The organism is Streptomyces actuosus (genome assembly GCF_016921115.1).
Taxonomy (GTDB): Bacteria; Actinomycetota; Actinomycetes; order Streptomycetales; family Streptomycetaceae; genus Streptomyces; species Streptomyces actuosus_A.
Window position 1 is genome coordinate 1 of the sequence record NZ_JAFFZS010000050.1, and the last position, 42,008, is coordinate 42,008.

Consider the following 42,008-nt stretch of genomic DNA (forward strand, 5'->3'; position numbering starts at 1 on the left):
GTGGTCGTCGCCGTGAGCGTCCTGGCGCTCGGAATGGCGGTGATCTGGCGGAGAGCTGAGCGTGCAAGGCGCCGGCTTGACTGATCTGATCGCTCAACCGGTCCACAACTATTGACAATTACTCCGGCATCGGCCCACCCCGCGTCACTCGTGAGGTCCGCGGCCACGAAACTCAACGCTTCGCCGTTCACCATCCCGGCGTCGCCGAGCTGCGCCCGGACCTCGGGCTCGCGGCCGAGGCCGCGCACGGTCGTGCGCACCCGGTAGCCCTGCTCCAGCAGGTGCAGGATGCAGTGTCCGGCGATGAAGCCGGACCCGCCGGTGACGAGGACGCGTGGCCGCGACGCGGGCGTGGCCGCAGCTCCCGGGGGCGATGGTGTGGTCGTCATGCTCGGTCCTTTCGTACTCGCCCAGCGCGCTGGGCCGTTGACGACTGTTCGGGCTGCCGTCGGGCGGCCGGGGCCGGGGCCCGCGCGCCGGTGGACGGGGCCGCGCCCGGCCCTACCGCGGGGACACGGCCGGCGACGGGACACGGGGACTCCGGCCGCCGGGTGTGCAGGGGGACACCGGCGTCGGCGACGGGCCTCGCCGTCAGCAGCCGCGGGTCGCCCGGTCGGGTCCGGCACCCGGAGGGGGCGGCGGATGTCCCTGTCGCTGTCATGCCTCCACGATGGGCACGGACGACGGGAACAGGCAGTGGCCCCGTCTTCCTGGGACTGCGGGTACCAGGCGCGAGGTGAGGCACCTGGGACAGACTGTCCCGCATGGCGAGGACGGAACTCGGCGCGGCCCTGCGCCGCTGGCGCGACCAGGTCACGCCCGAGACGGTGGGTCTTCCCACCGGCGGCAACCGGCGCGCGGCGGGGCTGCGGCGCGAAGAGCTGGCCCAGCTGGCCGGTATCTCCGTCGACTATGTCACCCGCCTCGAACAGGGCCGGGCCACGAGCCCGTCCGCGCAGGTCGTCGAAGCCCTCGCCCGGGCCCTGCGACTCACCGGCGGCCGGCGCGCCCATCTCTTCCAGCTCGCCGGTCTCGTTCCCCCGGGCCCGGAGCAGGTCCCCGCGTACATCACGCCCGGCGTCCAGCGGTTGCTGGACCGACTCACCGGGACACCCGTCGCGGTCTTCGACGCCGCGTGGACCCAGCTCCTCGCCAACCCCCTGTACACGGCACTGATGGGGGAATGGCACGGCGACGACCTCAACGCCGTGTGGCGCAACTTCCTCGGCGCCGGCACCCGCGTGCGCCACACCCCCGAATCCCTGGGCGCGCTGCGTGCCGCGCAGGTCGCCGACCTGCGCGGCACAGCGGGCCGCTACCCGTCCGATCGGCGCCTGCAGCGTCTTGTCTCCCGACTGCGCCTCAGGAGCGCCGCGTTCGACGAACTCTGGGAATCCGGCGTCGTCGGCCGGCACCAGTCCGCCCGCAAGACCGTCGACCACCCCGAGGTCGGCGCGGTCACCCTGGACTGCGACGTGCTCGTCGCCGTCGACAACGACCTGCGGATCATGATCTACACAGCCGAACCCGGCAGCCGGGACGCCGAACGCCTCGCGCTCCTCGCCGTCACAGGGATCCAGGCCCTCACCTGACGGCCGGCACCCCTCCGGCCACGGTCACACTGCCGGCCCTCGCCGCGCTCGCACAGACCGGACCGGCGGGGCCCACGGCGACCCGCACCGACCCGGGACCGGCCGCCTGCGCGTGCGGCCGTCGCCACCGGCCCGACGGATGCCGCCCCCGTCACCCCTCGGCGCGGGCCCGGTGCGCGGCGGATGCCGCACGGCACTCCGAGCGCGTCGGGACCGCTCTCCGGCCCGCACGCAGACCTCCCGGGACGGCGCAGACGGGCTCCGGGGCCGAACGTGGTGGCCCTCCGTGACGGCACGGCCACGATCGGTCCCGTGTCGACGCCACCTGCACCGAATCCGATTTCTTACTTTATGAGAGGGTAGATCCCTTGTAGGAAACGGTCCGAGGTGGCGCGGCCGGTACGCATCACCCGCACGACACGAGCCGCCACCCACGCACCGCGCGCGGCAGGAGGGGCGATGGACTACTGGCTGATCTGGCTCGTCGTCGCCGCCGTGCTGGCCGTGGCGGAGATCTTCACGCTCACCGCCGCACTGGGACTGCTGGGCGGAGCCGCACTGCTCACCGCGGGTTTCGCGGCGGTCGGGCTGCCCGCACCGCTGCAACTCCTGGTGTTCACGATCGTCTCCGCCGGCGCCGTGCTCTTCGTCCGACCGGTCGTACTGCGCCACACGATGCGGCCTCCGACAGCACGGTTCGGCGTGGAGGCGCTGGTCGGAAAGAGCGCGTACGTGGTCTCGGAGGTGACGGGTACGAGCGGCAGGGTCCGCATCGGCGGCGAGGAATGGACAGCCCGCGCCTACGACGAGGCACTGGTGATTCCTCCCGGAGCAACGGTCGACGTCATCGAGATCAGCGGGGCCACCGCCCTCGTGTACCCCCGGGAGTGACCATGGAGTTCTCGGCCGTCCTCGTCGCCGCACTGATCGTGGCGCTCCTCGCCGTCTTCACGGTGCTGCGGGCGGTACGCATCGTGCCCCAGGCCCGCGCCCGCAACGTCGAACGGCTCGGCCGCTACCACCGCACCCTGACTCCGGGCCTCAACGTCGTCATCCCGTACATCGACCGCGTCTACCCGGTGATCGACCTGCGTGAACAGGTCGTGTCGTTCAGACCGCAGCCGGTGATCACGGAGGACAACCTGGTCGTGGAGATCGACTCGGTGCTCTACTTCCAGGTCACCGACCCACGGGCCGCCGCGTACGAGATCGCGAGCTACCTGCAGGCGGTCGAGCAGCTGACCGTCACCACGTTGCGCAACGTGGTGGGATCGATGGACCTGGAGAAGGTGCTCACGTCACGCGACTCCATCAACACCCAGCTCCGCGGCGTGCTCGACGAGGCGACCGGCAAGTGGGGGCTGAGGGTGAACCGGGTGGAGATCAAGGCCATCGACCCCCCGCAGTCGATCAAGGACGCGATGGAGAAGCAGATGCGGGCCGAACGCGACAAGCGAGCCGCGATCCTCGGGGCGGAGGGGCAGCGCCAGTCGCAGGTGCTCACCGCCGAGGGGGACAAGCAGGCCGCCGTCCTGCGCGCGGAGGGCAACCGCACCGCGGCGATCCTCACGGCCGAGGGACAGTCGCGGGCCATCGACGAGGTCTTCCAGGCCGTGCACCGCAACGACCCCGACCCCAAGCTCCTCGCCTACCAGTACATGCAGATGCTGCCCCAGCTCGCCCAGGGCCCGGGCAACACCTTCTGGGTGATCCCCAGCGAGGTCACCTCCGCACTCGACGGCGTGTCCCGCGCGTTCAGCGAGGTCCTGCCCCAGTCGCCGGCCACACGCCGGCAGACCCCCCACGACAAGGCCGTCCAGGCCGCCGACGACGACGCGGCACGGGCCGCGGAGGCAGCCGCGGAGGCCGTCGCCGACGCCGCCGCTGCCGACAACGCCTCCGGCCCGGTCACTCCCGAACCCCGCGCCGACGACGACTGAACCGGGACGAGCCGAGCATCACCGCCCGTGCGACTCCAGATGCTCCAACTGGCACCGCATGACCGCCCGACCCCCCAGAGGTCTCCTCAGCACTGACTCTTCGATGACAAAGCTGATGGTGGGCTGTGGCATGCGAGCGAAGGTCTCTTGCCCGGCGAGGCGGGCCGCCACCCGCTCCTCGATGACCTCCCGTGCGAGCAACGGCCGCCACATGGTGAACACCGCTCTCGCGTACTCCACGGACTGGAGCAGTCCCGGCACAGCCTTGGTCGCGTACAGGTGCAGCTCAACCGCCTCCCCCTCCAACCGCGCCGCATCCCGGAGCCCGGGCCTCCTTGCCGGTGATGCGCAGGGTCGCCCCGTCGGGCCGCCCGACCACGAGGGTGCGCTGAGGGACCCGGCCGGCCACACCTGCACCAGCGCAGCGACGAACGAACCGGAGCTCAGCGGCAGCCCGACGGTCTCGGCGGACGGGCCGCCGTTGTCACCGACCCCCGCCAGGCTGTCGGGTTCGGGCAGCGAGGACGACACGCTGGTCGAGCGGTTCCTCGCAGCCGAGCCCGTGCGCCTTCCCGCGCTCCCCACGAAGCCACCGAAGCCGCCCGTCGTTGAGCGAGAGCCCGGCGTCGGCCGGTGCCGGCCCCTCGCACTGGCTGTACAGAGCCTCTTCGGCGGCAAGCAGAAGGGCCCGGGCGGCCGGGGCTCCGCCCTCCAGGTCGTAGATCACTGGCTGGTTGATCAGTGAATTGAGGTCGCCGCGCTTCTCAGGGGAAACGGCGAGGCTCCTCCGGCCGGTACGTGGCGGCGCATCGGAAACACGCGCGAGCGAACCGTCAGGTCGCAGGGCCTTTGCTGTGGATTCCGGATTCGCCGCGCACTCCGCATGATGCACCGCGGGGAAGATCCGCAACTCACCACTGCCGAACAAAACCCTGGTTCAGGCCTTTCATTCGGGGTTTCCAGCCAGACCCCACCGCTCGGTCGGCCTCACATGATCGCCACCACTTGTCGATCAGACGGGTCCGCGTATTTCGATCACCGATCGTTTCCTGTGCGCTCTTGCCCGCGCCTCCCTCCGCCATCACGCGCGCCGACATCACGGCATGCATCCGGGTGTCGTGGCGGTTTGCGCACGCTCTCGGACGTGCCGTCGAAAAACGGGTGCGATCAAGCCATGTACCTCGCCGTCCGGGTCGGTCCCCCCGCTCGGGCCGGGCAGCCCCGGCGGCGCGCCGCAGTACACGAGCACCGGGGCGTGATCGCCCAACCGGGCTACTGCGTAGGCCCGTTGAGGCTCACGGAGCGCCACTGGGCAGAAGTCGTGCCCGAGGGCGGGCCGACCTGCGGAAGTGCGGGGCAGCGCCGAAGAATCCACAGGTGATCAATGGCTCCGCGGATCCGGCTGGAAAGCTTCAGCACAAATTGCACACATCCCCTCTACATACTGGCCCCGATGGTCTAGATTGACCGTGCTTCAGCTGTTCGGACGGCAGGCAACCATTAATGATCTATCGGTCCGGCGCTACGGAAACGCGGCATTCGCTGCGTCGGCGCCAGACGTGGGGGTGATCAATTCATGGAGCCCCGAGAGGGGGCCTCGGGTGCGGGGAGCACCTGAGGTTTCGACGGGTTCCAGCACACCTCGGGAGTCCGACAGGACATGCGAGTCCGCTGCCGCCGGGGTGGGTTGTTCAAGTAGCTCTGAAAGAGCCGGGACGTCATGCCCGGGGGGCCTCCCGAGGGACGGAACAGAGCGGGGGCGAGGGCCTTCCCGGGGGGAGAAAACAGTGTTGGGCGAACACGTCGAGCCACTGGGGACCTGGGGGGTTCTGTGGGGCAAGGGGGACTAGTCAGCCCGTTTCCGTCGGCGCGCGGGCGTCTGGCGGACGGGGCTATCAGCCAGCCCGCGAGCGATTGGGAGCAGCGGTACCGACGTACCGTGATCACCAGCGACACCGTGGCCACCGCCGTCGTGGTGGCCGGGATCGGCAACTTCTTCGGGGCCCGGGACGCGGCCAACTGGCACGAGAAGTGGGGAATTCTCGCCTTCGGCACCGAGCTGCTGGTGCTGGGGACACTTGCGGTGAGCCGGTCGTGGGCGCCGGCCGTACTCGGCCAGGGCGCCGAGGAGTTCCGCCGGCTCGGACGCTCACTGTTCACGGCGACCGTCGTGCTGGCACTCGGCGGGATCGCCCTGACCTCGCGCAACATCAAGCTCTGGATCTTCGTCGCGATCCCCGCGATCGCGCTCACCACCATGACCGCGCGGTACGTGCTGCGCCTCTGGCTGCACAAACAGCGGAAGGAAGGACGCTGCCTGAGACCGGTGCTCGCTGCCGGAAGCCCGGCCACCGTGCGCGACCTGATCACCCGAACCCGCAAGTTCCCGCACCTCGGTTGGCGGGTGGACGCGGTGTGCACGACGGACGGCGTCGGGCTCGACGACGACCAACTGGACGGAGTGCCGGTCGTCGGCCGGCTGTCGGACGTCGCCAAACACGTCCACCACGACGGCTACCGGGTCGTCGCGGTCACACCGGACCCGCACTGGTCACCGGACCGCCTGCAGCGGCTGGCCTGGAATCTGGAGGGCAGCGACGCCGAGATGGTCGTGGCCCCCGTGCTGATGGAGGTGGCCGGCCCCCGGCTGCACATCGACGCGGTGCTGGGGATCCCGCTGCTGCGGGTCAGCATGCCGACCTTCACCGGAGGCCGCCGGGCGGTCAAAGGCGTCGTCGACCGGTTGGGCTCGGCGATCCTGCTGCTGTTGTTCGCGCCGCTGATGGTGTTCGTCGGGCTGCTCGTGATGGTGGACAGCCGGGGCGGGGCGTTCTACCGCCAGCGCAGGGTCGGCAAGGACGGCCGCGAGTTCACCATTCTCAAGTTCCGCACCATGGTCGCCGGCGCCGACCGGGCGCGTGCCGAACTGGCCGACCGCAACGAGGGTGCCGGCCCGCTGTTCAAACTGCGCCGGGACCCGCGGGTGACCCGGGTGGGGGCAGTGCTGCGCCGCTACTCGATCGACGAGCTCCCGCAGCTCTTCAACGTGCTCGCAGGCTCGATGTCGCTGGTCGGTCCCCGGCCTCCGCTGCCCGAGGAGTCGGCCGCGTACGGCCCGGACATCCGGCGGCGGTTGCTGGTCAAGCCCGGACTCACCGGCCTGTGGCAGATCAGCGGACGCAGCGACCTGCCGTGGGAGGAGGCGGTACGGCTGGACCTTCGGTACGTGGAGGACTGGTCGCTCGCCCTGGACACAGTGATCTTGTGGAAGACGCTGCGTGCGGTGTTCTACGGGCAGGGGGCCTACTGATGCGCGGGGGGCTGCGACTCGGCGGTCCCGCCGGCGCGCGGACCGCAGGCCGAAAGGGCCTGTCTGGGGGGAGGAACGAGCCATGAGGATCAGCGTTTTCGGACTCGGCTACGTGGGCTGCGTATCGGCCGCCTGCCTGGCCGGCATGGGCCACGAGGTCATCGGCGTGGACGTGAACCAGGTGAAGGTCGACCTGGTCAACGACGGCAAGGCCCCGGTGGTCGAGGAACGCATCGGCGACCTCATCGCCGAGGTCGTGCGGACCGGATCGCTGCGCGCCACGAGCGACGTCCGCGAGGCGGTCATGGGCAGCGACGTGTCGCTGGTCTGCGTGGGCACGCCGTCGGAGCCCAACGGCAGCCTGTGCACCACGTACTTGGAGCGGGTCACCGAGCAGATCGGCACCGCCCTGGCGGATCACGGCGGGCAGGGCGGCCGGCACACCGTCGTGTTCCGCAGCACCATGCTCCCGGGCACCTGCCTGAACCTGCTGGTACCGATCCTGGAGAAGTCCGTCGGCGGCACGGCCGGGGTGGACATCGGGGTCGCGGTCAACCCGGAGTTCCTGCGCGAGGGCACGAGCGTGCGGGACTTCTTCGACCCGCCCAAGACCGTCATCGGCGAACTCGACCCGGCGAGCGGCGACACGGTGCTGGCGCTGTACGAAGGCCTGCCCGGCGAGGTGTTCCGGGTGCCGGTCCCGACGGCCGAGGCCATCAAGTACGCGGACAACGCGTTCCACGGCCTCAAGATCGGCTTCGCGAACGAGCTGGGTGCGGTGTGCCAGGCACTCGGGGTGGACTCGCACCAGGTGATGGACGTGTTCCTGGCCGACCGCAAGCTGAACATCAGCCCCGCCTACCTGCGGCCCGGCTTCGCCTTCGGCGGCTCCTGCCTGCCCAAGGACCTGCGCAGCCTGGTCCACGCGGCGCAGCGGGCCGATGTCTCGGTGCCCATCCTCTCCCACGTGCTGCCGTCCAACTCCGACCATCTGCAACGTGCGGTGGAGCTGGTCGAGCGCACCGGCAAGCGCCGGGCGGGTCTGTTCGGGCTGTCCTTCAAACCCGGCACCGACGACCTCCGCGAGAGCCCTCTCGTCGAGCTGGCGGAGCGGCTCTTCGGCAAGGGGTACGACCTGAAGATCTACGACGCCAACGTGAGCCTCTCCCGGCTGCTCGGCGCCAACCGCGAGTACATCGAGACCCGGCTGCCGCACCTCGCGCAGCTGCTCGCGGATTCCGTCGACGAGGTGCTCGAACACGCCGAGGTCTGCCTGGTCGGGACCAGGGACCCGGCCGTGCTGTCGGCGCTGCCCCATGGCGACGGCCCGCTGATCGTCGATCTCATCCGCCTTCCCGACGCCGAAACGCGCCTGACAGAACCGGGGTACATGGGCCTTGCTTGGTGACACGACCAACGACGACCGGACGGACCGGCGTGCGCTGATCCTCGTGGAGAACCTGTCGGTGCCGTTCGACCGCCGGGTGTGGCAGGAATGCACGACGCTGCGCGACGCGGGCTGGACGGTGCACGTCGTCTGTCCCCGGGGGAGCAAGCGGGACACGGAGCCGGAGGCGGAGATCGACGGGGTGCGGATCCACCGCTACCCGCTGCGCGCGGCCACCGGGGGGCCGGCCGGCTACCTGCGGGAGTACGGATCGGCGTTGTGGCACACGGTCCGGCTGGCCCGCAAGGTCGGCAGGGTCGACGTGGTCCACGCCTGCAACCCGCCCGATCTGCTGTTCCTGCCCGCGCTGTGGCTGAAGCGGCGCGGAGCACGGTTCGTCTTCGATCAGCACGACCTGGTCCCCGAGCTGTACCTGTCCCGGTTCGACCGCGGCAAGGACCTGCTCTACCGCGCCGTGTGCGCCCTGGAACGCCGGACCTACCGGGCCGCGGACATCGTGCTCGCCACGAACGAGAGCTACCGGGACGTCGCGGTGCGCCGCGGCGGCCGGCGGCCGGAGGACGTCTTCGTGGTGCGCAGCGCGCCCGACACCGACCGGTTCCGCCCCGTACCGCCCGAGCCGGAGCTGAAGCGCGGCAAGCCTCATCTGCTGTGCTACCTCGGCGTCATGGGTCCGCAGGACGGCGTCGACTACGCCTTGCGGGCCCTCGCGAAGCTGCGTGACGAGTTCGGACGGACCGACTGGCACGCGGTGTTCGTCGGTGCCGGCGACACCTTCGACGCGATGGTGGAGCTGTCCCGGCGGCTCGGGCTCTCGGAGCAGGTGGAGTTCACCGGGCGCGTCCCGGACGCCGACCTGGTGCGCTACCTGTCCACCGCGGACGTGTGCCTCTCCCCCGACCCGCGCAATCCGCTCAACGACGTGTCGACCATGAACAAGGTCCTCGAATACATGGTGATGGGCCGGCCGATCGTCTCGTTCGACCTCCGGGAGGCTCGCGTCTCCGCCGGTGACGCCGCCGTCTACGCGCCCGCCGACGACGAGGCCGAGTTCGCCGGGCTCGTCGCGCGGCTGATGGACGACCCGGAACAGCGGGCCCGGATGGGCAAGATCGGCCAGGAGAGGATCAACGGGCCGCTCTCCTGGCGGAACTCCCAGCGATCGCTGCTCGCCGCCTACGACGCCGCCTGCCGTGACCGCGCTCCCGTGTCGGTGGGGCGCCGTGCCGGGCGGAGAGGAGGCCGCTCCATTGAGCGATGACACGATACGCCTGGTCACGATCGGGCGGATCCTCCGTCGGCGCTGGCGGCTGCTCGCGGTCCTCACCGTGGTGGGTGCCCTCGTCGGCTTCGGCACCTCGCTGGTGTTCCCGCCGCGCTACACGACGTCGGCGTCGGTCCTGCTGCCGGGGGCGTGGGAGGAACGCGAGCTGCTGACGCAGACGGAGATCGCCACCAGTTCGGTGGTGCTCGACCGCGCGGCCGCCTCGCTCGGCTGGACCGGGGTCAGCGGCAGAGAGCTGCGGGACCGGGTGAGCGCCGAGGCCGCCGACGGGAACATCATCAAGATCTCGGGCACGGCCGAGACCCCGGAGCGCGCGCAGAAGCTCTCCGACCAGGTGGCCCAGCAGTTCGTCGCCTTCGCCGCGCGGATCGCGGGCGACACCACCGACCCGGAGACGACGTCGGGACCCGAGGCGCTGCGGCAGATGGTGGTGCAGACCAGCCGCCGCATCACGGAACTGGCCGACGCGGCCGATCCGGGGCAGACCGTGGAGAGCGTGCAGGGCCGCACCGACCTCGAGAAACTGCGCACCGCGCTGCAGGAGGCCTTGGACAAGCTGGACCAGGCCGACCCGGCTGCGAACAAGGCCAACATGGTGGTCATGGGGTCGGCGGCCCGGCCGACCGGCGAGGCACCGCCGACGAGGATGCAGCTCGTCGTCGCCGGGGCGCTGCTGTTCTTCCTGCTCGCGGTCATCGGCCATCTCACCGCCGCACGGATGAGCCGCCGGCTGCGCACCGAACCGGAGATCGCGGCGGCGCTGGGCTCGGCGCTGCTGGGCACCGTCGACGTACCCGCCGAACAGCTCGCGGACCGGCCCGAGGGCGGTGGCACGCGGGCCCGGATCCGCCGGCTGCTGGGCGTCGACGTCCGGTGGGACGTCCCGGCTCCGCAGGCGTCCGGCGACGAGGCCGGCCGGCGGATCCGCTACCGGCGGGTGTACGCCCGCCTGCGGGACCGGCTGCCGGACGCCCGGCGGCTGCTGGTCGTCGTCCCGGACGGCGACGAGATCGCCCGCCGGGCCGCCGGGCAGCTCGCCGCCGAGGCCGAGAGCGAGCCTTCCCCCGGGTCCTCCGGCAAGGGACACCCCCTGCTGCGGGTGGTGGAGGTCCCGGTGTCCCAACCGCTGGTGCCGGACCGCGACGACGAGTCCGGTGCCCTGGTCGTGCTCAGCGCGGGCAGCTGGACCGCGGGGGAGCTCACCGGCATCGCCGAGGCGTGCGCGGACGCCGATCACGAGGTGGTCGGCATCGTCCTCGCCGGCATGGTCCGGGCCCTGCCGGCGCGGTCCGCAGGCCGCACTCGGGATGCCGCCACGCCGGCGCTCGCGATCGGCGACCACGCCACGGGAGGTTCAGGGTGACGACGAGTACGACAGCGGAGTCGCCGGCCCCGGCCCCGCTGCTGGACCTGCAGGCACTGGTGGTGGCGGTGCGGAGGCGGCGCCGCCTCTGGAGTTCCTTGGCGCTGCTGGGGCTGCTGGCCGGCGCCGCGGTGGCGGTCCTGCTGCCGCCGCCGCCGACCGCGGTGACCGAGGTGCTGGTCGCGCATCAGGCGGACCAGCCGAACGACCCCGGAACACTGATCCGCACCGACGTCGCGCTGCTGCACACGACACGCATCGCCGGCAACGCCCTGAGGTCCCTGAAGTCCCCGGAAGAACCGGAGGACTTCATGAAGGACTACCAGGGGCTCGGTCTGACCAACAACCTGCTGCAGATCACGGTGACGGGTGCCAGCGACGCGGAAGCGGTGGCCCGTGCCGAGGCGCTGGCCGACGCGTTCGTCGCGGACCACGTGAAGCGGATACGGGAAGCCGCGAACGCCGAGGCCACGTCCCTGCTCGACCAGCGTGACCGCATGCGGGACGAACTCGCCCAGGTCAACAAGGCGATCGGGGACGCATCACCGGACAGCGGGCCGAAGGCGTCGGCGAACATGGAGTCGCTCTTCGCCCGCCGGGCGGAACTCACCTCGCGGATCACCGATTTCGGCCAGCGCGCCGCGGAGGCGCGCGTCGGTACGCCCCAGCTCGTCGCCGGCACACAGATCGTGGACGCCCCGCACGCGGTGCGGCGCTCGTTGCCCAGGACCGCCGCCACCGATGCCGCGATCGGGCTCGTCCTCGGGCTGGTCCTCGGGCTCGCGGTGGCCGCGGTCGGCTCGGTGGTGGCGGACCGCCCCGTGCTGCGCCGGGACATCGCGGCGAACCTCGGCGCCTCGGTCATCGCGGAGCTGCCCCGCCGGTCGGGCAGGCTGTGGCGGCGCCGCCGGATCCGGGCGGCACGGACGAGGCTCACCACGTCCCTGGCCCGCACCGTGCGGGACTCCGCGGAACCGGTGTCGCTGCTGGAACTGGGGTGTGCGCGCAGCGCGGGCACGATCGCCCTGGACGTCGCCCGGGCACTGGCCGCGGAGGAGCCAGTGGTCGTCGTCGACGCTCTGCCCGGGCTGCTGCTCGCCGACCGCCGCCCGAAGCCCGGAGACCCGACCGTGGTCGGCGGCGAGCGTGCCGCGTCCGAGCCGTATCCGGAGCGCCGGCTCGGCGTCGGCTCGGTCGCGCCCGGCACGGCGTGGACCGACCTGCAGTACCTCGGCACCCGGACCGTGCTCGTCGTACGGGCCGGGCACGGCAGCGCCGCATGGCTGCACACCGTGGCACGGCAACTCGCGGACCAGCACATTCCGGTGATCGGTGTGGTGCTGATCGACCCCGATCCGCGCGACCGGACCGACGGCACGCTGTGGGACGGGCTCGACACCGCGCTGCGCGGCCAGAGCGAGCGGGCGGCCCGGCAGAACGGGACGGGCCGGCGGCGGACGGAGCGGGTGCCGCTGTGGGCGGCACGGATCCCGGACAGCGACCAGGAGGCACGGTAGGACATGTGTGGCATCGCAGGCACGTACCGGTGGCCGGACGGGAAGGCCGTGACCGACCGGCTCACCGATACCCTCGCCCACCGCGGTCCGGACGGCGCGGGCCGGTACAGCCACCGGGCCGGTGACGGCGAAGTGCACCTCGGGCACCGCCGGCTGGCCATCATCGACCTGTCCGACACCGGGGCCCAGCCGATGGCCTCGGGCGGCCTCGTCCTGACGTACAACGGCGAGCTGTACAACGCGCCCGAGCTGCGTGCCGAACTGGCAGCGGCAGGCGTGCGCTTCCGCGGAACCTCCGACACCGAGGTGCTGCTGGAGGCCTGGCGGCGCTGGGGCACGGACTGCCTGCCCCGGCTGCGCGGCATGTTCGCCTTCGGGATCTTCGACGAGCGAACCGGTGACCTGGTGCTCGCCCGCGACCAGCTCGGCATCAAGCCGCTGTTCCTGCTCCGGCGCGGCGAGGGCCTGGTGTTCGCCTCCGAGCTCAAGGCGCTCTCGGCCGCGACCGGCGGTTCGCTGGAGGTGGACCCCGCGGCGCTGGTCGCCTCGCTGCTGTACTACTGGGTGCCGGACTCGCGGTGTGCGTTGCGCGAGGCGGAGAAGCTGCCGCCGGGAAGCTGGCTGAGGTGCCGGCCCGACGGCCGGGTGGAGCGCGGCCGGTACTGGAACCTGAGGGACGTCGCCTCCGAGGGCCGGGAACGGGCCCGGGCCGGCGAACAGCCGGACCTCGCAGCCGTCGTCGAGGAGTCGACCCGGCGTCACCTGCTCGCCGACGTGCCCGTGGCGACCTTCCTGTCCGGCGGCCTCGACTCCAGCTACCTGACCGCGCTGGCGGCCCGCCACCAGCCCGGGATCTCCGCCTACACGATCGGGTTCCGCGCCGAGGACGCCAGGTTCGAGGCGATGCCGGACGACCTGCGCTACGCCCGCCAGGTCGCCGAGCGGTTCGGCGTCGACCTGCAGGAGATCGAGATCGCTCCGAACGTGCTCGACCTGCTGCCGCGGATGACCTACCACCTGGACGAACCGATCGGCGACCCCGCCGCGATCAACACGTTCCTGATCTGCTCGGCCGCCCGGGAGGCCGGGGTCAAGGTGATGCTCTCGGGCATGGGCGCGGACGAGCTGTTCGCCGGCTACCGCAAGCACCTGGCCAACCTGCTCGCGCTGCGCTACCAGCGCATCCCGCGGCCCCTGCGACGCGGCCTGTCCGGGGCCGTGGACCGGCTGCCGGTCGCCACGGCCCGCCGGGGGTACCGGTCGGTGCGGTTCGCGAAGCGGTTCCTGTCCTTCGCCGACCTGCCGGAGGAGACCGCGTTCCGGCGCAGCTACACCATGTACGACCGGCAGGAGCTGCTCGACCTGGTCGATCCGGACCTGGCCGGGACGGTCGAGGACGTGCTGACCGAGCATGCGGACGTCTACCGGGACAACGACCTCGACGACTTCGTCAACCGCATGTGCCTGGGAGACACCCGGATGTTCCTGCCGGGGCTGAACCTCACGTACACGGACCGGTCGAGCATGGCCGCGTCGACCGAGGTGCGGGTGCCGTACGTGGACGTCGAGGTGGTCGAGGCGGCGTTCGCCGTCCCCGGCGAACGCAAGATCGTCGGACGGCAGGGCAAGGCCGTCCTGAAGGAGGCGGCCACCTCGATCCTGCCACGGGAGATCGTCTATCGGCCGAAGGGCCTGTTCAGCGCCCCTCTGCGGGCCTGGATGAGCCGGGATCTGGCACCGCTGGTGCGCGAGGTGGTGCAGGACGGCGTGCTCGTCGGTTCCGGGCTCCTGCGCCGCGACGCGCTGGAGCGCATGGTCGCCGAGGACGCCGCCGGGCAGCGGGACTTCTCCAAGCATCTGTGGCATGTGCTGACCCTCGAGTACTGGTACCGCGACGCGACCTCCGCATCCGGCCGGAGCGCTCGCTCGGCGGCGTAGAACACGGCTCAGAATCAAGGGGACTTCTGGTGAAACAGGTTGTTCAGAACTACAAGAGCGGCGAGCTGGCGGTGCTCGACGTGCCGGTACCGGGGTGCAAGCCGGGCGGTGTGCTGGTCCGCACCGCCTACTCGCTGATCTCCACCGGCACCGAACTGATGAAGGTGTCCGAGGCCGGCATGTCGATGCTGGGCAAGGCCCGCTCCCGGCCGGACCAGGTGGCCAAGGTCATGCAGAGCGTGGCCACCAACGGAGTGCCCGCCACCTACCGCAAGGTGATGGGCAAGCTGGACTCCTACACGCCGCTGGGCTACTCGCTGTGCGGGGTGGTGGAGCAGGTCGGCGCCGGGATCGACGACGTGAAGGTCGGCGACCTCGTGGCCTGCGCCGGCAACGAGCACGCGTTGCACGCCGAGCTGAACTGGGTGCCGAAGAACCTCTACGCCCCGCTGCCGGACGGTCTCGCGCCGCGGCACGCGGCCTTCGGGACCGTCGGGTCGATCGCGTTGCAGGGCGTGCGCCGCGGCGAGTCGCAGCTCGGCGACGTGGCCCTGGTCATCGGACTCGGGCTGATCGGGCAGCTGGTGGTGCAGCTGCTCGCTGCCTCGGGGGTCCGCGTCCTCGGGGTCGACCCCGACCCGGTGCGCTGCGAACTCGCCGAGCGCCTGGGCGCCGCGGCCTGCGGCGATCCCGCGTCCGCAGCGGTGGAAGCCGCCGTCGCCGAACTCACCGGCGGTCACGGCGTGGACCAGGTGTACCTGGCCGCCGGAGGCGGCAGCAACCAGCCCGTCGAGCTGGCCGCCCGGCTCTGCCGGGACCGCGGCCGGGTCGTCGACATCGGCAAATGCCGCCTGGACCTGCCGTGGAACGCTTACTACGAGAAGGAGCTCGACGTCAGGTTCTCCCGCAGTTACGGCCCCGGGCGCTACGACCCGGAGTACGAGCTCCAGGGGCGGGACTACCCGATCGGCTACGTGCGCTGGACCGAGCGCCGCAATCTGGCGTGCTTCATCGATCTCGTCGCCCGCGGCAGCGTCGACGTGGAGCCCCTGGTCTCCCACATCGCCGACTTCGACGACGCCGTCGAGACGTACCGGCGTCTGAAGGACGGCGACCTGAAGGCCGTGGCCGTGCTGTTCCGGTACCCCGAGCACACGGGAGAGGCGGAGGCCCCGGAGGTGGACGTCCCCGCGGTGCGCCGCGGCACCGCGGCGCCCGCCCCGGCGCGGCCCGCCAAGGCGCCGGTGCGGCTCGCGTTCGTCGGCGCGGGCAACTACGCGACGTCGATGCTGCTGCCGCATCTGGCGCAGCGCGACGGCGTCGAGTTGTCCACGGTCGTCACCACGACGGCACTGTCCGCGGCCAACGCGAAACGGAAGTTCGGCTTCAAGGAGGCGACCACCGACCTCGACGCCGCGCTCGGCGACCCGGCCGTCGACGCGGTGTTCGTGGTCACCCGGCACAGTTCGCACGCCGAACTGACCCGGAAGGCGCTGCTGGCCGGCAAGGCCGTGTTCGTGGAGAAGCCGTTGGCGCTCACCGAGGACGAACTGGCCGGCGTGCTCGCGGCGGTGGAGGAGTCCGGGAACGACCGGCTGCAGGTGGGTTTCAACCGCCGGTTCGCCCCGCTGTTGCAGGAGGCCAGGGAGCGGTTCGGCGTCCGGAGCGGTCCGGCGAGCCTGCGCTACCTGGTCAACGCGGGCCGCCTGCAGCACGGAAGCTGGTACCTCCAGCAGAGCGCCGAGGGGTCACGGTTCGCCGGCGAGGGCGGGCACTTCATCGACACGGCGAGCTGGCTGCTCGGGGCCGACCCGGTCTCGGTGTACGCGGTCGCCACTTCCGGCAACGAGGACCTGCAGGTCGTGCTGCACTACCCGGACGGGTCCACCGCCACCGTCAGCTACGTCACCACCGGCCCGGCGGGCTTCCCGAAGGAGACGCTGGACCTGGTCGCGGACGGCCGCGCGCTGCGGCTCGACGACTTCGTCCGTGCCGCCGTCTACGACGGCCGCCGCAAGCGGTGGGTCGGTTCGCGGCTGCCCAGGGCCCGGGACAAGGGCCAGTCCGCCGAACTGGCCACGTTCATCAGGGCCGTGCGGACCGGTGGGCCGATGCCGGTGCCGCTTCAGTCGCTGGCCGCCACCACGGCGGCCACCCTCGCCGTGCAGGCCGGCCTGGCCGGCGGCGCGCCGGTGACGTTGGCGAGAGCGCGATGACTGTGAGCTCGGGGAGTGCGGGCTGGTACCTGCGGCGGCTGTCCCGGATGGGTCCGCGAGAGGTCGGCGGCCGGGTGGGCGACGCGGTGCGCAGGCGGCGGTGGCGCTCCGCGCGGCCGGACTGCCCGAGCGTGACCGGCGCCCGTTTCACCGCGGTACTGCCCGCAGGGACGATCGCCGCGGTGCCACCGGACGCCGCGAAGCGCCTGATCGCCGAGGCGGACCGGCTGATGGCCGGGCACGCCGAGTTCTTCGGCGTGGTCCGCGACGACCTGGCCGACCCGGACTGGTGGTACGACCCGAAGACCGGCCGCCGGGCGCCGTGGGGCTACGCCTTCGACGTGCCGTACCGGAACGAGGAAGCCGTCGGGGACATCAAGCAGATCTGGGAGCCGTCCCGGCACCAGTACCTCACCGTGCTCGCCGCCGCCTACGCGATCACCGGGGACGAGCGGTACGCCGAGCGCGTGGCCGAGCACCTGCGGTCGTGGTGGGCTGCCAACGCGCCGCTGCGCGGAGTGCACTGGACCAGCGGCATCGAGCTGGGGATCAGGCTGCTGTCCTGGGTGTGGATCCGCCGGCTGCTGGACGGCTGGCCGGGTGCGGCCGGGCTGTTCGAGGGCAACCCGGTGGCGCGGAACCAGATCTGGCACCACCAGCGCTGGCTGGCCGCCTTCCCCAGCCGGGGGTCCTCGGCGAACAACCACATCATCGCCGAGGCCGCCGGGCAGTTCGCCGCGGCCTGCGCGTTCGGGTGGTTCCCCTCCTCGGCGCGCTGGCGGGCCGACGCGTTGGGGTCCCTGGAGCGGCATCTGCGGAGCAACACCTTCGGCTCCGGCCTCAACCGCGAGCTGGCCAGCGAGTATCACGGACTGGTGCTGGAGCTCGCTCTGGCCGCGGTGGCCGAGGCCGATGCCGCCGGCGTGCCGGTCCCCGCGTCGATCCGGCTGGTGCTCCTGCGGATGACCGACGCGCTCGCGGCCGTCGTGGACAACCGGCTGCGGCCGCCGCGCCAGGGCGACGCGGACGACGGGCACGGCCTGGTCGTGGACGGCGCGGGCACCGACCGTTGGGCCTCGCTGCTGGCCACCGGGGACGCCGTGTTCGGTCGGCTCGGCTGGTGGCCGACGGTGACCGGCACCGATGTGCGCACCCCGCTGCTGGCCGGGCTCATCCGGCCCACCGCACCGGCCGTGTCCCGCCCGGCAGGCCGACCGGCCCATTTCGCCGATGCGGGCATGACCATCCTGCGCGGTCCGGCGGAGATCTGGTGCCGCTGCGACGGTGGTCCGCACGGGTTCCTGTCCATCGCCGCGCACGCCCACGCCGACGCGCTGTCCCTGGAGGTCCGGCACGACGGGGTCGACGTGCTCGCCGACCCGGGAACGTTCTGCTACCACGGGCAGCCCGAGTGGCGGCAGTACTTCCGGTCGACCCTCGGCCACAACACCCTGCAGGTGGACGGCGCCGACCAGTCCGTCTCCGGAGGCCCGTTCCTGTGGACCCGGCAGGCCCGCAGCCGCGTCCTGGTCGCGGACACCGCGGACCCCTCCGACGGGGGGACGGCCCGCTGGTGCGCCGAGCACGACGGCTACCGGCCCACCGTGCACCGCCGCCGGGTGGAACTGACGGCCGCGAGCCGGGAGCTGAGGGTGGTCGACGAGGTGCGCGGCCCGCGCCGGCCGGTGCGGCTGGCGTTCCATCTCGGCCCGGCGATCGCCGCGGACCTCGCGGGGAACCGGGCGGTGCTCACGTGGACCCGGGACGGCGAGGACCGCTCCGCGGCACTCGAGCTGCCCGAGCAGTTGTCCTGGCGGGCGCATCGGGGCGAGAGCGACCCGCCGCTGGGCTGGTACTCCGCCGGCTTCGGGCGCAAGGAACCGGCCACCACGCTGGTCGGCACGGGCTTGGCCGACGGCACGGGGGAGTTCACGACCGTGCTCGGGTTCCGCGGCTAGGAGTGGGGAGGACACGTGGGGATCAAGTGGCGGTACCCGGCACTGCCGGCGGCACTGCTGGCGCTGGCTCTGACGGCGGCGACCGGCTGCGACAGCACGCCGGACGCACGGCCGAAGCCGACCGCCGCGCCGCCCGCGTCCGTGGCCCGGGTGTGCGCCGAGCCCCCGGCCGGGCCGGCGAAGGCGCCGGCGGGCGCGGTCACGGTCGACCCCGCGGTGCCCGGTGATCTGGCCGTGAAGACCAAGAACAGCCCCCCGAACACCACGTTCTGGCTTCGGCCGGGCACCCACAGGCTGGAACCGGACCGCTACGCCCAGGTCCTCCCCAAGGAGGGGGACACCTACCTCGGCGCGCCCGGCGCGGTGCTCGATGGCCGCAGGACCAACCAGTACGCGTTCGGAGGCACCGCCCGCAACGTCACCCTCCGCCACCTGACCGTGCAGGGGTTCGTCGCGCCGCACAACGAGGGCGTGGTCAACCACGACTCGGCCGACGGGTGGGTGATCGAGCACGCGACGATCCAGAACAACTCCGGCGCCGGGTTGATGGCGGGTGCCCACCAGCAGGTCCGCGACAGCTGCCTGCGCGCCAACGGCCAGTACGGGATGAACGCGTACAAGGCCTCCGGCGTCATCAGCGGCCTGGTGGTCGAGGGCAACGAGATCGTGGGCAACAACAGGGACGACTGGGAGCGGCGGCAGCCGGGCTGCGGCTGCGCCGGCGGAGTCAAGTTCTGGGCCGTCGACGGCGCCGACGTACGCGGCAACTGGGTGCACGACAACCACGGCCCCGGGCTGTGGGCGGACACCAACAACAACGACTTCCGCATCGAGGACAACGTGCTGGAGGCCAACGACGGCGCCGCTCTGATCTACGAGGCCAGCTACAACGCGGTCATCCGGAAGAACACGATGCGGAGGAACAACTGGGTCGAGGGCCGCAGGCATGCCGACCGCGGCGACAGCTTCCCGTTCGCGACGGTCTACCTGTCCGAGTCCGGCGGCGAACCACGGGTCGAAGCCCGCACGCACAAGATCGAGATCTACCGGAACGTGCTGGAGAACAACTGGTCCGGAATCACCCTGTGGGAGAACGCCGACCGGTTCTGCAACAGCCCGGCCAACACCTCGTCCGGCACCTGCACGTTGTTGGTGAAGAACACCGCCCGCTGTGTGCAGCCGGCCATCGCCACCGCACCGCTCTACGCCGACTGCCGGTGGAAGACCCAGTGGGTGGACATCCACGACAACCGGTTCGTGCTGGACAAGTCCGTCGTCGACTGCACGGTGCAGTGCGACCGCATGGCGGTGCTGGCCAACTACGGCACCTATCCGGACTGGTCGCCGTACCAGGGCGAGCGGGTGGCCGAGGCGATCACCCGCACGCAGCACAACCGCTGGCACGACAACGTCTACGTCGGACCATGGACGTTCGTCGCCCACGACCCGAGCCGGACACTCGACCCCGGTCAGTGGCAGGGCACGCCGTACCAGCAGGACGCGGGCAGCACCTTCCGCGCACGGGACGGTGGTTGAGATGCGCACCGACCACACGCCGAAGATCGTCGGGACGGCCTGGGGGCTGCTGATCCTCAACACGCTCGGCTCCGCCGGGGCGAAGACCATCGTCCCGCTGCCCCGCTCCCTCATCCAGATGGCCACCATGGGCGCGCTGGTCGCCGCGTTCGCGCTGGCGCTCATCGTCAATCTCCGGCTGCGCGTCCGGCCCAGCGCCTACCTGCTCCTGCTCACCCTGCTGCTGGTGCCGAGCCTGCTCTCCAGCGTGAACCTGGAGTCCGGGTTCGGCGCGCTGTTCCGCTGCGCCCGGCTGGCTCTGTTCATCGGCACGCTGTGGCTGCTCAGCCGCTGGTGGGACGGCGGCACGACGTTCGTCCGACACCACATCCGGATCTATTTCATGGTCCTCGGGACAGTGGCCGCCGGTGCGATCGTCTCACCCGGCGCCGCCATGCCCGACCTCTACGGCGGGCGGCTCGTCGGCGCGTTGTGGCCGCTGACCCCGCCGCAGATCGGGCAGTACGCCGCGGTGATCATCGGGCTCGCCGTACTGCTCGTTCTGGGACATCGGACCGACCGGCGCAGCGCGGCGCTGGTCGTCGTGCCCTCACTCGTGCTGCTGGCACTGACCCACACCCGGACGGCCACGATCGGCCTGCTCGTCGGGCTGGCGCTGGCGATCGGCTCGCTCATCCTGACCAGCACCGCCGCCCGCCGGTTCTTCACCCGGGCGGTGGTGTGCGCCGCCGTGGCCGCGGTGGTGTTCGGCTCCGCGCTGCAGGCGTGGTTCCTGCGCGGACAGAGCCAGGAGAACTTCACCAGCCTCACCGGCCGGGCCAAGGTCTGGGACGCCCTGCTGGCAGCACCCCGGACGACCTCGGAGTACCTGTTCGGGGTGGGCCTGGGCGACAAGTCGTTCGGCGGGCTGCCGATCGACAACAGCTGGCTGGCCGTCTACAACGAGCAGGGGTTGACCGGCGTCGCCCTGGTGGCGGCGTTCGTCATCGTGCTGGGCGGGGTCGCGTTGCTGCGGCCACCGTCGCTGGAGAGGGCCTGCGCGATCTTCCTGATCAGCTACTGCGCGATCGCGTCGTACACCGAGGCCGGGCTGGGCGACGCCTCGCCGTATCTGCTGCATCTGGCCGTGGCCGCCTCGCTGCTGGCGGCACCCGCCACGGCCACGGCCCTCCCGACGCCCGACGTTCCTCGACGACGCGCCCCGCGACGGGCCCGTGGATCGGAGGTGACCTGAGCATGCACGTCCTCGTGGTGCACAACCGCTACGCCTCGGCGCAGCCGAGCGGGGAGAACAAGGTCGTCGACCAGGAGGTGGCGCTGCTGCGCGGGGCCGGCCACCGGGTCGAGGTGTTCGAGCGGCACAGCGACGACATCGCCACCCGGTCCCTGCTGGGCAAGGCGGCGATACCGCTGCTGGTGCCGTGGAATCCGGCGGTCCGCACGGAGCTCGCCGCCCGGCTGCGCACCGGGCGCCCGGACGTGGTGCACGTCCACAACGTCTTCCCGCTCCTGTCGCCGGCGGTACTGGCCGCCTGCGCCGACGCCGGCGTGCCCGCCGTCGCCACCCTGCACAACTACACCCAGGTCTGCCCGCCCGGCACGCTGCAGCGGGACGGCCGGCCGTGCACCGAGTGCGTCGGGTCCACGCCGCTGCCCGCCGTCCGGCACGGCTGCTACCGGAGCTCCCGGCTGGCGACGGTCCCGCTCGCGGTCAGCCTGTCGGTCAACCGGCGGCGGTGGTGGTCCGGCGTGGAGCGGTTCTTCTGCATCTCCGCGGCGCAGCGCGACGTCCTGGTGCGGGCCGGCATGCCGGCCGAGCGCCTGGCGGTGAAGCACAACTTCGTGCCCGAACCGGGCACCCTGCGAGCGGGCGCCGGCGAGCATCTGCTCTATCTGGGCCGGCTCGCCGAGGCCAAGGGCGTGCGACTGCTCATGACCGCGTGGGACGAGATCGCCGCCGACGGCGGTGTGGGCGTGCCGCTCGTGGTCGCCGGCACGGGGCCACTGGAGCAGGAGGTGGCCGCCTGGGCGGCGGGCCGGGACGACGTGCGCTACGTCGGCCTGTACGACACGGCGGAGTGCCGGCGCGCGATCGCGCGGTCGGTCGCCGTGGTGGCCCCGTCCACATGGCTGGAGGCGTTCGGGCTGGTCGTCGTGGAGGCGATGGCGGCGGGGGTGCCGGTCGTCGCCGCCGGTCACGGCGCCTTCGTCGAGCTCGTCGAGGACGGGGTGACCGGGCTGCTGCACCGGCCGGGCGAGTCCGCCTCGCTCGTGTCCTGCCTGCGCCGGATCACGGCCGAGGGGGCCGGCAACCGGGAGATGGGCCAGGCGGCCCGGCGCCGTTACGAACAGGACTTCAGCCCGGCCGTCGGGCTGGAGCGCCTGGTGGATGGCTACCGCACCGCGATCGCGGGTCGGTCCGGCGGCGGGGACGGCCCGCCACCGGTTGGGGACGAACACACTGGCTCGCGGCGGGGGCAGCCGCGCGAGCGGGATGGGGGCAGTAGATGACACGATGCCGACTCTGCGGCTCGACGGCGCTGGCGAGCGTCGTCGATCTCGGGGCGACGCCGCCGTGCGAGAGCTTTCTCGCCGCGGACCAACTGGACCAGCCGGAGCCGACGTACCCGCTGCACCTGCGGGTCTGCACCGACTGCTGGCTCGCGCAGATCCCTCCGCTGATCACGCCGGAGGAGACGTTCACGCAGTACGCCTACTTCTCCTCGTACTCGACCTCCTGGGTGGAGCACGCCCGCACCTTCGTCGCCGACGCCGTCGAGCGGCTGGACCTCGGCAGCGACGCCTTCGTGGTCGAGGTCGCGAGCAACGACGGGTACCTGCTGAAGCACATGGTGGCCCGCGGGATCCGTTGCCTCGGCATCGAGCCCTCGGTGAACGTCGGCGCCGCAGCGCGCGACGCGGGCGTGCCCACGCTCACGGAGTTCCTCGACCCGGACACGGGCGCCGGCGTCCGCGCCGAGCACGGCCCGGCGGACCTGGTCGTGGCCAACAACGTGTACGCGCACATCCCCGACGTGGTCGGGTTCACCCGGGGGCTGCGCGCCCTGGTCGCCGACGACGGCTGGGTCTCCATCGAGGTGCAGCACCTGCTGACCCTGATCGAGGAGAACCAGTACGACACGATCTACCACGAGCACTTCCAGTACTACACGGTCGCGTCCGCGATCCGGGCGCTGGCGAGCGGTGGGCTCACGCTCGTGGACGTCGAGCTGCTGCCCACGCACGGCGGCTCCATCCGGCTGTGGGCCCGGCCGACCGAGGTGGCCGGCGAGCCGGGCAACGGGGCCTCCCCCGCACGAGCGATGTCGAGCGCTTGGGGAAACGTGGCCGACGTGCTGGACCGGGAGAAGGCCGCCGGGCTGCAGGAGCTGTCCGGGTACACCGAGTTCTCGGCCCGGGTCGCCAAGGTACGCCGGGACCTGCTGCGGTTCCTCGTCGAGGCGGCGGAGCGCGGCGAGACGGTCGTCGGCTACGGCGCCCCGGGCAAGGGCAACACCCTGCTCAACCACTGCGGCATCCGGCCCGACCTGCTCCCGTACACCGTCGACCGCAACCCCTACAAGCACGGCAGGTTCACCCCGGGCACCCGCATCCCGATCCTGCCGCCCGAGCGGATAGCCGCCGACCGGCCGGACTACGTCCTCGTCCTCCCGTGGAACCTGCGGGCCGAACTGGTCGAGCAGTTGTCGTTCGTGCACGACTGGGGCGGCCGACTCGTCTTCCCCATTCCGGAACTGAGCATTGTCGAGGTCAAGGCATGAAGGTCGTACTGTTCTGCGGCGGCTACGGGCTGCGCATGCGCAACGGAGCCTCCGACGACATGCCCAAGCCGATGGCGATGGTCGGCCCGCGGCCCCTGATCTGGCATGTCATGCGCTACTACGCGCACTTCGGGCACAAGGAGTTCATCCTGTGTCTCGGGTACGGGGCCCACCACATCAAGGACTTCTTCCTCAACTACGAGGAGACGACGTCCAACGACTTCGTGCTGCGGGGCGGGCGGACCGAGTTGCTGTCCACCGACATCGCCTCCTGGACGATCACGTTCGTGCAGACCGGCATCGAGTCACCGATCGGGGAGCGGCTGCGCCGGGTGCGGCACCATCTGGACGGCGACGAGATGTTCCTCGCCAACTACGCCGACGTGCTCACCGACGCCCCGCTGCCGGAGATGATCGACCGGTTCGCCCGGCGCGACGCCGGGGCGTCCATGATGGTGGTGCCGCCGCAGTCCTCGTTCCACTGCGTGGACCTGGGCGACGACGGCCTGGTGGGCGGCATCACCGCGGTGAGCGACATGCCGCTGTGGGAGAACGGCGGCTACTTCGTCCTCCGCCAGGAGGTCTTCGACCACATCCCGGAGAACGGGGACCTGGTCGCCGACGGATGCGCCCAACTGGCCAAGCGCGGCCGGCTGGTGGCGCACCAGCACCGCGGCTTCTGGAAGCCGACCGACACCGTGAAGGAGCGCGCCGCGCTCGACGAGGCCTACGCCCGGGGCGACCGCCCGTGGGCCGTGTGGGAACGCAACGGCGCCGGGGCCCGCGCGACCGTCGGCGCCGACGGCTCCGGAGCGAGGGCGTGATCCGGCTCGGGGCCGGGCGCCTGGACCGGCTCGTCGCGGTGGGCGCGCACTGCGACGACATCGCCATCGGTGCCGGCGGCACACTGCTGACGCTGTGCCTGGCGCGGCCGGGCGTCCGCGTCGACGTGCTGGTGCTCTCCGGTGGCGGCAGCGAGCGGGAGCAGGAGGAGCAGGCCGCGCTCGCCGCCTTCTGCCCGGGTGCCGACCTGCGGCTGACCGTGCTCAAGCTGCCGGACGGCCGGCTGCCGGCGCGCTGGGAGGAGGCCAAGGCCGCGGTCGAGGAACTGCGCGGGCGGACCGAACCGGACGTGGTGCTGGCTCCGCGCACCGATGACGCGCACCAGGATCACCGCGGCCTGGCGAAGCTGGTGACCACCGCGTTCCGCGACCACCTCGTGCTCGGCTACGAGATCGTCAAGTGGGACGGCGATCTCGGCCGCCCGGCGGCGTACCAGCCGCTGTCGCAGGAGGTCGCCGAACGGAAGGTGCGGCTGCTGCAGGAGCACTACCCCTCGCAACGGCACCGGCCCTGGTACGACCGGGAGGCCTTCCTCGGGCTGGCCCGGATCCGCGGAATCGAAAGCCACGCGCGCTACGCGGAGGCGTTCGCCGTCACCAAACTCACTCTGAACCTGGGGGAATGAACCTTGCGCGTACTGCTCACCGGACACCAGGGCTACCTGGGCACCGTCATGGCGCCCGTGCTCGCGGCCGCCGGACACGAGGTCGTCGGGCTGGACGCCGGCCTGTTCGCCGACTGCGTACTGGGCCCGCAGCCCGCGGACCCGCCGGGGATCGGGGTGGACCTGCGCGACGTCACCGCCGAGCACGTGGCCGGGGTGGACGCCGTGATCCACCTGGCTGCCCTGTCCAACGACCCGCTGGGATCGCTGGCACCGGAGCTCACCTACGACATCAACCACCACGCGTCCGTGCGGCTGGCCCGGCTGGCCCGCGACGCCGGGGTGCGGCGCTTCCTGTACGCGTCGACCTGCTCGGTCTACGGCGCCTCCAGCGACCCCGACTTGTCGAACTTGGTGGCCGAGGACGCCCCGCTGCGCCCGGTGACGCCGTACGCGGAGTCCAAGGTGCGGGTGGAGGACGACCTGCACGCGCTGGCCGACGGCGACTTCAGCCCGGTGTACATGCGCAACGCCACCGCGTTCGGCTACTCGCCCCGGCTGCGCGCGGACATCGTGCTGAACAACCTGGTGGGCCATGCGCTGCTGTCCGGCGAGGTGCTGGTGCTCTCCGACGGCACGCCCTGGCGCCCGCTGGTGCACGCCGCGGACATCGCGCGCGCCTTCGCGGCCGCGCTGGTGGCGCCGCGGGAAGCGGTGCACGACCGGGCGTTCAACATCGGCAGTGAGGTCAACAACGTCACGGTCGCCGAGATCGCCGAGCAGGTCGCCGAGGCGGTGTCCGGCGCGAAGGTGGTGATCACCGGGGAGAGCGGTGCCGATCCGCGGTCGTACCGGGTCGACTTCTCCCGGTTCCGCGCGGCGGTGCCCGGCTTCGACTGCGAGTGGACGGTGAAACAGGGCGCGCTCGAACTCGCCGACGCCTACCGGAAACACGGGCTGACCAAGGAGGACTTCGAGCAGCGCTTCACCCGGCTGGCCGTGCTGCGCGCGGCCGCCGACGCCGGCGCCGTCGACGACACCCTGCGGTGGCGCCGATGACCACGACCGGCGAGGAGATGTACGCCCTGGTGGAGCGGTTGTACCCGCTGTGCCGGAGCATCACCGGCGACGGTGTGCGCGCCACCCTGGAGATCGTCGGCGAGTACCTCCCGCTGCAGGTGCACGAGGTGCCGACCGGGACCCAGGTGCTCGACTGGACGGTGCCGCAGGAGTGGAACATCCGGGACGCGTACATCGCCGACACCGCGGGCAACCGGGTCGTCGATTTCGCCGCGTCCAGCCTGCACGTCCTCGGCTACAGCGTGCCGGTGTCGGCGACCATGCCGCTGGCCGAGCTGCGAGGTCACCTGCACACCCTGCCGGACCATCCGACCTGGGTGCCCTACCGCACCAGCTACTACCAGCCGGAATGGGGGTTCTGCCTGGCCCAGGAGACCTTGGACGCCATGCCGGACGGCGAGTACGAGGTGCGCATCGACTCCACACTCGCCGACGGTCACCTCACCTACGCCGAGCACGTGGTCCCCGGGCAGGTCGCGGACGAGGTGATCGTGTCATGCCACGTCTGCCACCCGTCGCTGGCCAACGACAACCTGGCCGGTATCGCGGTGGCGACGTTCCTGGCCCGGGCGCTGGCGGAGCGGACGCCGTGGTACACCTACCGTTTCCTGTTCGCGCCCGGCACCATCGGGGCGATCACCTGGCTGGCCCGCAATGCGGAGCGGGTGAACGGTGTGTCCCCTGCTCATGGGGGTCCCCCCGGGCGAGCGAAGCGAAGCGCGGGGGAGGAACCGGGAGCTGGAGCGAGGGTCGAGCACGGGCTGGTGCTGGCCTGCGCCGGCGACCCGGGCCATCTGACGTACAAGCAGAGCAGGCGCGGCGACGCGGAGATCGACCGGGTGATGCGGCACGTCCTGGTCGCCTCCGAACGCCCGCACCACGTCGCCGAGTTCACTCCGTACGGCTACGACGAGCGGCAGTTCTGCTCGCCCGGCTTCGACCTCGGCGTGGGCTCGCTCAGCCGGACCCCGTACGCCGGCTACCCCGAGTACCACACCTCGGCGGACAATCTGGACTTCGTCACCCCAAAGGCGATGGCGGACACCCTCGCCGTCTGCAGCGAGGCGTTCGCCGTCCTGGACCGCAACCGGCGCTACGTCAACCTCAGCCCCTACGGTGAGCCGCAGTTGGGCCGGCGCGGGTTGTACGACTCGCTCGGCGGCCGCAGTGACGCGAAGCAGGCCCAGACGGCCATGCTCTGGGTGCTCAGCCTCTCCGACGGCGAGCACAGTCTGCTGGACGTCGCCGAGCGGTCCGGGCTGCCGTTCGACACCGTCGCCGCCGCGGCCGACGCCCTGCACGGCGCCGGACTGATCAAGGCGTGACGCCGATGACCACCGAGGAGCAGAAGGCGACGGCATCGGCGGCCCCGGCCGGACCCGCCCCGCGGACTGCCAAGCGGGCTGTCGTCGGCCGGCTGTCCTGGGGACTGGCCGATCAGGCGGCCTCCAGCATGACGAACTTCGCGGTGGGGATCTATGTGGCGCGCTCGCTCGGGCTGGCCGCGTTCGGCGTGTTCAGCCTGGCCTGGGTGACCTACGGTGTGGTGCTCAGCGTCTCCCGCGGGCTGGCCACCGATCCGCTCGTGGTGCGCTTCAGCGGCGTGTCGGACGCCTCCTGGCGCGGGGCGGTGGCCCGGTCGTCGGGTACCGCGCTCGGCGTCGGTGCCGCCATCGGCGCGGCGTGCCTGGTGGCCGGGGCGGCTCTCGGCGGCGGCGTGGGGGCCGCGTTCGCCTGCCTCGGCGTCATGCTGCCGGGGCTGCTGCTGCAGGACGCCTGGCGGTACTCGTTCTTCGCCGCCGGCACCGGGCGGAAGGCCTTCGTCAACGACCTGGTGTGGGGCGTCGCGCTCGTCCCGGCCATGGTGGTGGCGGCCCGCGTGGGCAGCGTGCCCGCTTTCGTGCTCGCCTGGGGGGCGTCCGCCGCGGTGGCCGCGGTGTACGGCTGCTTCCAGTCCGGGATCCGGCCCCGCACGACCGGAGCGGGCGAGTGGCTTCGCGCGCACCGCGACCTCGGCTCCCGGTACCTGGTCGAGAACGTCAGCACCAGCGGTGCCGGCCAGCTGCGGGCCTACGGGCTCGGCGCGATCGTCGGGGTCGGCGCGGTGGGTGCGGTCCGGGGCGCCGAGCTCCTGCTCGGCCCGTTCCTCGCCGTACTGATGGGGCTGTCGCTGGTCACCGTCGCGGAGGCGGCCCGGGTACTGCGGCGGGCCCCGCACCGGCTGGGCCCGTTCTGCCTCCTGCTGGGCGGCGGGCAGGCCGTCGCCGCGCTGCTCTGGGGCGCGGCGCTGCTGCTGATGCCGGACCACGCCGGCGAGCTCGTGCTCGGCGACGTCTGGCACTCCGCCTCCCAGCTCATCGTGCCGGCCACCCTCGGTGTCGCGGGCGCCGGGCTCGGCACCGGTGCGGCGGCCGGGCTGCGCGCGCTCGCCGCGGCCCGGCGCAGCCTGCGCAGCCAGTTGTTCGCCTCCGCCTGTTACGTCGTCGGCGGGCTCGGCGGGGCGGTCGTGGCCGGCACGGTCGGCTCGGCCTGGGGCGTCGCCGCCGCGACCGTCAGCGGCTCGGCCGTGTGGTGGCTGCAACTGCGGTCCGCCCTGCGCGAGCGCCGCCAGAACCCCATCAGCGAAGCGAGGACACCATGACCGCCCAACCCCGGTTGAGCATCGGCCTGCCCGTGTACAACGGCGAGGAGTACCTCGCCGAGTCGTTCGACGCCCTGCTCGGCCAGACCTACGAGGACTTCGAGCTGGTCGTCTCCGACAACGCCTCCACCGACGGGACCCAGGACATCTGCCGCCGGTACGCCGCCCGGGACTCGCGCATCCGGTACCTCCGGCTGCCCCGGAACATCGGCGCCGCACCGAACCACAACCACGTGTTCACCGAGTGCCGCGGCGAGCTGTTCAAATGGGCCTCGCACGACGACCTGTACGCCCGGGATCTGCTGCAGCGCTGCGTCGAGGCGCTGGACGAGCGGCCGGAGGTGATCCTCGCGCACACCGGCCAGGCGGTCATCGACGGTGACGGCCGGGTGAAGGTCCCCTACGAGTACGGGCTCGCCACCGACTCGCCGCACGCGCCGGAGCGCTTCCGCAGCCTGCTGTTCGAGCCCGGTGGCGACGACTTCTACGGGGTGATGCGGGCCGACGTGCTGCGCCGGGTGAAGCCGCACGACAGCTACCACCACGCGGACCGCACCTTCGTCGCCGAGATCACCCTGCACGGGCCCTTCCACCAGGTGCCGGAGCTGCTGTACTTCCGCCGCGACCACCCCACCCGCGCCGAGCGGGCGAACCCGAGCAAGCGCTCCCGGTGCGTCAATCTGGACCCGCGCCGGGCGGGCCCGCTGCACCCGACGCCCCGGCTGCTCGCCGAGTACGTCTGGGGCTTCGTCGCCGCGATCCAGCGGGCGCCGTTGTCCCCCGCCGACCGGCGCGCGTGCCGGCGTCACCTGGCCGCGTGGATGACCAGCCGGGTCCGGCCGGGCGCCGGAGAGCGGGTCGAGGACCGAGCCCCGGTCGACCCGGCCCTGCACTCCGTCTCCGTCGACGCCGTCGTCGCCGGCCGCGAGGGGAGGCGCGCATGACGCCTGCCAACGGGACTCCGGTGCGCGTCGGCGTCTTCGGCCTGCTCGGCTCCGGCAACCTCGGCAACGACGGGTCGCTGGAGGCCGTGCTCGGCTACCTCCGCGCCGAGCACCCGGAGGCCGTCGTGGACGCGCTGTGCGGCGGCCCCGAGGTCGTCGCGACCCGATACCGGATCCCCGCGACGCGGCTGCACTGGTACCGCGGGGAGTACCGGACCGCGTCGCGGGCCGGTGCGATCGTGGCGAAGGGACTGGGCAAACTCGTCGACGCCGTCCGCACCGCCGCCTGGGTGCGCCGGCACGACGTGGTGATCGTGCCGGGCATGGGCGTCCTGGAGGCCACGCTGCCGCTGCGGCCGTGGGGCTTCCCGTACTCGCTGTTCCTGCTCTGCGCCTCCGGCCGCCTGTTCGGCACCCGGGTCGCGCTGGCCGGCGTCGGCGCCGCCGCGATCGGCGACCGGCCGACCCGGGCCCTGGTGCGCTGGTCGGCACGGCTGGCCACGTACCGGTCGTACCGGGACGCCCTGTCCCGCGACGCGATGCGGGCGATGGGCGTGGACACCGCGCGCGACGAGGTGTACCCGGACCTCGCCTTCGCGCTGCCGGCGCCGCCGGCGAGCGCGCCCCCGGGTCCGCCGGGCCAGGTCTGCGTCGGGGTCATGGACTTCCACGGCGGCAACGACGACCGCGCCCGGGCCGAGGAGATCCACCGGCGCTACCTCGACGGGACGACCCGCTTCGTCCGCGCGCTGGTCGAGGACGGCAGGCCGGTCCGGCTGCTGGTCGGCGACGAATGCGACGGGCCGGTGGTCACCTCGATCCTGGACGCGGTGGACTCGCCGCTGGTCACCGCAGCCCAGGCGGCCTCGCTGGCCGACCTGATGAAGGAGACGGCGGCCGCCGACACCGTGGTGGCGACCCGGTACCACAACCTGGTCTGCGCGCTGAAGGTCGGCACACCGACGCTCGCCCTCAGCTACGCGGCCAAGAGCGACGCGCTCATGGCTCGGATGGGGCTGGACGCGTACTGCCACCCGGCTCGCGAGGTCGACGCCGACCGGCTGCTGGAGCAGTTCCGGGCGCTGGAGAAGCAGTCCGCGGAACTGCGGCGGACCCTCACGGAGCGGAACCGGATCGCCGCCCGGCAACTGAAGCACCAGTTCGCCGCCTTGACCGCTGCCCTCTTCCCGGCGGCCGACCACACCCACGCCCACTCTCTGCGGGAGGCGCCATGAAAGCGCTCGACGTCCCGGCGATCGCCGGTGCGTACCTGTTCGAGCCGTCGCCGTACACCGACGAGCGCGGCTTCTTCAGCCGCACCTTCGACGCCGACGTGGTCCGCTCGGTGGGGCTCGACCCGAACGCCTTCGTCCAGGACAGCCTGTCCCGCTCGGTCCGGGGCGTGTTGCGCGGCCTGCACCTGCGCTCGGGCGCCGGCGAGGCCAAGCTGGTGCGGTGCTCGTACGGAAGGATCTTCGACGTCGTCGTGGACCTGCGGCCCAGCTCGCCGACCTACCGCAACACGGCCTTCTTCGAGCTGTCCGACGAGACGCAGGTGACCCTGTACGTCCCGGCGGGGTGTGCGCACGGCTTCCAGGCTCTGACCGGGACCGCCGACGTCTCGTACCGGATCGACCGCCCGCACGACCCGGCCGAGGACGTGACGATCGCCTTCGACGACCCGGAGCTCGCCATCCCCTGGCCGCTGCCGGCCACCTCGATGTCCCGGCGGGACCGGGAGGCACCGAGCCTCGCCGAGGCCCTTCGGCAACAGCAGAAGTGAGGACGACGTGGCCACGGAAGACAGCGAAGAGCTCCTCCTGCCCCGGTCGCGGAGGGCGAACGAACGTCTGCACACCCTGATCCCCGGGGGCGCGCACACCTACGCCAAGGGCGACGACCAGTACCCCGAGGACCTGGCGCCGGTCATCAGCCACGGCCGCGGTGCCCACGTGTGGGACGTCGACGGCAACCGCTACATCGAGTACGGCTCCGGCCTGCGGTCGGTCAGCCTCGGCCACGCCCACCCACGGGTCGTCGAGGCGGTGCGGCGGGAACTCGACCGCGGCAGCAACTTCGTCCGGCCGTCCATCGTGGAGGTGGAGGCCGCGGAACGCTTCCTGGCCACGGTGCCGACCGCCGAGATGGTGAAGTTCGCGAAGAACGGCTCCGACGCCACCACCGCCGCGGTGCGTCTCGCCCGGGCCGCTACCGGGCGCCCGCGGGTGGCCGTCTGCGCCGACCATCCGTTCTTCTCCGTCGACGACTGGTTCATCGGCACCACGCCGATGTCCGCCGGCATTCCGGCGGCGACCGAGGAGCTGACCGTGGCGTTCCCCTACGGGGACCTGGCCGCCACGGAGGAGTTGCTCACCCGGTACCGGGACGAGGTCGCCTGCCTGATCCTCGAACCCGCCACCCACACCGAGCCCCCGCCCGGGTACCTCGCCGGCCTGCGCGAGGTGGCCGACCGGCACGGCTGCGTCCTGGTCTTCGACGAGATGATCACCGGCCTCCGCTGGTCCGAGGCGGGCGCCCAGGGCCTGTACGGTGTGGTCCCCGACCTGTCCACGTTCGGCAAGGCGCTGGGCAACGGATTCGCCGTCTCCGCCCTGGCCGGGCGCCGCGAGCTGATGGAGCGGGGCGGACTGCGCCACGCCGGCGACCGGGTGTTCCTGCTGTCCACCACGCACGGTGCGGAGACGCACTCCCTGGCAGCCGCGACGGCCGTACTCACCACCTACGCCGAAGAGGGCGTCACCGCGCGGCTGCACGCTCTCGGCGAGCGGCTGGCCGCCGGTGTCCGCGACGCCGCGGCCGGCATGGGCGTCGCCGACCACGTCGTCGTCCGCGGCCGGGCCAGCAACCTGGTCTTCGCCACCCTCGACGAGAACGGGCAGCCGTCGCAGCAGTACCGCACCCTCTTCCTGCGCCGGCTCCTCATGGGCGGGGTGCTGGCCCCGTCGTTCGTGGTGAGCAGCGCGCTCGACGACGCCGACATCGATCACACCGTGGACGTGGTGGCCCAGGCGTGTGCGGTGTACCGGAAGGCACTGGACGCCGGCGACCCCACCCCCTGGCTGGGCGGACGACCGGTCAAGCCTGTGTTCCGCCGCTTGGCGTGACGTGCCGGGACGTCAGCGGCGCTGTCGGAGACCGGCGTCGGCCGCCCGATCGGCCCGTCGGTCGGCCGTCCGGTCGACCAGCCACGCGGTCGCCGGTATCACCGCCAGCGCGGTGCACCAGCCACCGAGGACGTCGGTCGGGTAGTGCGCGTCCAGGAGGACCTGCGCCCAGCCCATGGCGGCGCCGCCGACCAGCGCCGCGGCGAGTACGAGTGACGTGCCGGCCGTCCTGCCGAGGCCGAGCCGGCCGGTCGCGAGCAGCGCCACCACGAGGGCGAACGCGGTGGCGAAGGCGGTGTGTCCGCTCGGGTAGGACAGGTTCCCGTCGTGGATGGTGCGTCCCACCAGGGACTTGAGCAGCGTCGCCGTCCCCACGGTGACACCGACACCGGCGACGAGGAGCACCGCTGCGCGAGGACGCCGTAGCAGCAGGCAGCCCGTCACGGCGGCAAGGACCAGCGCCGCGGCTCCCGCGGGCTCCCCCAGGAAGTCCATGGCCAGAGCGACATGCCTCCACGTCGGCCCCGCCCCGTCCACCGACGCCCGGATCCGTGCGTCCACCCTGCCGGGTCGGCTCTCGTCGGCGAACAGGACACCGAGCACGACGACCACCAGCGCGGCGAGAGCCGCAACCGGCCCGAGCCACACGCGCAGCGACAGCGGCAGCACCACGGGCGCCGACCGGCGGGTCACAGGCCCACCGCGTCCGGTCGAACTGCGGTGCACCGCTCGACCTTCGGCTTCCGACGGCACCGACTCCCCATCACCGAGCCCCCCGAATCGTGTCCGACGTGGCCCGCGCGCGAGCCGTCGGTCGTGCAGACCCGACTGCGCAGCCCCGAACGCGCCGGTCCGTCCATCGCCCTGGCCGAGGGCATCGGATCAGCCTCTGCTCGCCAGCGTAACCAACAACGCGGTCGCGCACACCGCCGTCGGAAAGTCCGCGCATCGCCCTCTCGCCACGATCACCGTCCGTCCCGTGGATCACGTTGCAGGAGAGCATTGGTCCGGCGGCTGGACCGATCCCGCCCCTGCACCGCCTGCATCCCCCCGGCCCGTCACAACTGCCCCTGCCTGCCCGCCGGGGACGACACGATGGGCGCCGACATCCTGCGGACCGAGACCGTCACACGGCCGGTGCCCCACGCCGAGGGCGACGACCGCACGGCTCTCGACGCGCTCGTCCACGCCGTACCGAGAGGACGTCGGCCCGCGCTGTCAGGACGCTGTACCGGGTTCGGTCGCCAGGTACCGGTCGGCGAGCCCGACGCTGCGGTCGGGCGACGGGGCTTCCGGTTCCGCCGGGGCGTGGGGCTCCGAGGACGACGCTCTCGCCCGGTCGACCGCCGAGCGCGGGCCGACGGGCCGACGGGCCGACGGGCCGACGAGGTGCAGCCGGGACCCTTCGGCCCTCGTGCCTGCTCGCGAGAAGACATACCCGGCCGGGTGTCTTGCCAGGGCGTTCGTGGCGGGCAAGCGGGATCCGGGGGTGGTAGGCCCGGCCGAAGACATACCCGGGTGGGTACTCCAGTGGGGACCAGCGGCCCATGTCCGGCCGTCACCTCCCATACGACAGTGAGGCCATGGGCAAACACATCGTGATTCTCGGCGGCGGGACCGCCGGCACCATGACGGCGAACCGCCTGTGCCGTACGTACGACCGGCGCGAGTGCCGGATCACGGTCGTCGACCAGGACGACGACCACATCTACCAGCCCGGATTGCTGTTCGTGCCCTTCGGGCTCGCCCGGCCCGACCACCTCGTCCGCCCCCGTCCCCGGCAACTGGACGCGGCCGTCGACTACAAGCAGGCGCGGATCGAGCGGGTCGACCTGGACGCGCGGACGGTGCACCTCGCCGGTGGCATCCGGTTGCCGTACGACGTCCTCGTGGTCGCCACCGGAGCGAGGCTGCTGCCGGAGGAGACCGAGGGGCTGACCGGTCCGGGCTGGGGTGAGAAGGTCTTCACCTTCTACGACCTCCCCGGAGCCGTGGGCCTGCACGAAGCGCTGGAACGCTTCGAGGGCGGCCGCCTGGTGATCGATGTCGCCGACCTGCCCCTCAAGTGTCCTGTCGCGCCACTGGAGTTCGCCTTCCTCGCGGACTGGCACCTCCAGCGGCGAGGCATCCGCGACCGGGTCGAGCTGACGTACGCCACCCCGCTCGACGCGGCCTTCACCAAGCCGGTCGCGGCCAAGGCGCTGGGCGGGCTGCTCAAGGAGAAGGGAGTCGAACTGGTCACGGAGTTCACGCTCGGAGAGGTCGACGGCGAACGCGGGCGGCTGGTGTCGTACGACGACCGGGAGGTGCCCTTCGACCTGGCGGTCGTGGTGCCCCTGCACGGCGGCGCCGAGTACGTGGAGCGCTCCGAGGGCCTGGGTGACGAACTGGGCTTCGTCCCCGTCGACCCGCACACGCTGCAACTCCCAGGTCGGCCCGAGGTGTTCGCGATCGGTGACGCGGCCGGACTGCCCGCCTCCAAGGCCGGATCGGTGGCCCACTTCGAGGGCGAGGTGCTGGTGCACAACATCGGCCGTCACCTTGCCGGGCAGCCGCTTGACGCCTCTTTCGACGGGCACGCCAACTGCTTCGTGGAGACCGGCTTCCACAAGGCGCTGCTCATCGACTTCAACTACGACACCGAGCCGCTGCCCGGCCACTTCCCGGGCCCCCTCGGCCTGCCCCTGCTGAAGGAGTCGCACGCGAGCCATCTCGGCAAGCTCGCCTTCGAGTGGCTCTACTGGCACAGCCTGCTGCCCGGCCGGGAACTGCCCGGCATCGGCTCGGCCATGCCCGAGCACGGCAAGAACCGCGTATCCACCTGAGAACCGCGTGTCCGTCCGAGGCCACGTGTCCGTCCAAGGGGAGAGAAATCGTCATGCCCACCAACACCTACGCCGGCAGCGCCGTCCCCGTCGACGACGAGGGCTTCTTCACCGACCCGGCCTGCTGGACCGAGCCGATGGCCGAGCAGATCGCCGAGGAGGCCGGCATCGACACGCTGACCGACCGGCACTGGATCGTCATCCGCTTCATGCGCGAGCAGTACGCGGCCAAGGGCACCGGCCCCACCGTGCGCGTCCTCGGCAAGACCTCCGGCGTCGGCGTCAAGGAGCTCTACCAGCTGTTTCCCAAGGGACCGGCGAAGACTGCCGCGAAGATCGCCGGTATCCCCAAGCCCCGCGGCTGTATCTGAGAGGGAGCGCAAGCTGCCATGGCCGACACCGCAACGATCGAGAAGGTCTCGATCATCGTCTCCAAGGGATCCCTGGAGGGGATCTACCCGGCCCTGATCATGGCCAACGGCGCCCGCGCCGAGGGCATCGAGGCCGACCTGTTCTTCACCTTCTTCGGCCTGGACGCGATCACGAAGAAGCGCTGGGAGCACATCAAGCTGGCCACCGTCGGCAACCCCGGACTGCACCTGCCGACCCTGCTGGGCGGCATGCCGTGGGTCCCGGACCTGGTCACCCGGTACATGGAACGCAAGATGGACAAGCTCGACATCCCGCCGATCCCGGAGTTCATCGAGATGATCGGCGACACCGGGGCGGGCATCTACGCCTGCAAGGCGTCCGTCGACCTGTTCGAACTCGACAAGGACGACCTGGTCGAGCAGGTCCAAGGCATCATCACGGTCGGCGAGTTCTACGAGCACGCGGCCGGTGGCCAGATCATCTACACCTGACATGGCCGGCACAGGCGCCGGGCGCGGGCTGCCGAGCGGGATGCGGCGCGTGCCGGCGCCGTCGAGCCGCGGGAAGACGCGCACGACGCGCACGACGCGCCAGGCGGTACGCCTGTTGCCGTCGCCGACCAGTGCGGCCGAAACGTTCAGGAAACTGAACGCCGTAGCGGTGGTCTCTGCTCGGACACTCCTCGAACCCGAATGTCCGAGGACGCCGGACGTCGGTGCCTGGGCTTCGGCGGACGGCTGCGGCCGGGGGCAGGTCCGATGCCCTGTGCTGCTCGGCACCGTGTCGTGCCAGGCGGTAGCGGGATGACCGAAGGCTGAGGCAGCGCTCGGCGGCCCTTCGGCGGGGCGCGGCCCGGGACGGCCCTCGCGTCGTCCGGGCCCGCCGGAGCCCACAGTTCGCTGTCCTACCATCCCGCGCATGACTGTGACGACCTCGGGAGCAAACGCCCGGCGGCCACGTGCCCGGATCCTCCTCGTCGAGGACGACGAGCCGATGGCCGAGCTGTTGGAGGCGTCGCTGCGGCACGAGGGGTACGACGCCGTCACCCTCAGCAGCGGCCGTGAGTGCCTGTCCGGCGGCCTGGCTCCCGACTGCGATCTGCTGATCCTCGATGTCACCCTGCCCGACCTCGACGGGTTCGAGGTGTGCGGGCGGCTGCGCAGCGCCGGCTGTGAGCTTCCGGTGATCTTCCTCACCGCCCGGGACAGCCGGGCCGACCTGCGCACGGGGTTCGCCCGGGGCTGCGACGACTATCTGACGAAGCCCTTCAGCCTGGAGGAGCTGACCCTCAGGATCGCCGCTGTACTGCGCCGCAGCGGGCGGACCGACCGGGTGGACCGGCTGTTGCAGATCAGCGACCTCGTGCTGGACGACCGGGCTCACCGGGTGACCCGGGGCGGCCGGGAGGTCGTCTTGTCCCCTACCGAGTACCGGATCCTGCGCTATCTGCTCCGGGGGCTGGGCCAGGTGCTGTCGAAAGCGCAGATCATCGAGGCCGTCTGGGGGCATGCCGAGCCCGGTCGGGGCGACGGCAACCTGGTGGAGGCGCACATCAGCCAGCTGCGCAGGAAGGTGGACGCGCACGGTCCGGCCCTGATCCACACGGTGCGCGGATTCGGCTATGTGCTGCGGTCGGAGGGCTGAGGCATGAGGTTGCGCGCGCGTCTGGCCCTCCTGGTGGCCGTGCTGCTCACCGGGGCAGTGGCGGTTCTGGGCGGCGGCACCCTGTGGTGGACCCGGTCGAACCTCGTCGCCGAGGCCGACGCACGCCTCGTGCACGCCCGCGCCCAGCCGCCGTCGGCACAGCCGGGTCAGTCGGCGCAGTCCGGGGTCCGGCCGGGCGGGGACCAGTCTCCGGCCCGGCAGGTCGCCCTGCTGCGCTTCGACTCGCGGGGGCTTCTTGAGCAGGTCGTGCCCTCGGAGCTGACCGGGGACCTGGACCCGCTGCCGGACGTCTCCTGGAAAACCGCGCTGTCCGGCGGCCCGGACGGCCGTATCAGGAGCGCCGGGAGCGTGGACGGGACACTGGAGTACCACTGGGCTGCGGTCCGCCGGCCTGACGGCGGCGTGACCGTCTTCGCCGTGTCGCTGATGGAGGCGGCCCGGACGACGGACCTGCTGCTGGGGAGCCTGCTGCTCGGCGGCGGCGCAGTCGTGGCACTCGGCGGCGGCGTCGGCCGGTGGGTGGTACGACGGCAACTGCGGCCCCTGGACGACCTGGTTGACGCCACAGAGGCGGTGGCGGCCGGTGACCTGACGCGCCGTACCCGACCGCGCGCCACCCGCGACGAGGTCGGACGGCTGACCACACGGTTCGACCACATGCTCGTCCAGCTCGACGCATCCCTCGCCGCTCGCGAGGCCGCCCGTCTCAGGCTGGAGCAGTTCGTGGCCGACGCCTCCCACGAACTGCGCACGCCTTTGGCGCTCATCCGCGGCTATGCCGAGCTCCACGGCCGCGGCGGGCTGCCGCCCGGCCCGCTCCTGGAACGGGCGATGTCCCGGATCGCCACGGAGACGGAGCGGATGACCGGCCTGGTGGAGGATCTGCTCCTCCTCGCACGGCTCGACCACGAGGCCGCGGACGCGGATGCGGATGCGGACGTGGAGGTGGCCGGCGTCCTCGGGGACGCGGTCGAGGAACACCGCGCCATCGGCACCGGCCACCGGGTCGAACTGGACCTCGCGACCGGCCCGGCCGTCTCCGTACGCGCGAACGCGCTGCGACTACGGCAGGTGATCGGGAATCTGCTGGCGAACGTCCGCAACCACACACCCCCCGGCACCCTCACCCGGATCACCGCCGAGGCGGTCGGGCCGGTAGTCGAGATCCGGGTGATCGACAACGGCCCCGGGATCGCGGCCGCCGACCGCCCGTACGTCTTCGAGCGCTTCTTCCGCCCCGACGGTTCCCGGGCGCGCAGGCGGTCCGGAACGGGATCAGGTCTCGGGCTCGCCATCGTGGCGGCGCTGGTGAGCAGCTGCGACGGGACCGTGACCGCGCTGGAGACCCCTGGCGGCGGCGCCACCTTCCTGGTGCGCCTGCCCCGGCCGCCGGCGTCGGGCGAACCGGCCGCGCGTGAGGTTTCAGCCAATCTTCAGGAGGGCCTCAGCGGCTCGCGCCCCTGAGACTGCCAACGTTCTCGCTCGACGGACCGGCACGGCCCGGGGCCACGTCGGCCAGGGGCCCGCGTCCGACCCGTCATCACCCTCCCGAGCAGAAGGAACGACCGTGACCGCGTCTGTGAAATCTGGAAGGTTCGCGCTTCGAGGGCTGGCCATGGCGAGCGGTACGGTGCTGCTGGCGGCCTGCTCGTCCTCGGTCCCCTCCTCCCTCGGACAGCAGTCCTCGCCAGGGCAGTCCGTGAGCCCGGCACCGTCGGTGGCCGGCGCAGGCGTCCCCGCGTCCTGGGCCGGGGTCACCGATCCCAAGAAGATCCCGCTCGGCGACGACAAGGTCTCGACCGCCGCGCAGACCGGGCACGTCTACTCGTGCCAAACCTCCTTCCGCCCCGGCGGGGCACGCCACGACGGCCCCTGGATGGACACCGCGAACAAGACGTGGGACTCCACCTCGAAGGTGCAGGTGCAGGGCGAGCACAGCTGGCCGGACGCCGAGTACGACGAGACCGTCCAGGGCGACTCCCGGGTCATCACCTCCAAGGACCTGCCGACGCACCAGAGCACCGGTACCTTCCCTGTCCAGCAGTCCGACCCGGCCTACCAGTACGACACCAACCCGAACGCCATCGCGTCGAAGACCGTCAACCTCACCCTGCCGCTCGACCCGAGCCTCGCCGACAGCGCCGGCTGCCTCTCCATGGGAGCCATCGGCATCCTCAAGAACGGCGTCTACCTCTACAACGCCCTCGACGACGCGGGACGGGACGCGGCGGCCCACGAGACCCAGGACATGTGCGACGGCCACCCCGACGGCGCGGAGGACTACCACTACCACGACATCCCGTCCTGTCTGCTCTCCGCGACCACGGAAAAGGGCTCGACCCTCGTCGGGTACGCACTGGACGGCTTCGGCATCTACGTCGAGCGGGACGACAAGGGCAACCTGCCCACCAACGCCGACCTCGACGGCTGCCACGGGCGCACCAGCAAGGTGATGTGGAACGGCAAAGAGACGACGATGTACCACTACAGCGCCACCCTTGAATTCCCCTATACCGTGGGCTGTTACCACGGCACACCGATCGAGACCCCGGCACATGACCGCACCGAGGGCAACCGCAGGGGCGCCGGTCAGGGCCGGGGTCAGGGCGCGGGCCAGGGGGCAGGGCCAGCGCATCCGGGAGACGGCTGGTGAGCTCCTGGCGAGGACGGCCGGCGGTGATCCGGCAGAGCCGGTGCGGGAGCCGCCGCGGACAGAGAGTCCGCTCCCAGGCCGGTGGGACCGGAAGGACGGGAGCGTCCATGGCGCGAGGCGGGTCATGAACGGTGGCCGGCCTGCCTGTGCGGACACGTGAAGGTGCGTCGCGTCGCCTACCGGGGACCGGGGCTCTGCAACGTGCGTCCCGCGAATGTGTGTCTGTCGCCGCCGGCCGGGCGTCACTCGCTGGGCCTTGGACGTCTGGCCGTCACCGACGCCGTCCGCGGCTCCTACGACCAGGCCCTCGAAGCGGTCCGCCGCCGCTGCGCCTCCCGCGCCTCCCGCGCCTCCCGCGAAAAGCAACGCGTCCGCGGCAAGACCCGCACCCAGGCCCCCTCCGCCTCGCCCGCCGACGCACCAGCGTCCTGTTCGCCATGCTCCACGACGGCACCTTCGACGAATCCCGCGCACCGAAGGAGATCAAGCTCGCCGCCTACCACCAGAAGCCCTGAACTACCCCCAACCCGACAGGGATGCCTTGACGAAAAACGTAGGTGCGCCGTGAAGCGCGAGTTGTTCGAGTGGCGGTGAAAGGACGCCACCGCCGTCCTGTCGCAGCAGGGCGGTTGAAGCTGAGGGCAGCCCGACCGGGGAGGTGCCGGGGAGGGTGGCAAGCGGCCCTGACAAAGCCGGGACGTATCAGCACTGCCAGATGGTGCGGGTCCGGCAAGCGAGACGGAAAGGAGTACGCGAGGAACCGGCGTTGACGCCTCCTTACTCGTCACCAGCTCGAACCTGGCGGATCTGGGCTGGTTGCGGTGCGTCTCTGTCTCCCTGGAGGTGGGGAACTTCCCGGTCGGTTGCTATGTGTCGGCCGGGGAGGCCACGGCGAAGTGCTGCGGGGTAGTCGTGGCGATGCCGCGGGGGTATAGCCGGGCTCCTCCTCCGTCGATCGAACGACACGTGAACACGGGAACCGTTCCGGTCCTGACCTGGGACAACGCTTCCAGCGGTGTTCGAGGCTGGGCCCACCGTCGGCCGAACGGGCCGGGACGGGGCGGAGCCGCCGTAGTACTCCGAGCCGGGGAAAGCCTGGCACATGGGGAAGGGCGGCAGCGGAATCGAGAAGAGAGGAGGCTGCAATGCCGAAAGAAGCACTGCTGAACAGCGGTGCACCGGAGGTCCCGACGGGGTCTCACCAGCGGGTATCGGGGATGCGGGCCAAACTTCACCGTTGGGCGGCGGCCGATCCCGGTCGCAGGTTCGACGATCTGTTCAACCTCGCTGCGCCACGAAAGCGCCTTGTCATATCCCCGGTTAAGCCGGGAGGAAGTCGGAGGGAGGTTCCTGGGTCTGATGGCTAACCTGAATCCGAAAGGTGCAGGGAACAATAGCATGCCAGAAAAGC

32 protein-coding genes and 2 pseudogenes are annotated in these 42,008 nt (G+C 71.9%); 31 read left to right on the top strand and 3 right to left on the bottom strand.

Annotation, left to right across the window (positions count from 1 at the left end):
* Positions 1-389 (bottom strand): NAD-dependent epimerase/dehydratase family protein (locus JS756_RS33250; RefSeq protein ID WP_205386992.1); only part of this gene is annotated, 389 nt, incomplete at its 3' end.
* Between the two features lie 375 nt (positions 390-764).
* On the opposite strand from JS756_RS33250, the gene JS756_RS33255 reads away from it, so the two are divergent.
* The 3 genes from JS756_RS33255 to JS756_RS33265 all read left to right on the top strand — a co-directional run bounded on the left by JS756_RS33255 (position 765) and on the right by JS756_RS33265 (position 3,532).
* Positions 765-1,592 carry a helix-turn-helix transcriptional regulator gene (locus JS756_RS33255; RefSeq protein WP_205386993.1) on the top strand — a complete coding sequence of 276 codons (828 nt, stop codon included), beginning with the start codon at positions 765-767 and terminating at the stop codon, positions 1,590-1,592.
* 459 nt (positions 1,593-2,051) lie between these two features.
* The gene (locus tag JS756_RS33260; RefSeq protein ID WP_205386994.1) at positions 2,052-2,483 is read left to right on the top strand and encodes an NfeD family protein; all 432 of its coding nucleotides are present in this window, start codon (positions 2,052-2,054) and stop codon (positions 2,481-2,483) included.
* A gap of 2 nt (positions 2,484-2,485) precedes the next feature.
* Entirely contained in the window at positions 2,486-3,532 is a 1,047-nt protein-coding gene (locus JS756_RS33265) for an SPFH domain-containing protein (protein WP_205386995.1), read from the top strand.
* Between the two features lie 36 nt (positions 3,533-3,568).
* Here JS756_RS33265 and JS756_RS37330 read toward each other — a convergent pair.
* A pseudogene (locus JS756_RS37330) lies at positions 3,569-3,853 on the bottom strand (Scr1 family TA system antitoxin-like transcriptional regulator); the annotation flags it as partial.
* 1,510 nt (positions 3,854-5,363) lie between these two features.
* Between JS756_RS37330 and JS756_RS33275 the strand changes: the two are divergent.
* The 21 genes from JS756_RS33275 (at position 5,364) to JS756_RS33375 (ending at position 33,082) form a co-directional block, all read left to right on the top strand.
* Positions 5,364-6,842 carry a sugar transferase gene (locus JS756_RS33275; RefSeq protein ID WP_205386997.1) on the top strand — a complete coding sequence of 493 codons (1,479 nt, stop codon included), beginning with the start codon at positions 5,364-5,366 and terminating at the stop codon, positions 6,840-6,842.
* Positions 6,843-6,924: 82 nt separating this feature from the next.
* Positions 6,925-8,250, top strand: a complete 1,326-nt coding sequence (locus JS756_RS33280) for a nucleotide sugar dehydrogenase (RefSeq protein ID WP_205386998.1) — start codon at positions 6,925-6,927, stop codon at positions 8,248-8,250.
* A complete protein-coding gene (locus tag JS756_RS33285; RefSeq protein WP_205386999.1) occupies positions 8,240-9,511 on the top strand; it encodes a glycosyltransferase family 4 protein in 1,272 nt (423 codons plus the stop codon). The genes JS756_RS33280 and JS756_RS33285 overlap by 11 nt, the downstream gene beginning before the upstream one ends.
* Complete coding sequence (locus JS756_RS33290) at positions 9,501-10,898, top strand: Wzz/FepE/Etk N-terminal domain-containing protein (RefSeq protein WP_205387000.1); 1,398 nt, start codon at positions 9,501-9,503, stop codon at positions 10,896-10,898. Before JS756_RS33285 ends, JS756_RS33290 begins: the two co-directional genes overlap by 11 nt.
* Positions 10,895-12,415 (top strand): Wzz/FepE/Etk N-terminal domain-containing protein, encoded by a 1,521-nt coding sequence (locus tag JS756_RS33295; RefSeq protein ID WP_205387001.1) that lies wholly within the window; start codon positions 10,895-10,897, stop codon positions 12,413-12,415. Before JS756_RS33290 ends, JS756_RS33295 begins: the two co-directional genes overlap by 4 nt.
* A gap of 3 nt (positions 12,416-12,418) precedes the next feature.
* Complete coding sequence (gene asnB, locus JS756_RS33300) at positions 12,419-14,353, top strand: asparagine synthase (glutamine-hydrolyzing) (protein ID WP_205387002.1); 1,935 nt, start codon at positions 12,419-12,421, stop codon at positions 14,351-14,353.
* 29 nt (positions 14,354-14,382) lie between these two features.
* On the top strand, positions 14,383-16,569 hold the full coding sequence (locus JS756_RS33305) for a bi-domain-containing oxidoreductase (protein ID WP_205387003.1): 2,187 nt from the start codon (positions 14,383-14,385) through the stop codon (positions 16,567-16,569).
* Positions 16,566-18,527 carry an alginate lyase family protein gene (locus JS756_RS33310; protein WP_205387004.1) on the top strand — a complete coding sequence of 654 codons (1,962 nt, stop codon included), beginning with the start codon at positions 16,566-16,568 and terminating at the stop codon, positions 18,525-18,527. The genes JS756_RS33305 and JS756_RS33310 overlap by 4 nt, the downstream gene beginning before the upstream one ends.
* A gap of 15 nt (positions 18,528-18,542) precedes the next feature.
* Positions 18,543-20,063, top strand: a complete 1,521-nt coding sequence (locus JS756_RS33315; protein ID WP_205387005.1) for a right-handed parallel beta-helix repeat-containing protein — start codon at positions 18,543-18,545, stop codon at positions 20,061-20,063.
* A gap of 1 nt (position 20,064) precedes the next feature.
* Entirely contained in the window at positions 20,065-21,297 is a 1,233-nt protein-coding gene (locus JS756_RS33320) for an O-antigen ligase domain-containing protein (RefSeq protein ID WP_205387006.1), read from the top strand.
* 2 nt (positions 21,298-21,299) lie between these two features.
* The gene (locus JS756_RS33325; RefSeq protein WP_205387007.1) at positions 21,300-22,574 is read left to right on the top strand and encodes a glycosyltransferase; all 1,275 of its coding nucleotides are present in this window, start codon (positions 21,300-21,302) and stop codon (positions 22,572-22,574) included.
* Positions 22,571-23,845 (top strand): class I SAM-dependent methyltransferase, encoded by a 1,275-nt coding sequence (locus JS756_RS33330; protein ID WP_205387008.1) that lies wholly within the window; start codon positions 22,571-22,573, stop codon positions 23,843-23,845. The genes JS756_RS33325 and JS756_RS33330 overlap by 4 nt, the downstream gene beginning before the upstream one ends.
* Complete coding sequence (locus JS756_RS33335; RefSeq protein WP_205387009.1) at positions 23,842-24,669, top strand: glycosyltransferase family protein; 828 nt, start codon at positions 23,842-23,844, stop codon at positions 24,667-24,669. Before JS756_RS33330 ends, JS756_RS33335 begins: the two co-directional genes overlap by 4 nt.
* Positions 24,666-25,313, top strand: a complete 648-nt coding sequence (locus JS756_RS33340; protein WP_205387010.1) for a PIG-L deacetylase family protein — start codon at positions 24,666-24,668, stop codon at positions 25,311-25,313. Before JS756_RS33335 ends, JS756_RS33340 begins: the two co-directional genes overlap by 4 nt.
* A 3-nt stretch (positions 25,314-25,316) precedes the next feature.
* Entirely contained in the window at positions 25,317-26,351 is a 1,035-nt protein-coding gene (locus JS756_RS33345) for an NAD-dependent epimerase/dehydratase family protein (protein WP_205387011.1), read from the top strand.
* Positions 26,339-27,697, top strand: coding sequence for a DUF4910 domain-containing protein (locus JS756_RS33350; RefSeq protein WP_205387012.1), 1,359 nt, complete (start codon positions 26,339-26,341; stop codon positions 27,695-27,697). Before JS756_RS33345 ends, JS756_RS33350 begins: the two co-directional genes overlap by 13 nt.
* Before the next feature lie 5 nt (positions 27,698-27,702).
* Complete coding sequence (locus JS756_RS33355) at positions 27,703-29,013, top strand: MATE family efflux transporter (RefSeq protein ID WP_205387013.1); 1,311 nt, start codon at positions 27,703-27,705, stop codon at positions 29,011-29,013.
* Positions 29,010-29,957, top strand: a complete 948-nt coding sequence (locus JS756_RS33360; RefSeq protein ID WP_205387014.1) for a glycosyltransferase family 2 protein — start codon at positions 29,010-29,012, stop codon at positions 29,955-29,957. The genes JS756_RS33355 and JS756_RS33360 overlap by 4 nt, the downstream gene beginning before the upstream one ends.
* Positions 29,954-31,192: a polysaccharide pyruvyl transferase family protein gene (locus JS756_RS33365; RefSeq protein WP_205387015.1), complete on the top strand. Its 1,239-nt coding sequence runs from the start codon at positions 29,954-29,956 to the stop codon at positions 31,190-31,192. The genes JS756_RS33360 and JS756_RS33365 overlap by 4 nt, the downstream gene beginning before the upstream one ends.
* Positions 31,189-31,740: a dTDP-4-dehydrorhamnose 3,5-epimerase gene (rfbC, locus tag JS756_RS33370; protein WP_205387016.1), complete on the top strand. Its 552-nt coding sequence runs from the start codon at positions 31,189-31,191 to the stop codon at positions 31,738-31,740. Before JS756_RS33365 ends, rfbC begins: the two co-directional genes overlap by 4 nt.
* A gap of 7 nt (positions 31,741-31,747) precedes the next feature.
* On the top strand, positions 31,748-33,082 hold the full coding sequence (locus tag JS756_RS33375; RefSeq protein WP_205387017.1) for a glutamate-1-semialdehyde 2,1-aminomutase: 1,335 nt from the start codon (positions 31,748-31,750) through the stop codon (positions 33,080-33,082).
* A gap of 12 nt (positions 33,083-33,094) precedes the next feature.
* Here JS756_RS33375 and JS756_RS33380 read toward each other — a convergent pair whose 3' ends face one another.
* Positions 33,095-33,775: a phosphatase PAP2 family protein gene (locus tag JS756_RS33380; RefSeq protein ID WP_205387018.1), complete on the bottom strand. Its 681-nt coding sequence runs from the start codon at positions 33,773-33,775 to the stop codon at positions 33,095-33,097.
* Positions 33,776-34,665: 890 nt separating this feature from the next.
* Between JS756_RS33380 and sqr the strand changes: the two genes are divergently transcribed.
* The 7 genes and pseudogenes from sqr to JS756_RS37340 form a co-directional block, all read left to right on the top strand.
* Complete coding sequence (gene sqr / locus JS756_RS33385; RefSeq protein ID WP_205387019.1) at positions 34,666-35,907, top strand: type III sulfide quinone reductase, selenoprotein subtype; 1,242 nt, start codon at positions 34,666-34,668, stop codon at positions 35,905-35,907.
* 53 nt (positions 35,908-35,960) lie between these two features.
* A complete protein-coding gene (locus JS756_RS33390; RefSeq protein ID WP_205387020.1) occupies positions 35,961-36,278 on the top strand; it encodes a TusE/DsrC/DsvC family sulfur relay protein in 318 nt (105 codons plus the stop codon).
* An 18-nt stretch (positions 36,279-36,296) separates the two neighbouring features.
* Positions 36,297-36,770, top strand: coding sequence for a DsrE/DsrF/DrsH-like family protein (locus tag JS756_RS33395; RefSeq protein WP_205387021.1), 474 nt, complete (start codon positions 36,297-36,299; stop codon positions 36,768-36,770).
* Between the two features lie 427 nt (positions 36,771-37,197).
* Positions 37,198-37,923: a response regulator transcription factor gene (locus tag JS756_RS33400; RefSeq protein ID WP_205387022.1), complete on the top strand. Its 726-nt coding sequence runs from the start codon at positions 37,198-37,200 to the stop codon at positions 37,921-37,923.
* Between the two features lie 3 nt (positions 37,924-37,926).
* A complete protein-coding gene (locus JS756_RS33405) occupies positions 37,927-39,408 on the top strand; it encodes a sensor histidine kinase (RefSeq protein ID WP_205387023.1) in 1,482 nt (493 codons plus the stop codon).
* 103 nt (positions 39,409-39,511) lie between these two features.
* On the top strand, positions 39,512-40,597 hold the full coding sequence (locus JS756_RS37735; protein WP_205387024.1) for a YHYH protein: 1,086 nt from the start codon (positions 39,512-39,514) through the stop codon (positions 40,595-40,597).
* Positions 40,598-40,681: 84 nt separating this feature from the next.
* Positions 40,682-40,931, top strand: a pseudogene (locus tag JS756_RS37340) (ISKra4 family transposase); the annotation flags it as partial.
* Positions 40,932-42,008 lie beyond the last annotated feature (1,077 nt).

Coding starts and splice junctions, on each gene's coding strand:
- JS756_RS33330 (WP_205387008.1), top strand. CDS start 22,571: ATGACACGATGCCGACTCTGCGGCTCGACGGCGCTGGCGAGCGTCGTC.
- asnB (WP_205387002.1), top strand. CDS start 12,419: ATGTGTGGCATCGCAGGCACGTACCGGTGGCCGGACGGGAAGGCCGTG.
- sqr (WP_205387019.1), top strand. CDS start 34,666: ATGGGCAAACACATCGTGATTCTCGGCGGCGGGACCGCCGGCACCATG.
- JS756_RS33280 (WP_205386998.1), top strand. CDS start 6,925: ATGAGGATCAGCGTTTTCGGACTCGGCTACGTGGGCTGCGTATCGGCC.
- JS756_RS33320 (WP_205387006.1), top strand. CDS start 20,065: ATGCGCACCGACCACACGCCGAAGATCGTCGGGACGGCCTGGGGGCTG.
- JS756_RS33255 (WP_205386993.1), top strand. CDS start 765: ATGGCGAGGACGGAACTCGGCGCGGCCCTGCGCCGCTGGCGCGACCAG.
- JS756_RS33360 (WP_205387014.1), top strand. CDS start 29,010: ATGACCGCCCAACCCCGGTTGAGCATCGGCCTGCCCGTGTACAACGGC.
- JS756_RS33260 (WP_205386994.1), top strand. CDS start 2,052: ATGGACTACTGGCTGATCTGGCTCGTCGTCGCCGCCGTGCTGGCCGTG.
- JS756_RS33325 (WP_205387007.1), top strand. CDS start 21,300: ATGCACGTCCTCGTGGTGCACAACCGCTACGCCTCGGCGCAGCCGAGC.
- JS756_RS33265 (WP_205386995.1), top strand. CDS start 2,486: ATGGAGTTCTCGGCCGTCCTCGTCGCCGCACTGATCGTGGCGCTCCTC.
- rfbC (WP_205387016.1), top strand. CDS start 31,189: ATGAAAGCGCTCGACGTCCCGGCGATCGCCGGTGCGTACCTGTTCGAG.
- JS756_RS33395 (WP_205387021.1), top strand. CDS start 36,297: ATGGCCGACACCGCAACGATCGAGAAGGTCTCGATCATCGTCTCCAAG.
- JS756_RS33310 (WP_205387004.1), top strand. CDS start 16,566: ATGACTGTGAGCTCGGGGAGTGCGGGCTGGTACCTGCGGCGGCTGTCC.
- JS756_RS33335 (WP_205387009.1), top strand. CDS start 23,842: ATGAAGGTCGTACTGTTCTGCGGCGGCTACGGGCTGCGCATGCGCAAC.
- JS756_RS33405 (WP_205387023.1), top strand. CDS start 37,927: ATGAGGTTGCGCGCGCGTCTGGCCCTCCTGGTGGCCGTGCTGCTCACC.
- JS756_RS33365 (WP_205387015.1), top strand. CDS start 29,954: ATGACGCCTGCCAACGGGACTCCGGTGCGCGTCGGCGTCTTCGGCCTG.
- JS756_RS33390 (WP_205387020.1), top strand. CDS start 35,961: ATGCCCACCAACACCTACGCCGGCAGCGCCGTCCCCGTCGACGACGAG.
- JS756_RS33400 (WP_205387022.1), top strand. CDS start 37,198: ATGACTGTGACGACCTCGGGAGCAAACGCCCGGCGGCCACGTGCCCGG.
- JS756_RS33355 (WP_205387013.1), top strand. CDS start 27,703: ATGACCACCGAGGAGCAGAAGGCGACGGCATCGGCGGCCCCGGCCGGA.